This window comes from Pseudarthrobacter sp. NPDC058119 (genome assembly GCF_042884655.1).
Taxonomy (GTDB): domain Bacteria; phylum Actinomycetota; class Actinomycetes; order Actinomycetales; family Micrococcaceae; genus Arthrobacter.
The window spans coordinates 1-45,508 of record NZ_JBHVTN010000014.1 but is presented as its reverse complement, the minus strand read 5'-3'; the positions used below and the strand labels follow the sequence as shown (position 1 = coordinate 45,508).

40 protein-coding genes, 1 tRNA gene, 1 rRNA gene, 1 pseudogene and 1 riboswitch are annotated in these 45,508 nt (G+C 63.9%); of the genes and pseudogenes, 17 read left to right on the top strand and 26 right to left on the bottom strand.

Features of this window, described 5'->3' with window-relative positions; genetic code table 11:
* A pseudogene (locus tag ACFVTD_RS20815) lies at positions 1–401 on the bottom strand (glycine dehydrogenase (aminomethyl-transferring)); the annotation flags it as partial.
* A 191-nt stretch (positions 402–592) separates the two neighbouring features.
* Positions 593–690, bottom strand: a riboswitch (glycine riboswitch).
* Between the two features lie 95 nt (positions 691–785).
* Entirely contained in the window at positions 786–1,322 is a 537-nt protein-coding gene (locus tag ACFVTD_RS20810; protein ID WP_387567014.1) for a TetR/AcrR family transcriptional regulator, read from the bottom strand.
* 82 nt (positions 1,323–1,404) lie between these two features.
* Here ACFVTD_RS20810 and ACFVTD_RS20805 point away from each other — a divergent pair, with 82 nt between their 5' ends.
* A complete protein-coding gene (locus tag ACFVTD_RS20805) occupies positions 1,405–2,961 on the top strand; it encodes an MFS transporter (RefSeq protein ID WP_387567011.1) in 1,557 nt (518 codons plus the stop codon).
* Positions 2,962–3,048: 87 nt separating this feature from the next.
* Here the strand turns inward: ACFVTD_RS20805 and ACFVTD_RS20800 are convergent, their stop codons facing one another.
* Positions 3,049–3,528 carry a Dps family protein gene (locus tag ACFVTD_RS20800; RefSeq protein WP_387567008.1) on the bottom strand — a complete coding sequence of 160 codons (480 nt, stop codon included), beginning with the start codon at positions 3,526–3,528 and terminating at the stop codon, positions 3,049–3,051.
* Positions 3,529–3,749: 221 nt separating this feature from the next.
* On the opposite strand from ACFVTD_RS20800, the gene ACFVTD_RS20795 reads away from it, so the two are divergent.
* The gene (locus ACFVTD_RS20795; RefSeq protein WP_387567005.1) at positions 3,750–5,306 is read left to right on the top strand and encodes an APC family permease; all 1,557 of its coding nucleotides are present in this window, start codon (positions 3,750–3,752) and stop codon (positions 5,304–5,306) included.
* 70 nt (positions 5,307–5,376) lie between these two features.
* Here ACFVTD_RS20795 and ACFVTD_RS20790 read toward each other — a convergent pair whose 3' ends face one another.
* From ACFVTD_RS20790 to araB, 7 genes are all read right to left on the bottom strand, one after another.
* Positions 5,377–5,925 carry a hypothetical protein gene (locus tag ACFVTD_RS20790; RefSeq protein WP_387567001.1) on the bottom strand — a complete coding sequence of 183 codons (549 nt, stop codon included), beginning with the start codon at positions 5,923–5,925 and terminating at the stop codon, positions 5,377–5,379.
* 155 nt (positions 5,926–6,080) lie between these two features.
* On the bottom strand, positions 6,081–6,383 hold the full coding sequence (locus ACFVTD_RS20785) for a DUF4193 domain-containing protein (protein ID WP_387566998.1): 303 nt from the start codon (positions 6,381–6,383) through the stop codon (positions 6,081–6,083).
* A gap of 92 nt (positions 6,384–6,475) precedes the next feature.
* Positions 6,476–6,679 carry a hypothetical protein gene (locus tag ACFVTD_RS20780; protein WP_387566995.1) on the bottom strand — a complete coding sequence of 68 codons (204 nt, stop codon included), beginning with the start codon at positions 6,677–6,679 and terminating at the stop codon, positions 6,476–6,478.
* A 76-nt stretch (positions 6,680–6,755) separates the two neighbouring features.
* Positions 6,756–7,769, bottom strand: coding sequence for a LacI family DNA-binding transcriptional regulator (locus ACFVTD_RS20775; RefSeq protein ID WP_387567020.1), 1,014 nt, complete (start codon positions 7,767–7,769; stop codon positions 6,756–6,758).
* Positions 7,770–7,815: 46 nt separating this feature from the next.
* Positions 7,816–9,336 (bottom strand): L-arabinose isomerase, encoded by a 1,521-nt coding sequence (araA, locus tag ACFVTD_RS20770; protein ID WP_387566992.1) that lies wholly within the window; start codon positions 9,334–9,336, stop codon positions 7,816–7,818.
* Positions 9,337–9,382: 46 nt separating this feature from the next.
* Positions 9,383–10,111: an L-ribulose-5-phosphate 4-epimerase gene (locus tag ACFVTD_RS20765; RefSeq protein ID WP_387566989.1), complete on the bottom strand. Its 729-nt coding sequence runs from the start codon at positions 10,109–10,111 to the stop codon at positions 9,383–9,385.
* Entirely contained in the window at positions 10,108–11,868 is a 1,761-nt protein-coding gene (gene araB / locus ACFVTD_RS20760) for a ribulokinase (protein WP_387566986.1), read from the bottom strand. The genes ACFVTD_RS20765 and araB overlap by 4 nt, the downstream gene beginning before the upstream one ends.
* A gap of 269 nt (positions 11,869–12,137) precedes the next feature.
* On the opposite strand from araB, the gene chvE reads away from it, so the two are divergent.
* The 3 genes from chvE to mmsB all read left to right on the top strand — a co-directional run bounded on the left by chvE (position 12,138) and on the right by mmsB (position 16,190).
* The gene (gene chvE, locus ACFVTD_RS20755; RefSeq protein ID WP_387566983.1) at positions 12,138–13,268 is read left to right on the top strand and encodes a multiple monosaccharide ABC transporter substrate-binding protein; all 1,131 of its coding nucleotides are present in this window, start codon (positions 12,138–12,140) and stop codon (positions 13,266–13,268) included.
* Positions 13,269–13,375: 107 nt separating this feature from the next.
* Positions 13,376–14,905, top strand: coding sequence for a multiple monosaccharide ABC transporter ATP-binding protein (mmsA, locus tag ACFVTD_RS20750; RefSeq protein WP_387566980.1), 1,530 nt, complete (start codon positions 13,376–13,378; stop codon positions 14,903–14,905).
* 4 nt (positions 14,906–14,909) lie between these two features.
* Positions 14,910–16,190 (top strand): multiple monosaccharide ABC transporter permease, encoded by a 1,281-nt coding sequence (gene mmsB / locus ACFVTD_RS20745; protein ID WP_387566977.1) that lies wholly within the window; start codon positions 14,910–14,912, stop codon positions 16,188–16,190.
* Positions 16,191–16,294: 104 nt separating this feature from the next.
* Here mmsB and ACFVTD_RS20740 read toward each other — a convergent pair whose 3' ends face one another.
* From ACFVTD_RS20740 to ACFVTD_RS20725, 4 genes are all read right to left on the bottom strand, one after another.
* Positions 16,295–17,545 (bottom strand): MFS transporter, encoded by a 1,251-nt coding sequence (locus tag ACFVTD_RS20740; protein WP_387566974.1) that lies wholly within the window; start codon positions 17,543–17,545, stop codon positions 16,295–16,297.
* A 33-nt stretch (positions 17,546–17,578) separates the two neighbouring features.
* A complete protein-coding gene (locus ACFVTD_RS20735; RefSeq protein ID WP_387566971.1) occupies positions 17,579–19,750 on the bottom strand; it encodes an elongation factor G-like protein EF-G2 in 2,172 nt (723 codons plus the stop codon).
* 85 nt (positions 19,751–19,835) lie between these two features.
* A complete protein-coding gene (locus ACFVTD_RS20730; protein ID WP_387566968.1) occupies positions 19,836–20,261 on the bottom strand; it encodes a ChaB family protein in 426 nt (141 codons plus the stop codon).
* A 273-nt stretch (positions 20,262–20,534) separates the two neighbouring features.
* Positions 20,535–21,365 carry a hypothetical protein gene (locus ACFVTD_RS20725; RefSeq protein WP_387566965.1) on the bottom strand — a complete coding sequence of 277 codons (831 nt, stop codon included), beginning with the start codon at positions 21,363–21,365 and terminating at the stop codon, positions 20,535–20,537.
* A 325-nt stretch (positions 21,366–21,690) separates the two neighbouring features.
* On the opposite strand from ACFVTD_RS20725, the gene ACFVTD_RS20720 reads away from it, so the two are divergent.
* Positions 21,691–21,903: a helix-turn-helix domain-containing protein gene (locus ACFVTD_RS20720; RefSeq protein ID WP_387566962.1), complete on the top strand. Its 213-nt coding sequence runs from the start codon at positions 21,691–21,693 to the stop codon at positions 21,901–21,903.
* Here the strand turns inward: ACFVTD_RS20720 and ACFVTD_RS20715 are convergent.
* Positions 21,900–22,046 carry a hypothetical protein gene (locus ACFVTD_RS20715; RefSeq protein WP_387566959.1) on the bottom strand — a complete coding sequence of 49 codons (147 nt, stop codon included), beginning with the start codon at positions 22,044–22,046 and terminating at the stop codon, positions 21,900–21,902. The two genes, ACFVTD_RS20720 and ACFVTD_RS20715, sit on opposite strands and share 4 nt — an antisense overlap.
* Positions 22,047–22,558: 512 nt before the next feature.
* Here ACFVTD_RS20715 and ACFVTD_RS20710 point away from each other — a divergent pair.
* The 5 genes from ACFVTD_RS20710 to ACFVTD_RS20690 all read left to right on the top strand — a co-directional run bounded on the left by ACFVTD_RS20710 (position 22,559) and on the right by ACFVTD_RS20690 (position 28,700).
* A complete protein-coding gene (locus tag ACFVTD_RS20710; protein WP_387566957.1) occupies positions 22,559–23,020 on the top strand; it encodes a hypothetical protein in 462 nt (153 codons plus the stop codon).
* A 600-nt stretch (positions 23,021–23,620) separates the two neighbouring features.
* Entirely contained in the window at positions 23,621–25,690 is a 2,070-nt protein-coding gene (locus ACFVTD_RS20705) for an AAA family ATPase (RefSeq protein WP_387566954.1), read from the top strand.
* A gap of 207 nt (positions 25,691–25,897) precedes the next feature.
* Complete coding sequence (locus tag ACFVTD_RS20700; protein ID WP_387566951.1) at positions 25,898–26,341, top strand: hypothetical protein; 444 nt, start codon at positions 25,898–25,900, stop codon at positions 26,339–26,341.
* Between the two features lie 532 nt (positions 26,342–26,873).
* The gene (locus ACFVTD_RS20695) at positions 26,874–27,548 is read left to right on the top strand and encodes a recombinase family protein (protein WP_387566948.1); all 675 of its coding nucleotides are present in this window, start codon (positions 26,874–26,876) and stop codon (positions 27,546–27,548) included.
* Positions 27,549–28,700, top strand: a complete 1,152-nt coding sequence (locus tag ACFVTD_RS20690; protein ID WP_387566945.1) for a tyrosine-type recombinase/integrase — start codon at positions 27,549–27,551, stop codon at positions 28,698–28,700. It abuts the gene before it with no gap.
* Here the strand turns inward: ACFVTD_RS20690 and ACFVTD_RS20685 are convergent.
* The 8 genes from ACFVTD_RS20685 to ACFVTD_RS20650 all read right to left on the bottom strand — a co-directional run bounded on the left by ACFVTD_RS20685 (position 28,656) and on the right by ACFVTD_RS20650 (position 35,042).
* Positions 28,656–29,213 (bottom strand): GIY-YIG nuclease family protein, encoded by a 558-nt coding sequence (locus tag ACFVTD_RS20685; protein WP_387566942.1) that lies wholly within the window; start codon positions 29,211–29,213, stop codon positions 28,656–28,658. The two genes, ACFVTD_RS20690 and ACFVTD_RS20685, sit on opposite strands and share 45 nt — an antisense overlap.
* Before the next feature lie 59 nt (positions 29,214–29,272).
* The gene (locus tag ACFVTD_RS20680; RefSeq protein ID WP_387566940.1) at positions 29,273–30,049 is read right to left on the bottom strand and encodes a hypothetical protein; all 777 of its coding nucleotides are present in this window, start codon (positions 30,047–30,049) and stop codon (positions 29,273–29,275) included.
* Positions 30,050–30,278: 229 nt separating this feature from the next.
* On the bottom strand, positions 30,279–31,115 hold the full coding sequence (locus ACFVTD_RS20675; protein WP_387566937.1) for a hypothetical protein: 837 nt from the start codon (positions 31,113–31,115) through the stop codon (positions 30,279–30,281).
* 118 nt (positions 31,116–31,233) lie between these two features.
* Positions 31,234–32,160 carry a hypothetical protein gene (locus tag ACFVTD_RS20670; RefSeq protein WP_387566934.1) on the bottom strand — a complete coding sequence of 309 codons (927 nt, stop codon included), beginning with the start codon at positions 32,158–32,160 and terminating at the stop codon, positions 31,234–31,236.
* 46 nt (positions 32,161–32,206) lie between these two features.
* Positions 32,207–32,752, bottom strand: a complete 546-nt coding sequence (locus tag ACFVTD_RS20665; protein ID WP_387566931.1) for a DUF6932 family protein — start codon at positions 32,750–32,752, stop codon at positions 32,207–32,209.
* A 179-nt stretch (positions 32,753–32,931) separates the two neighbouring features.
* Positions 32,932–33,816: a hypothetical protein gene (locus tag ACFVTD_RS20660; protein ID WP_387566928.1), complete on the bottom strand. Its 885-nt coding sequence runs from the start codon at positions 33,814–33,816 to the stop codon at positions 32,932–32,934.
* A 114-nt stretch (positions 33,817–33,930) separates the two neighbouring features.
* Positions 33,931–34,007 (bottom strand) — tRNA-Thr (locus ACFVTD_RS20655).
* Positions 34,008–34,154: 147 nt separating this feature from the next.
* Positions 34,155–35,042 carry a DsbA family protein gene (locus ACFVTD_RS20650; RefSeq protein ID WP_387566926.1) on the bottom strand — a complete coding sequence of 296 codons (888 nt, stop codon included), beginning with the start codon at positions 35,040–35,042 and terminating at the stop codon, positions 34,155–34,157.
* A 179-nt stretch (positions 35,043–35,221) separates the two neighbouring features.
* Here ACFVTD_RS20650 and otsA point away from each other — a divergent pair, with 179 nt between their 5' ends.
* From otsA to ACFVTD_RS20630, 4 genes are all read left to right on the top strand, one after another.
* On the top strand, positions 35,222–36,724 hold the full coding sequence (otsA, locus tag ACFVTD_RS20645; protein WP_387566923.1) for an alpha,alpha-trehalose-phosphate synthase (UDP-forming): 1,503 nt from the start codon (positions 35,222–35,224) through the stop codon (positions 36,722–36,724).
* The gene (gene otsB / locus ACFVTD_RS20640; protein ID WP_387566920.1) at positions 36,714–37,547 is read left to right on the top strand and encodes a trehalose-phosphatase; all 834 of its coding nucleotides are present in this window, start codon (positions 36,714–36,716) and stop codon (positions 37,545–37,547) included. Before otsA ends, otsB begins: the two co-directional genes overlap by 11 nt.
* Positions 37,548–37,764: 217 nt before the next feature.
* Positions 37,765–38,847 (top strand): ABC transporter ATP-binding protein, encoded by a 1,083-nt coding sequence (locus ACFVTD_RS20635; RefSeq protein WP_387566917.1) that lies wholly within the window; start codon positions 37,765–37,767, stop codon positions 38,845–38,847.
* Positions 38,848–38,996: 149 nt separating this feature from the next.
* Complete coding sequence (locus ACFVTD_RS20630) at positions 38,997–40,415, top strand: DUF4032 domain-containing protein (RefSeq protein ID WP_141158077.1); 1,419 nt, start codon at positions 38,997–38,999, stop codon at positions 40,413–40,415.
* Positions 40,416–40,418: 3 nt separating this feature from the next.
* Here the strand turns inward: ACFVTD_RS20630 and ACFVTD_RS20625 are convergent, their stop codons facing one another.
* Positions 40,419–41,789 (bottom strand): FAD-binding oxidoreductase, encoded by a 1,371-nt coding sequence (locus ACFVTD_RS20625; protein ID WP_387566913.1) that lies wholly within the window; start codon positions 41,787–41,789, stop codon positions 40,419–40,421.
* A gap of 175 nt (positions 41,790–41,964) precedes the next feature.
* On the opposite strand from ACFVTD_RS20625, the gene ACFVTD_RS20620 reads away from it, so the two are divergent.
* Positions 41,965–43,710, top strand: a complete 1,746-nt coding sequence (locus ACFVTD_RS20620) for a glycoside hydrolase family 13 protein (RefSeq protein ID WP_387567017.1) — start codon at positions 41,965–41,967, stop codon at positions 43,708–43,710.
* A gap of 2 nt (positions 43,711–43,712) precedes the next feature.
* Positions 43,713–44,771 (top strand): LacI family DNA-binding transcriptional regulator, encoded by a 1,059-nt coding sequence (locus ACFVTD_RS20615; protein ID WP_387566910.1) that lies wholly within the window; start codon positions 43,713–43,715, stop codon positions 44,769–44,771.
* An 8-nt stretch (positions 44,772–44,779) separates the two neighbouring features.
* Here the strand turns inward: ACFVTD_RS20615 and ACFVTD_RS20610 are convergent, their stop codons facing one another.
* The gene (locus tag ACFVTD_RS20610) at positions 44,780–45,307 is read right to left on the bottom strand and encodes a hypothetical protein (RefSeq protein WP_387566907.1); all 528 of its coding nucleotides are present in this window, start codon (positions 45,305–45,307) and stop codon (positions 44,780–44,782) included.
* Between the two features lie 105 nt (positions 45,308–45,412).
* Positions 45,413–45,508: ribosomal RNA gene (gene rrf, locus ACFVTD_RS20605) — 5S ribosomal RNA — on the bottom strand; the annotation flags it as partial.

Sequence of the window (45,508 nt, the reverse complement as noted above, 5' to 3'; positions counted from 1 at the left end):
AGGTCCTGGACCATGGTCTGGAAGTTCAGCAACGCCTCGAGCCGGCCCTGGGAAATCTCAGGCTGGTACGGGGTGTAGGCGGTGTACCAGGCCGGGGCCTCAAGGATGTTCCGGCGTATCACGGCAGGGGTGATGGTGTCGTAGTAGCCCTGACCGATCATCTGGACGGCGGTCTTGTTCTTGGCGGCGAGCCGGCGCAGTTCCGCAAGCACCTCAACTTCGCTGAGTGCATCCTGCAGGCGGAGGGCGGTTTCCTGGCGGATGACCTTGGGGACGGCGGTGTCGACCAGGGCGTCAACCGTGCCGTAGCCGACGGCCTTGAGCATGGTGTCGACGTCATCCTGGCGGCGGGCACCAATGTGGCGGTCGACGAAGTTGGTGGGGGCTGGGGTAACCGACACGAAGGAACTCCATTTTGTTCAGGCGGCGCAGGGTACGCCACAGCTATCCGGGTCCCTCCCCGCTCTGTATTGGACCTGAGAGTTTCCGCGTTGCCTGCCTGGGCAGGACCCGCTTGCACCGTCGGTGAGTACACCAGTCCCGCCGCTCCTCCACGGGGGAACGGAAACTGGCTGCTGCTTTCCAGAGGTGCCTCGCCGCGGCGGTACAGGGGCCTGTGAGATTCCCGGGGAGGATTTGCTCCTACGGCGCCTGCCTGTACTTCCGGCAGGACTCTCCCGCCGCAGATCAAAGGCTATTCATTTGTTGCGGTCATGACGGCCGATGACAGCCCTCACAACTCTCCATTGTCCTACGCCCCAACCCCTCCCGGCAAATGGCCGGGGCTACCTGCGGAGCCGCTCCAGGGCGGCCAGGAGCTCCTCCACATCGGCACCTGCGCGCCCCTCCGGGGCTGGCCCCACGGACAGCATGGCATTGAAGTACAGGCCGTCCCCCATGTACAGGACAGCCTTGGCCAGGCCGGGTCCAACATCGGCCGCAATCTCATCCAGCCACCGCTGCTGGATGGCGGCAAACCGGCGCCTCGTCTCTTCATGGGCCACCTCCGCCAGGCGGGTGGCGGCCACGATGGCACGGTCCAGTGGCGTGTCTGCCCACACCGAGGAACGGATGAAGTAGGCTGCAGCCCCTTCATCAGCCGAAGCCATCGCGTCGGCGTCCGCCGTGGCCAGGCCCTCCAACCGGTCCAGCAGCACGGCAATCAATGCTTCCTTGTTGGGAAAGTGATACAGGAGGCCACCTTTGGACACCCCGGCTTTCCGGGCTACGGCGTCGAGGGTCGCCGCGCGCTCCCCCACGTCGATCAGCAGGGACTCGAAGGCGTCAAGGACCGCGTCACGGGCTACAGGCTTTCGGGGCATGCCTCCCATCATGCCTTCCACCGGCAGGGAAGAAGGAATGTCCCGTTTACAAACTATACCGTCCAGACGGTACAGTTATAGCGTGACGACCTCTTTCAGCCCCGCAGCAGTCCACGGCAACGGCACCGCCATACGCCGCCCTTGGCGCGATTGGCTTGCGCTGGGACTGCTGATGTTTCCCGTCCTGCTGGTGGCGGTGGACAACACGGCACTGACCTTCGCGCTCCCCGCCATCGCCAGGGCACTGGAACCGGGCGGCCTGCAACTGCTGTGGATCATTGATGCCTACCCGCTGGTCCTGGCCGGCCTGCTGGTCTCGATGGGCAGCCTCGGCGACCGGATTGGGCGCCGGCGCCTGCTGGTTATCGGCAGCACGGGCTTTGCCGTACTGTCCGCCGCCACGGCCTTTGCGCCGACACCTGAGTGGCTGATCGCCGGACGGGCCGCGCTGGGGTTCTTCGGCGCGATGCTGATGCCGTCCACGTTGTCGCTGATCCGCAACATCTTCCCGGAGCCCAACCGCCGGCGGCTGGCCGTGGCCATCTGGGCCGCCGGCTTTTCCGGCGGGGCCGCCCTGGGCCCGATACTGGGCGGATGGCTGGTGGAGCACTTCTGGTGGGGCGCCGTCTTCCTGGTGGCCGTGCCGCTCATGCTCCCCCTGCTGGCGCTGGGTCCCGCCCTCATCCCCGAGTCCAGGGATCCCGCGCCGGGCAGGGTGGACGTGGCCAGCATCGTGCTCTCCATGCTGGTCATGGTGCCCGTGGTCTACGGCATCAAAGCGGTGGCCACGGAGGGACCGGACATTGCCGGACTGGGCACCATTGCCTTCGGCGTGGCCATGGGCGTTGTGTTCGTGCGGCGCCAGCACCGGCTGCAGCACCCGCTGCTGGACATGTCCCTGTTCCGGAACAAGGTGTTCAGCATGGCCATCAGCGCCAATATCCTGGCCCTGTTCTCCTTCAACGGCTTCATCCTCTTCCTCGCGCAGCATCTGCAGCTCATCGGAGGCATGAGCCCGTCCGCCGCGGGCGTCGCGATGCTCCCTGCACTGGCAGCCACGGTGGTGGCAGGCCTGGTGGTGGTGCCGCTGGTCCGCAAGGTCCGCCCGGGGTTCGTGGTGGCCGCGGGACTGTCCTTCAGCGCCATTGGCTACAGCATGGTGGCCTTCGGAAGCCACGGCGGCGGACCCGCCATGCTGCTGGCCGCATTGCTGGTCCTGGCGCTGGGCGTGGGCACGGCGGAAACCATCTCGAACGACCTCATCCTCGGTTCGGCCCCGCCGGCGAAATCAGGCGCGGCGGCGGCGATTTCCGAGACGGGCTACGAGGTGGGCTCTCTGCTGGGGACTGCGGTGCTGGGCTCCATCCTGACGGCGTCCTACCAGCAACACCTGCGGCTGCCGGTGGGGCTGGAGGGAATGCTGCCCGGCAGTTCCCTGCACAACGCCGGCGAAACACTGGCCGGTGCGGTGGACGCAGCCAACCTGCTGCCGCCACCGCTCGCCGGCGCCCTCAGGGACGCCGCTGCGGCCGCCTTCGATTCCGGCGTGCACGTCACGGCGGCAATCGGGCTGGTCCTCATGGCGACGGCGGCGGTGCTCGCCGCCGTCGTCCTGCGGAAAGTGCCCAAAGCGGCTTAGCGGAACATCCGCAGTACCGCCTGGACAACAAGAAGCGCCCGGCGCCGGGGATCCCCCGCCGCCGGACACCACTCGGTGGACTGTGCGCTACTTGGAATCGGCCGCGGTGACCTTGGCGGTGGGCTTCATGTTTTCCGCCTGCACCATCCAGGCGAACTGCTCCAGCCGGGCGATGAACTCGTGCAGAAGATCCGCCGACGTCGGGTCTTCCTCGTCCACCTCATCATGGACCTTGCGCATGGTGCCCACGGCGGCCTCCATGGCGGCGACGATCCGCTCGATCGCGTCCTTGGTGCTGATCAGGCCGTCCGGGAACTGGGCCAGGCTGGTGGTTTCGGCAACGGTGGCGCTGCGGCCATCGGGAAGCGCGTGCAGGGCGCGCATGCGCTCGGCGGTATCGTCGGCGAACTGGCGGGCAGCGTCCACGATCTCGTCAAGCTGCAGGTGGAGGTCCCGGAAGTTGGTGCCCACGATGTTCCAGTGCGCCTGCTTGCCTTGGATGTGGAGCTCGATCAGGTCCGCCAGGACGGCCTGCAGGTTGTTGGTCAGTGTCGGTGAAGCTTTCATGCATCCTCCTCAATTGGTCCAGTACGGCTGAGGCTACCAGCCGCGATCAGCGCAGCGGCAGGGCAAAAGGCAATTTCTCAGCGAGCTTACTAATTTCGAAAACCGGTCATAAACGAATGTGATTCATATTGCGTCTTGCATCACACGCCCGCCGCCCCCATACTAAATGAACGCCATTCATATAGTGACCTCCGTCTCACAGCCTTCCAGAAAGTGGTGCCATGACAGAGACAATCCGCACCAGTACCGCCAAACCCGGCCCGCACGCGCACGCTCCCGCCGCGGACGGCGTAAGCGCCAAGGGACTCAAGGGCGGTCAGCTCGGGCTCCTGGCCGTCGTCGTTTTGGGTATTTCAACCATTGCCCCCGCCTACACCCTCACCAGCGCACTGGGACCCACCGTCAATGAAGCCGGCCTCCAGCTGCCCGTCATCTTCCTCATCGGGTTCATCCCCATGATCCTGGTCTCCCTTGCCTACCGGGAGCTCAACGCCGACTCTCCGGACAGCGGGACCACCTTCACCTGGGTGACCAAGGCCTTCGGACCCTGGATCGGCTGGATGGGCGGCTGGGGACTGCTGGCCGCCAATATCATTGTGCTGTCCAACCTGGCCGGCGTCGCCGTCGACTTCTTCTACCTCTTCCTCTCCCAGCTCACCGGCTCCCCCGACCTGGCGGACCTCGCGGACAACAAGGCGCTGAACGTCATCACCTGCTTTGTTTTCGTGGCGTTGGCCGTCTGGGTCAGCTACCGCGGGCTGCACACCACCAAGCTGGTGCAGTACAGCCTGGTGGGCTTCCAGCTGCTGGTGCTGGGCCTGTTCGTGGCCATGGCCTTTGCCAACTGGTCCACCTCGGAAACAGCGATTCCGTTCAGCTGGGACTGGTTCGACGTGACCAAGATCGAGACGTTCGGGCAGATCGCCGCCGGCATCTCACTCTCGATCTTCGTGTACTGGGGCTGGGACGTCTGCCTGACGGTCAACGAGGAAACAGCCAACGGCAAGAAGACCGCCGGCGTGGCCGGCACCCTGACCGCCGTCATCGTCCTGGCCATCTACCTGCTGGTCAGCATCGCCACCATGATGTTCGCCGGCGTCGGCGATACCGGGAACGGCCTGAACAACGCCGAGAACCACGAGAACATCTTCACGGCGCTGGCCTCCCCGATCATGGGCCCGTTCGCCATCCTGATGTCCCTCGCCGTGCTTTCCAGCTCCGCCGCATCACTGCAGTCAACCTTCATGTCGCCCTCGCGCAGCCTGCTGGCCATGGCCCACTACGGCGCGCTGCCCGAGCCCTTCAGCCGCATCAGCAGGAAGTTCGCCACCCCGGGCTTTGCCACCATCGCCGCCGGCGTCATGTCCGCGGGGTTCTATGCAGTCATGCATGTGGTCAGCGAGAACGTCCTGAACGACACCATCCTGGCCCTGGGCCTGATGATCTGCTTCTACTACGGCCTCACCGCACTGGCCTGCACGTGGTACTTCCGCCACAGCCTGTTCAACAGCGTGCGGCATTTCGTGTTCCGCCTGGTGTGCCCGGTGGTGGGCGGTGTGGGGCTGTTCGTAGTCTTCGTCCAGACCGCCATCGACAGCCTGGCACCTGAGTTTGGCAGCGGTTCAGAGGTGTTTGGCATCGGCCTGGTATTCATCCTGGGCGTCGGCATCCTGGCCCTGGGCGCCGTCGTCATGCTGGTCATGTCCCGCACCCACCCGGGCTTCTTCCGCGGCAAAACCCTCAAGCAGGACACCCCGGCGCTGGTCGTTCCCGAATAGGCTCCAGCCCAAAGAGGTGCCGTGCCCCACCAGGGGCACGGCACCTTTTGTGTTGACGACGACGGGTGGCTCACCAGTAGTGCGCCACGTCGATGACCAGCCGGGAGCCGGCGCCCGGACCGTCCAGGGCGAAAACCCGGAACGGAAGGCGGGCACGGACGCCCAGGCCGATGGTGCTCTGGCCCTCGAAGCTTCCGGCCCAGACCACTTGGCGGAAGGTCTGGTATCCAGAGACGTTGGAGAGCTCGGCCTTGTCGGCGGGGACGTAGGTTGCCTGGCCGTTGTCGTCGTAGGCGGGTGCCTTGACGACCACCTGCAACCGGGCGCCGCCCCGGGTGGGCACGATTGCGCCTGAACCGTCCTGGATAATTTGCGGGACGTAGCGCACGGTGTAGCCGGGGGCCGGGGCGCCGCCCAGGTCAACCACCAGCCGGTCAAAGCAGTAGTGTTGCCCGGTCCGGACGTTCGTCACGGGAACGCGGCCCATGTCGCCGTCGGATTTCTGCAGCGAACCCCACGTGAGTCCGCAGTATGGCGCCGCGGAGGCGGATCCCCCGGCGACGATTCCCAGTCCCGCAGCCAGCAGGATGGCCGCGAGCCAGATGGAGAATTTTTTCATTGTGGTGCCATCCAAGATGGGGGCTATTGGATGCTTCCAGCGTAGGAGTGTTGGCTGGCTGAAACGAGGTCCATTTTGATAACGACGGCGTCCGGAAACGCAGCGGCGCCGGCCGCCTCAGTGAGGTGGCCGGCGCCGGGAAAAACAGGAAGACTCTAGCCTTCGCACTCGCGGCAGTACTTCAGGCCGTCCTTTTCGCGGGCAACCTGCGACCGGTGGCGGACCAGGAAGCACGACGAGCAGGTGAACTCATCAGACTGCTCGGGAACCACGATGACCGTCAGTTCCTCATTGGACAGGTCGGCGCCGGGCAGGTCGATTCCTTCAGCGGTGTCGTTCTCGTCGACGTCGATAACCGCGGTCTGCGCGTTGCCGCTCCGTGATGCCTGGAGGGCCTCGAGGGAGTCGGCCGGCGACTCTTCTTCCTGCTTGCGTGGAGCATCGTAATCGGTAGCCATAGCATGTTCACTTTCGTTGCTGCGCAGCGCCATTTCAGGCACCTCAGTGAAGCAGTTTAGGGCATGATCCCGCTACCGGCGCAATAGTGTGTTCAACCAGACATTCCACCGGTTTCGGGCACCGTTCCCGCGTGCTCGGACCTGGCGTGGGCCGCCCCGATGGACACCCCGCTCAAGGCAGGCAACCAGCCCCACCTGGTGGCATCGGCCATGGCGCCGGCGGCATCCGCCTCGGAGTCGAACGTGAGGGAGTCCAGCAGCCAGTCGCGGAGCCGGATGAGCAAGGAAGTGGTCATGCCTGAAAAGTACGCAGCCATTGTTGTGGCCACGTTTCGCGCCGGTCTCCCGCCGATTAATTCGGCGGCGGCCACGCTACGGGGCATGCGGTGCCGTACTGCTCCGCACTATGAGTTCGGGCTCCACCACCAGGGTCCGCCGGCCGTCCCCGCCGCGGAACGCCGTGAGCATCATCTCCATGCACCGCCGGCCCAGCTCTTCAAAGTCCTGACGGACCACCGTCAGGGGCGGACTGAAGTAGCCGGCCTCCGGCTGGTCGTCGAAGCCCACCACCGAAAGGTCCTGCGGCACCCTGATGCCTGCCTCGTTCAGGGCACGCAGGACCCCCAGGGCCATCTGGTCGTTGCCGACGAAAAGGGCCGTGGCACGGCGGCCCGCAGCCAGCCGCCGGCCAATTTCGTATCCGCTGCCGGCGCTCCAGTCCCCCTCGGTGATCAGGTCTGCCGCGAGCCCGGCGGAATGGAGGGCTGCCCGCCAGCCCTCGGCGCGGGCTACGGCGTCGATCCAGTCCTGCGGCCCGGCAACGTGTCCAATCCGGACATGCCCCTGGCTGATGAGGTGTTCCACCGCCAGTTCGGCGCCGCGCCGCTGGTCCACCTTGACCCCGCCCACGCTCTCATTCCCGTCCGGTCCCACGGCCACCACCGGCACTCCGATGGGCAGTTCCGCCAAGGCGGCCAGCGTCTCCAGATGCGGAACGATGACCACGATTCCGTCCACCGATTGGTCCAGGAAGTGCCGGACGGCGTCCAGGATCGCGTCCCGGGTGACCTCGCGCAGCGCCGCGACGCTGACGAAGTAGCCCGCGTCCCGCGCAGCCCGTTCCACACCGAGCAAGGTGTTGGCCGGGCCATACTGCGAAAGCTCGCTGCCCAGGACGCCGATGATCTGCGAACGCCGGGTCACCAGGCTCCGGGCGGCAGAGTTGCGGCGGTAGCCGAGTTCGGCAATCGCCGCTTCCACCTTTTCGCGGGTGCCGGGACTCACGTTGGGGTGGTTGTTGACCACCCGTGAGACGGTCTGGTGCGATACCCCGGCACGTTCCGCGACATCCTCGAGCGTGGGCAGCCGCCGCGGGACGCTGTCCATCACGGGGTTCCCGTCCCGTGCCGCCGCCGGGACCCTTGCCACGGGATCAGATCCCGCCGGCCAGTTTGTAGTAGGCGGCGTTCCAGTTCAGGTCCTTCTTGAACTGGCGGATGGTGGTGTCCTGGTCGATGGTGAGCAGTTCCGTTTTGGCGATCTCGGCGAAGTCCTCGAAGACGTCCATGCCCACCTGGGTGGAGAGCACGGTGTGGTGGGCTGCCCCGGCGGTGAGCCAGGCGGCCGCGGAGGTGGCGAAGTCCGGCCGGGGCTCCCAGAGTGCGCGGGCCACGGGGAGGTTGGGCAGCGGCTGGTCGAGCGGGACGACGTCGACGGCGTTGGCCACCAGGCGGAAGCGGTCCCGCATGTCGGAGAGGGCGACGACGACGCCCGGGGACGCGTCGGCGTCGAACACCAGGCGGACCGGGTCTTCCTTGCCGCCGATGCCCAGCGGGTGGATTTCCAGCCGCGGCTTCTGCGCCGTCAGGGAAGGGCAGACCTCCAGCATGTGGGCGCCCAGGATCTTCTCGGAGCCGGGTTCCAGGTGGTAGGTGTAGTCCTCCATGAGGGAGGCACCGCCGGGCAGCCCGGCGCCCATCACCTTGGCGGCCCGGACCAGGATGGCGGTCTTCCAGTCGCCCTCCGCGCCGAACCCGTAACCGGCAGCCATGAGCCGCTGCACCGCCAGACCGGGCAGCTGGCGGAGCGCACCAAGATCCTCAAAGGACGTGGTGAACGCGGCGGAGCCGTTGCCTTCCAGGAAGGACTGCAGGCCCAGTTCGATCCGGGCGCCGTACCGCAGCGATTCGTGCCTGGCCGCGCCTGCGCGGAGCTCCGGCACCACGTCGTAAAGGTCCTCATACTCGGCCACCAGGCCGTCGACGTCGGACTCTGCAGCACCGTGCACGGCGTCGGCGAGTTCGTTGACGGACCAGGTGTTCACCGCGACGCCGAACCGCAGCTCGGCCTCGGTCTTGTCGCCTTCGGTGACGGCCACGTTGCGCATGTTGTCGCCAAAGCGGGTGAGTTTCAGCGTGCGGACGGCTGCCCAGCCCGCGGCGGCGCGCTGCCACGATCCCACCTGGCGTGCCACGTCCGGATTGGAGACATGCCCGACGACGGTCTTCCGGGCAATGCCCAGGCGGGACTGGATGTAGCCGAACTCGCGGTCGCCGTGCGCCGCCTGGTTCAGGTTCATGAAATCGAAGTCGATGTCCGCCCACGGCAGGTCGCGGTTGGCCTGGGTGTGCAGGTGCAGCAGGGGCTTGCGCAGCAGGTCCAGGCCGGAGATCCACATCTTGGCCGGGCTGAAGGTATGCATCCAGGCCGTGACGCCGATGACGGAGTCGTCCGCGTTGGCCTCCAGCGCGGTGCGGCGGATGGCATCGGAGTCGGTCAGGACCGGCTTCCAGACGATGCGCACGGGCACCGCGGAGGAGGCATTGAGCTGGTTGGCGATCTCCTGCGACTGGGCCGCCACCTGCTTGAGGACCTCCTCGCCGTAAAGGTGCTGGCTGCCGGTCAGGAACCAGACTTCGTAGCCGTCGAGGGAAGTGGTTGCAGCGGTGCTCATGGATTCTCCTGGAAAGATTTTCTGGCCGGTTTATGGCCGGTGCTTGTTATTGGCCGTAGACGTTCTGGTAGCGGGCGTAAAGGGAGTCGATGTGGGCCTGCTCGATGGGCAGCGGCTCGCCCAACTGCCGGGAAATGTGCACGGTGCGCGCCACTTCCTCGCACATGACGGCGGCCTTGACGGCGGAGCGGGCATCCTTGCCGATGGTGAACGGGCCGTGGTTCTGCATCAGGACCGCCGGGGACGTGGAATTCTTCAGCGTCTCCACAATTCCGTGGCCTATCGAGTCGTCGCCGATCAGGGCGAACGGGCCCACCGGGATGGAGCCGCCGAACTCGTCCCCCATCATGGTGAGCACGCACGGGATGGCCTCGCCCCGGGCGGCCCAGGCGGTGGCGTAGGTGGAATGCGTATGCACCACCCCGCCCACCTCCGGCATGTGCCGGTACACGTAGGCGTGCGCGGCGGTGTCCGACGACGGCGACAGCGCGGGATTGCCCCAGTCCACCGTGCCGTTGCCGCCAACGTTGGTGCCCCTGACCGGGGTGCCGTACAGGTCGGTCACGATCATTTGCTCCGGGGTCAGCTCCTGGTACGAGACACCGGACGGCTTGATCACCATGAGGTCGGTGCCGGGAACCCTCGCCGAGACGTTGCCCGCCGTCCACACCACCAGGCCATACCGGGTCAGCTCGGCGTGCAGGGCGCACACCTCCGCCCGGATCCTGGCGATGGCTTCCAGGAGGCCGGTTCCGGCGCCTGTCCCGGCGGTCATGCGGACACCCGCACGGTTGATTCGGCGACGGAGCCTGCGCCAGGCCGGGCCGCGTGGGCGGCCCTGCGCTGGATGGCCTTGAGCCGGTGCATGACATCGTTCCCGCCGCGGCCGAAGTAGTCATGCAGGGTCCGGTATTCCTGGAACAGTTCGTCGTAGGCGGCTGCATTTTTCGGAATGGGGGTGTAGACCTCCCCGGGCTCGGCGCCCATGGCCGCGGCGGCTTCGCGGATGTTCGGGTACTCGCCCGCTGCGACGGCGGCGTGGATGGCAGAGCCCAGGGCCGGCCCCTGTTCCGAGCCGATGGTGGACAGCTGGAGGCCGGTGGCATCGGCGTAGATCTGCATCAGGAGCCGGTTCTTCAGCAGGCCGCCGGCAACGATGAATTCCTTGACCGGGACTCCGGCGTCGCGGAAGGCGTCCACGATGGTGCGGGTTCCAAAGGCTGTGGCTTCCAGGAGGGCGCGGTAGGTGTCCTCGGGCCTGGTTGCCAGGGTTTGGCCCACCACCGTGCCGGAAAGTTCGTGGTCCACCAGGACCGAACGGTTTCCTGAATGCCAATCGAGCGCGATCAAGCCGTGCTCCCCAATGGCCTGCCGGGACGCCAGTTCGGTGAGGTACTCGTGGATTCCCAGGCCGGCCTCCTTGGCGGCCTGGTGGTATTCGGGCGGGACGCCGTGCCTGGTGAACCAGCCAAAGATGTCCCCCACCCCTGACTGTCCTGCCTCGTAGCCCCACAGGCCCGGGACAATTCCACCGTCCACGGCGCCACACATGCCCGGAACCTCCCGCAGTTCGGTGCCGTTCATGACGTGGCAGGTGGACGTGCCCATGATCGCCACCAGTTGCCCGGGTTCCACGGCCTTCGCTGCCGGGGCCGTGACGTGCGCGTCAACGTTCCCCACTGCCACCGCGATGCCCTCCGGCAGCCCGGTCCAGGCGGCAGCCTCCGCCGTCAGGGTGCCGGCGGCATCGCCCAGCCGGCCGATGGTGTGCTCCAGCTTGGAGCTGACAAAGTCCTTGAAGTCCGGGTTGAGGGCGGCCAGGAACTCTTCGGACGGATACCGGCCATCCTGGTAGATGCCCTTATAACCGGCAGTGCAGGCGTTGCGGACATACCGGCCGCAGAGCTGCCAGACGATCCAGTCCGCCGCCTCCACCCAATGGTCCATCGCGGCGTACGCCTCCGGGTCCTCTTCCAGCAGCTGCAGCCCTTTCGCGAACTCCCATTCGGAGGAGATCAACCCCCCGTAGCGGGGAAGCCAGTCTTCGCCACGTTCGGCGGCGAGCCGGTTGATCCGGTCGGCCTGGCCCTGCGCCGCGTGGTGGCGCCAGAGCTTGACGTAGGCGTGCGGGCGGTTGGCGAAGGCGGGCAGTTCGTTCAAGGGTGTGCCGTCGGCAATGACCGGCACCATGGTGCAGGCCGTGAAGTCGGTGGCAATCCCGACGACGGCGGCCGGGTCGATCCCCGCGTCCGCCACGGCAGCGGGGACAGCGGTCCGCAGGACCTCGCGGTAGTCGTTGGGCACCTGTAGTGCCCATTCCCCCGGAAGCCGGGCACCGTCGTCGCCCGCTGTATCCCGTGGCAGGGAATCGGTGACCACCGCGTGGGCATACTCATGGACGGCGCTGCCCAGTTCCTTGCCGTCGCGGACGCGCACCACCACGGCGCGGCCTGAAAGGGTCCCGTAATCCACGCCGATGACGCAGTGGTCATGGCGGGAATCGGAGCTGGAAGTGGTCAGCGCATCTGGCATGGGGGTTTGCCTCCGTCCGGGAGGCATGGGCCTCATTACCGGTTTTGTAGGGGTCAGGGTCGAGCTACGTGCTGCAGTTAGTGTGAACGCTAACAAACTGGAAGTCAATGAGGCTGGAAAGTTTTCGAATTTCCAGCTGGACACTCTTGTTAGCGTTCACAAATCAGTCTATATTGAACCGACACATCAACAATGTGGCCAGGACCGGGAAGCACTGGTGCTGCCTGGTCCACCAACACTTCGTGGCAGTGCTGCCGCGGAAGGAGAAAATGGTGAGAATCAAAAAACTCATGGGCGCGGTGGCCCTTGTCCTCGCCCTGACGGTGGGCGCCACCGGCTGCGGCACCCGGGGTGGGGCCGCAACCGAGTCCGGGAGTGCCGCGAAGCCCAGCGATTCGCTGGTTGGGATCTCGATGCCCACGCAGACGTCCGAACGCTGGATCGCCGATGGCGCCAACGTGGAGAAGTCCCTGAAGGACCTCGGCTACAAGACGGACCTCCAGTTCGCCAACGACGACATCCCCACGCAGGTGTCGCAGATCGAGAACATGCTGACCAAGGGCGCCAAGGCCCTGATTATCGCCGCCATTGACGGCACCACCCTGACCGACGTCCTGGCCAAGGCCAAGGAGCAGAACGTCAAGGTCATCGCCTACGACCGCCTGATCAACGGCACGCCCAACGTGGACTACTACACCACGTTCGACAACTACACGGTGGGTGTCCAGCAGGCCACCTCGCTGTTGACCGGCCTGGGCCTCGTCGATGCCAGCGGCAAGAAGGTGGACGGCAAGGGCCCGTTCAACATCGAACTCTTCGCCGGCAGCCCCGACGACAACAACGCCAACTTCTTCTGGACCGGCGCCATGGACACCCTCAAGCCGTACATGGACGCAGGCACCCTGAAGGTCCCCAGCGGCCAGACCAAGTTCGAACAGGCCGCCGTTCTTCGCTGGCAGGCACCCGTGGCCCAGAAGCGCATGGAGGACATCATCACCTCCGCCTACAGCTCCGGCACCAAGCTGAACGGCGTCCTGTCCCCGTATGACGGCCTGTCCATCGGCATCATCTCGGCCCTCACCAGCACCGGTGGCTACGCCAAGGGCAGCCTCCCGGTTGTTACCGGCCAGGACGCCGAAAAGGGCTCCGTCAAGTCCATCATTGCCGGCGAGCAGTACTCCACCATCTTCAAGGACACCCGCCAGCTCGGCGCGCAGGCCGTCAAGATGGTCGATGCCGTCCTCAAGGGACAGGAACCGGAGACCAACGACACCAAGACCTACAACAACAAGGTCAAGGTTGTCCCGGCCTTCCTGCTGAAGTCCGTGATCATCACCAAGGACAACTACCAGAAGGAACTGATCGACTCGGGTTACTACAAGGACTCCGACGTCAAGTAGTCAGCGTCCGGGGGCTGTGACCGGACCTCCATCCGGCCACAGCCCCGCCCGCCGCCTCCTGCAGCAGCAGGACGGCCCAGCTCCGACCAGTCAGTGGGAATTGACCGATGAACACACCCATTCTTCAGATGCGAGGAATCACCAAGACGTTCCCGGGCGTGAAGGCCCTCCAGGACGTCACCCTGGATGTCAACCGTGGCGAAGTCCACGCCATCTGCGGCGAAAACGGAGCCGGCAAATCAACGCTCATGAAAGTGTTGTCCGGCGTCTATGCACACAACTCCTTCGACGGGGAGATCCTCTTCGAGAACGAACCCTGCAACTTCTCCAGCATCTCGGACAGCGAGAAGCGCGGAATTGTCATCATCCACCAGGAACTGGCCCTGAGCCCGTACCTTTCCATTGCCGAGAACATCTACCTCGGCAACGAACAGGCCACCAACGGATGGGTGGACTGGCGCAAGACCAACCTGGAGGCCGCCAAGCTGCTGGCCCGCGTGGGCCTCGACGAAAACCCGGTCACACCGGTGCAGCACATCAGCGTGGGCAAGCAGCAGCTGGTGGAAATCGCCAAGGCCCTGTCCAAGGAAGTGAAGCTGCTGATCCTGGACGAACCCACGGCCGCCCTCAATGACGAGGACTCGGGCCACCTGCTGGACCTGATCCTCCACCTGAAGGGACAGGGCGTCACCAGCATCATCATCAGCCACAAACTCAATGAGATCCGAAGGGTGGCGGACGCCGTCACCATCATCCGGGACGGCAAGACCATCGAGACCCTGCGGCTCGACGAAGGCCAGATCACCCAGGAACGGATCATCCGCGGCATGGTGGGCCGCGACCTGGAAAGCCTGTATCCGGACCGCGAACCGAACATCGGCGAAGAAGTCCTGCGGATCGAGGACTGGTCCGTGCGCCACCCCCAGGACCACAGCCGCATGGTGGTCAACAACGCCAACCTGCACGTCAGGAAAGGTGAGGTGGTAGGGCTGGCCGGCCTCATGGGCGCCGGGCGCACCGAGCTCGCCATGAGCGTCTTCGGCCGGACCTACGGCACCGCCACCTCCGGCAAGGTCTACAAATACGGCGAAGAAATCAACACCGCCACCGTGTCCGACGCCATCAGGCACGGCATCGCCTACGCCACGGAAGACCGCAAGCACTACGGCCTGAACCTCATCGAGGACATCAAGCGGAACATCTCCCTGGCGGCACTGCGCAAGCTCGCAAAACGCGGCTTCGTGGACAAGAACCAGGAGACGGTGGTGGCCAACGGCTACCGCAGGAGCATGAACATCAAGGCCCCGTCCGTGGCCGCCGTTACCGGGAAGCTGTCCGGTGGCAACCAGCAGAAGGTGGTGCTCAGCAAATGGATGTTCTCCGACCCCGACGTACTCATCCTCGATGAACCCACCCGCGGCATCGACGTCGGCGCCAAGTATGAGATCTACACGATCATCGCCAAACTCGCGGCCGAAGGAAAAGCCGTCATTGTCATTTCCTCGGAACTCCCGGAACTCCTGGGAATCTGCGACCGCATCTACACCCTCGCCGCCGGCCACATCACCGGAGAAGTGCCCATCGCCGACGCCACCCAGGAAACCCTGATGCACTACATGACCAAAGAGAAGGAATAGCGACATGTCCGCCCTACGAGAATCGCTTGGATTCCTCACCAGCCGCCTCCGCCAGGTTGGCATCTTCGTTGCCCTGATCCTGATCGTCCTGCTGTTCCAGGGCCTGACCGGCGGAATCCTGCTGGAACCGCAAAACGTCACCAACCTGGTGGTCCAGAACAGCTACATCCTCATCCTGGCCATCGGCATGGTGATGGTGATCATCGCCGGGCACATCGACCTTTCCGTCGGCTCGGTGGCCGGGTTCATCGGTGCGGTCGCCGGCGTCATGATCGTGCATTGGGGCTGGCCGTGGTGGGCGGCCATCCCCGCCTGCCTGCTGGTCGGCGCCCTGGTGGGTGCCTGGCAGGGCTACTGGATCGCCTACGTCGGGATTCCCGCCTTCATCGTCACGCTGGCGGGCATGCTGATCTTCCGCGGGCTGACGCTCATCACCCTCAAGAACCAGCAGATCACCCCGTTCCCCGCCGAACTGCGGGCCCTGGGCGGCGGCTTCCTTCCGGACATTTCCGGCGGCACCTCCGTGCTGGAATGGCTCACCGTGATCCTGGGCGTCGGCGCCACGGCGGCCCTGCTGATCCAGGCCTTCAAGGAGCGCAGGATCCGCCGGAAGTTCGATCTCGAAAGCGAACCCCTGGTCTGGTTTGTCATCAAGACCGCCTTCACCGCGCTGCTGATGCTCATCATCACGTTCCTGCTGGCCTCCTACCGGGGCACCCCGATCGTCCTGGTGGTCCTGGCCGCACTGGTGATCGCGTACACCGCCCTCATGAACAACAGCGTCTTCGGCCGCCACACGTACGCCATCGGCGGCAACCTCCACGCCGCTGAACTGTCAGGCATCAAAACCAAGGCCGTCACGTTCCGGCTCTTCGTGAACATGGGCGTCCTTGCTGCCCTGGCCGGCCTGGTGTTCACCGCCCGGCTCAACTCCGCCCAGCCCGCCGGCGGAACCGGCTTCGAGCTCGATTCCATCGCCGCTGCATTCATTGGCGGCGCCGCCGTCACCGGCGGCATCGGAACAGTGGCCGGAGCCATGATCGGTGGCCTCATCATGGGCGTACTGAACAACGGCATGTCCATCCTGGGCCTGGGCACCGACTACCAGCAGCTCATCAAGGGCCTGGTGCTCCTGGTCGCCGTCGGCTTCGACATCTTCAACAAGAACCGCAGCGGCGGCGGAGGCGAGATCGGCAAGCGCTTCAAGCTCAAGACGAGCCCTCCGCCGGCCCAGGAGAAGCCGGCGCCGGCCGCCAGCGAAACGGTGGAGGCAGGCGTCAAATAGATCGGGTCCCGCGTACCCGCCGGCCCCCGTTGCCCCGGACAAAGTCCCGGGCCAACGGGGGCCTTCCCGCATCCGGCGCCGGGAGCAAACGTTCAGTTAGCTCCTTAGGGGGCAGCCAGGCCGGTGGCAACGTCCGCCGGCGAGCGCCGGCGCCGGCTCAGCACAATGAAGGGTGCCGCCAGCAGCTGCACCGCGCCGCCCAGGGCCAGTGAGGCCGGGTAGCCGTAAAGGTCCGCGGTCCTGCCCAGTACCGGCTGCACCACCACTCCCCCGCTGGAACCCATGAGCGAGGCGAAGCTCAGGACCGTGGCCCGCTGCTTCGAGGCAATCATGTCGTTCAGGTACGCCTGCCGGACAGGGGTGCCGGCTGAGGCAACCACGGCCCACAGCGACAACAGGACCAGGGCCAGCCAGAAGGAGTGGGTGGCCAGGAGCACCACCAGGACCACTGAGCTGGCAATCGTGGAGCCGATCAAAACCGTGGTGCGGCGGCCGACCAGCTTTCGGACCAGCGGCGCCAGCCACCCGCCAACGATGTCCGCACCGGCAACGATCGCAGCTGCCAGTCCCGCGATGGCATAGGCCTTGGGGTCGCCGAAGAGCTGCAACAGGTACGGCTGGAGGGCGTAGAAGACGTAGAACCCCACGCCCTCGGTAAACGGGGCCGCCAGCATCATGAACCGCACCGGAGGATTCTTCAGTCCGCCCTCCAACGAGGCGCGCAGGACTGCCCGTGTGGCCTGCACCGGGTGGGCCGACCGCTCAGGGGTGAAGCCGACGTCGTGCATGAGGAGGAACGCAACCGCGAACATCGCCACCAGCACTGCCACCCGCAGCAGGAACGGCACCCCAAGGTTCGTGGCCTGGGCAATGACACCGCCTGCCACCGATCCGGCCAGCATGGCGATGCCGGACACCATCTGGCCCCGCCCCAGGACGGCTTCAAGGCCGCCCTCGTAGCCGGAGAAGTGGAGAGCATCCACCAGCCAGGCTTCCACGGCTCCGGAGAAGAAGGTGAAGCCAAGGCCAAGCAGCGCTGATACGGCCGCCCACCACCAGAACGGGGCATGCAGCTGCCACAGCAGGTAGTACAGGTAGGTGGAAGCGGCCAGGGTCACAGTGCCCAGCAGGAAGGATGCGCGGCGTCCCCAGCTGTCCGCCACCACCCCGGTGGGCACCTCGAAGAGGACCATCCCTGCGGTGAAGAAGGCATTCGCGGCGAAGGCTTCGAGGTTGGTGAGCCCGGCGTCGAGCAGGAAGAGGGTGTTGATTCCCCAGATGAAGGACGCCGCAAGGGTGTTTCCCAACGTCAGCGTCAGGTAGACGTTCTGGATCTTTCGTGCTGCGGCGTTCACCGGCTGCCGTCCTTCCGGCTGTTCCCGGCCGGATCAGGACGGGCTGAAATTTGGCGGGACGGGGTCGTGGCGCAGGTACTGCCGCCGGAACCGGCCGGTGCCTGCCGTCAGGGCGCGCAGTTCCACTGCGTAGCGCAGGAGTTCCTGGTCGGGGACCTCCGCGCCGATCTCCGTCAGTCCTTCGCCTGATGAGGTGGTGCCCGTGAGACGCCCCCGCCGCCCGGATAAATCGCTCATCACCGTGCCCACGTGTTCGTCGGCGACGGTGATGGCCACGGAGGACACCGGTTCCAGCAGCTGGATCTTCCCGGCGGCCGCGGCTTCGCGCAGCGCCAGGGCCCCTGCGGCCTGGAACGCCGCATCGGAGGAATCCACGCTGTGGGCCTTGCCGCCGGTCAGGGTCACGCGCAGGTCCACGACGGGAAACCCTGCAGACACCCCCCGCTCCATCTGCGTCCGGACACCCTTTTCGATGGACGGAATGAACGTGCCCGGGATGACGCCGCCCACCGTCTTGTCCACGAACTCGAACCCGCCTCCGCGCTCCAGCGGTTCCACCTCGATATCGCACACGGCGTACTGGCCGTGGCCGCCGGACTGCTTGACGTGGCGTCCGTGGCCGGAGGCGGGGGCTGCGAAGGTTTCCCGCAGCGGTGTCACCACATCGACAGTGTGCAGTTTCACGCCCTGCTCGCGCAGCCGGTCCAGGACCACCTCGGCGTGCGCTTCCCCCATGCACCACAGCACCAGCTGGTGGGTCTCCGCGTTCCGGTCCACCCGCAGGGTGGGATCACCGGCGGCGATCCGGCCCAGGCTGCGGGCCAGCGCGTCCTCGTCGCTGCGGGAATCCGCTTCCACGGCGACCGGCAGCAGCGGCTCGGGCATCTCCCAGGTGGCCAGCAGCAGCGGGCTTTCCCGGGCGGAAATGGTGTCCCCGGTTTCAGCGCTGCCCAGCTTCGCCAGGGCGCACATGTCCCCTGCCACGGAGAAGGGAACAGGCCGCAGGCTGGCACCCAGAGGGGAGTAGATGTGGGTGACCCGTTCATCGGTGTCGTGGTCCTGGTGCCCGCGGTCGGCCAGGCCGTGTCCGCCCACGTGGACAGGAGTGTCTTCCCGCAGCGTCCCGGAGAAGACCCGCACCAGGCAGATGCGGCCGAGGAAAGGATCGTTGGAGGTGCGCACCACTTCGGCGGCGAGCGGGCCGTCGGGATCGCAGGACAGCCTGCCGCCCGGTTCCCCCGCGAGGTCGGTCGTGTCCGGCAGGTTGCCTTCCAATGGTGCCGGGAAGGCGCGCACCAGGACGTCCAGCAGCTCCGCGGTTCCGAGTCCGGTGACGGCGGACGTTGGCAGGACGGGAAAGAACGAGCCCCGGGCGACGGCGGTTTCCAGGTCGTCCGCCAGCACCGCGGTATCGATGTCCTCCCCTTCCAGGTAGCGGTCCATCAGTGTTTCGTCTTCGCTCTCGGCGATGATGCCCTCGATCAGGGCGCCCCTGGCGGTCCCGGCGGCGGCGAGTTCCTCCGGCGCGGCCGGACGGACATCCGGTGAGGGTTCGCCGGAGGAGTAGTCGGTCACCTCCTGGGACAGCAGGCCCAGCAGGCCGGCGGCCCCGCCTTCGGCGGCCACCGGGACGTACAGCGGGAGGACGCCGTCGCCGAACGCTTTCTGGCAGGCGGCCAGGGCGCCGTCGTAATCCGCCCGCGGATGGTCCACCCGGGTGATGACGACGGCGCGTGGCAGCCCCATGTGCGCGCACTCGCCCCACAGCGCGGTGGTGGTGGCATCGATGCCGTCCACGGCGGAGACCACGAACAGGGCGGCGTCCGAGGCCCTCAGTCCGGCCCGGAGTTCGCCGATGAAATCGGGATAGCCGGGGGTGTCCAGGAGGTTCACTTTGACGTCGCCAACAAGCAACGGGACCAGGGACAACGTGACCGAGCGCTGCTGGTGCACCGCGGCCGGATCCGAGTCGCTGACCGTGGAGCCGTCAGCGATGGACCCCTTGCGGGTAATCACCCCGTTGGCTGCGAGCAGGGCCTCGATCAGCAAGGTCTTCCCGGCGCCGGAGTGCCCCACCAAGGCCACGTTCCGGAGCCGGGCCGGGTCCTCCGCCGCGATCCCGGCTGCCTGGTCTGCCCGCTTCGCGTCAGGCCCGTTCCTGCCGCCTGCACCCCGCGCCGACTCCTTGGTGCTCTTCACCGACATTGGAACCTCCTGGCATCGTTGCCGGCCGGACCGGACGTGTCCTCTGATTCGACACCTTGGGACGGCGGGACGGCAAGAGCCCAGGCTATTTGCTGCGGGCTTTGCGGGTGGCGGCGTCGTTGGCTTTCTGGAGGGCGTGGACCAGTTGGTCCTTGTCCATCTTCGACCGGCCCTTGACGTCCATTTCCCTGGCCAGCTTGTAGAGGTGCTCCTTGGACGCATTGGCGTCGACGCCGCCGGCAGTGGGCTCCGACGACCGGACGCCCTGCTCCGCGCGCTTGTCGGACGGGCCGCGCTTTTCCTTGGGCTCCCAATGGTCGCCCACCTTCTCATAGCTGTGCTTCAGTGAGGCGTAGGCTGCCCGGGCAGCACGCTCTTCGTCGTTGTCATAGGACTCAAGTGCAGAGTCATAGGTCTTCGCGAACGTGTCCTGGGCTTTTTGCCCGGAACGCTGCAATGTGGACGGCAGTTCGTCCTTGCGGGCATGGTCATTCTTGCCGGTCTTGGGCATGGCACCCATCCTCCTTTAGTCAGCAGGCTGATTATTCGGATGGATCCAGCTTAGACCCTGAGGTGGTGTGGAGCCCCCTGTCGGATTCGAACCGACGACCCCCGCTTTACAAGCCCTAGGCGGAGGGGTTACCTAACCGTACGCACCTCTACCCGCTAGGACGCATTCACCCGAATTTGGTGGGCATGTGACCGCTCAGGAAGTACCAGTTCGTACCCCTTCGTAGTCCTTCGAACCCCTCCGCGTGGCAGCGTCGGAGGGGATTCGGAGGGCTTACGAGCGAGGAGTGCCCGCTAGCCGCACGATCAACGCACCGACTACATGCACGATCAGCCACGCGTCATCCAAGGTAGCGTCAGTAACGTTGTGTCCGTCGCCATTTTGGTTCCGCTCGGACGCTACCCATTCCAGAGCTTTGACCACGGACTCAAGCATCGGAGCATCTCGTCCAGCCAATAGTCCGCTCGCCCGGACTGCTTTGATCTGATCGCCTAGTACCTTTCCTGGGACGCCCAGCGCCTTGAACGTCTCCTGCAGGGCAGTTCCGGCGTCGGTGATCGCGTTAGCGGCCTCATGGTGCGAAATCTGCTTCAACGCCGCCATGTAAGCCGCCTGAGCTCGATCAAGTTTCGGCTCCCCATACAAAAGCTTTATGACCGGATCAACCACGGCGTTGTGGAGTTCCAGCGAATCCAGCTCGATGATCTGTGACCCCTCCGGTATCAGCTTGTACGCCACCCGATGGGAGTTGAAGATCCTATTGACCGCCTCCGCGAACTGTGGGGCTAAATCAGACCGCCTAGAGTCTTCGAGAGTCAGGTGAGCAGCTTCCACAAAGGTAAGAAAAAGATCTACCTCCTCCGTCTGAGAAAGAGAGTTGAAGTCGAGCGTCCTCAAATTGATCCCGAGGTCCACGGAGACCCGCCTCGTGACTATGTGATGCAGGTCGAAATTGTAATCATCAGCCAGCCCACTGCATGCGCTGAAGAGGTGGGCAATCTTCGTCCTTGCTTCAACGGCAATGTCCTCGGTCCAAAAAGACTGTCCGGAAGCCTCCGCTACCGCTAGTGCTTTGAGCCGTTTGCGTTCCGAGAAGAGTGCCATAGCCCCACCGTAACCTCGGCCTCCGACTTTCCCGAACCAGAGGGGTCTCCTGCGAGTAGCGCAAGCGGACCCTGGCAGGGTAGCCTTCAACTCGTCCGATATCAACGGATGACAACACTAGAGATGGGCCCAGCAGGGCGAAGGGATCGATTAGGGCGCAGTGCCCTAACGTTGGATGCCGTGAGCAACATGGACTGACCGTTTATCAGCCAGACGACTCGGATTACGAAGACTGCTTTTCCCGTGTAGCACCGACATTTCCGTCGGGAGCCGCACGGGATTTTTTATGCCCGGATGCAGCTCCCCATGATTCCTGGAGCTACCGATGGCACAACTACCCCGCAACGCGAATCCCCCTATATACACCCCGGCAACAGCTGCGGAATATCTCGGCATGACCGAGCGCCAGGTCCGCGACGCAGTGCGCAAGAACCAGATCACGTACCTACGGTTGGGGCAGTACGTGAGATTCCGACTAACCGATTTGAACGATTACATCGACGCCAACACTGTTCGGGCGGTGCGCTCGGATGGCTAGTCCCGCAGCTTCTCCCCGGTGTACTCGGACGACGCGTCCCGGTCTTCCTGGCGACGCGGCGGGGTCCACGGTGCGTCCTTCGTCGCGTACCTCGGTGCCGGGTGGTTCTTGTCTGTTTCCCAGTTCGGTGTGTGAGCAGTCATGAGTTCAAGCCTCCCTCGAAGCCGCACCAACCGCTACTCTCCGAGGCCACTCAATCCTCCCGGGACTGTCGTTACTGCCGGTTGGAAATGGACCAAAGCGCAGCTTCCGCCCGAAGTTTCCAAGGCCCTCCAACACCTCGCTGACACTACCGGCGAATCACAACGATCCATCGTTCGGCGAGCCGTAATCGGCTACTTGCAGAAGACAGGCTTCCCCCACCTCACCGACGTACAAACTACGCACACATCCAGAAAAGGCGTGAACAAATGAGCCACGAACCGAAGGTTTACAACATCGGCAACGCAACTCTGTCCCCTTCGTCTAGCGCGCGACAGGCAGCTAATCGATTGTCCTCCCTTGATCCATTGGGTGCAGTCTCGCGGGCCATGGAGAGCCTAAACCGCACCGAGTCCGTTATGGCAGAGAAAGCGCTAGAACGCCAGACAACAACCAACGTTGTCGACGAGCTCCGGACTCAGCACCGCGAGCGCGGTTCGAAGGGAGGAAAGTGATGCAAGCCAGTAACTACACCGTCGCAGAAGCGATAGAGGCGCTTACCGAGGACCAAGCTATCAGCGTCGCCAGCCTTACGGTGGACGGCAAGAAGGCTGTTCGGGAAACTGTCGCGGAGCTGACCCAGATGGTGGAGGCCCACTCGGTACGGCAGGCTGACACGGTCAATCTATTCTTAGCGCAATTGCAACCGGAGATGAACCAGCTAAGCGAGCAGGTCAGCGAGTTCGAGCGGCTGGCCAGAGCTATGGGCAAGACCCCGGGTTCCCAGCACCAACTACAAGCGGAGTTCTTCGCGTTGGAAGCGGAATGCCAGCGTTTGGCGCGTCGGGTGCTCGAGAAGCACGACCGGATTGAACACATGCTCACGGACCTGTTGGACCCAGTGGCCGCGCTCAGTCGGCTCCAGTCCGACTTCCCGACCCTTCGGCGTCCGTTCCTGGCGCGATTCGGTCGATAGCCCAATGAGGAAGCCCCGCCGTGCCTTTTCGGAACGACGGGGCTTCGACGACTAACCAAGGAAGGTCCTGGAAACCATGGTCAATGAAATGCTAACTCCGCATACCCAGTATGCGCTACTCCCCGCCGACTACGTCAGGTGGACCGAAGCTGACGGCACCGGGGACCCTCTCGCTCGTAAATGGCCCGTACGCCGCCTTTCGCGGACAGAGCTGGCTACCGTCGCCGTTCGGGTAGATCTCTCGGTAGAACCCCCAAAGAATGTCGGGGGCACGGTCGCCGGTTGGGTGGCTATGCGCCTACGAGCACATGAAATCCGGGGCGAGTTATGCGGGCGGTCTGGCCGGCATATAGCAGCGGAGCTCTGGCCCATGTTCTTCGCCGGACCGATGCCACGCTACCCCTATAGAGGTTTTGACCTTCTATGTCTGGCGGATCGTGTCGGAGAAACGACAGGTGTCACCGTTTGGATCGACGCGGAACCAACTAAGGCTGCCCCCTACAGCTTTCGCTCCATGCGGTTCTCGGATCGACTGGCAGAACTGGAATCCCAATGAGTCTCGCATTGACCGAGTGCTCTGACCCGTCAGACGCAATGTGCATGGTTCTTGAGAAGCTCGACCGCGTAACTCGTACGGGCGAGAACCAGTGGGAGGCGCGCTGCCCGGCTCATGCTGACAACGCGCCCAGCCTGTCCCTCACCACCGGGCACAAGCGAACAGTCGTAATGGATTGCCATGCTGGCTGTGAATACGCCTCCGTCGTCGCTGCCTTGGTGGACCTGGGCGTTGATGAATCAATTGCGAGAGGAGAGTCCTCCGGCCTTCGCGTCCGGTTGCGGGCGGTGCCGGGTGAGCGGTCAAAGCCGCTCCTTCCACCTCGCATGGAGGAACAGGAAGACCACTACTTACAGTGGCATGACCGCTTCTTCGCTAGAGCAACCGTCTCAGGGTCTCCGGAAGAGGCAGCGTGGGACTTTCTAACCGGTGAGCGCGGCCTGACGTTAGAGACCATCGAACGGTACAAGCTCGGGTTCATGACAGGGCCAGCAACCGGACGTATTACTTTCCCTGTCCGAGTTCGGGGCAAGCTCTACAACGTCCGTCGCTACAAGCCTCATGCGCCCGAGAGCAAGATGATCTCTTGGAAAGGACAAGGCTCCCCTGCCCTGCTTTACCCACTGCAAGTACTGCAGGAGCGGCCAGCCACCGTCCCCGTCCTGTTCTGCGAAGGTGAGATCGACGCGCTCCTGGCCAATCAGGAGGCCAAGGGTCTCTTCGTAGCCATTACTGGAACAGGCGGGGCGAAGACTCCACCCCCGGATTTGTCGTCCCTGAAGAATCGGCGAGTGTTCATCGCTTACGATTGCGACTCGGCCGGGGCGGCTGGTGCAGAAAAGCTGCGTGAACGTCTACTAGCCTCGGGAGCTGTCCCCTTTGTCCTGGACCTGACTCGGCTCGGCCTCCAACCGGACAGCCGCGAAGACATCTCTGACTACTTCATGCGGTATGGCGGGACGGCAGAAAAGCTTCTGCAGGAAATGGAACGGACTGCTGAAGCCGCAGACGAGTGCCCCGAAGACCTCCGGGTGGCTCGGGTGGAGACCGCCGCCGAAACTCTGCGCATCCAACAGGAAGCGCGGCTGCTGGTGGCAGCGGAGGGCTGGCGTCCTCCGGTTACCGCTGGCACCCTTGCGGAGCAGTTAGCCCGTGAACCCGAACCGCCCCAGTGGCACTGGCCGGGCCTTGTCCAGGTTGCGTGGAACGTTCTCGTCATCGCCCAGGCCAAAGCCGGGAAGACGACCCTCGCGCTGAACTTTCTGCGTTCGCTGGCCGACGGCGTCCCGCTGTTCGACAGGTACCAGCCCCACCCGTTGACCGATGGACGCAGGATCGCCTGGTGGAACGCGGAGCTGTCGGAGTCCCAGGCGATGAACTGGGTACGGGACCTGGGCATAAACAATCCCGCGTCGGTGGTCCCGTTGCACATGCGCGGCCAACGCATGCCCTTCACTTCTCCCGCAGTAAGGGATTGGACCGTTGGCTGGCTCAAGGAAAACAACGTGGCCTTTTGGATCATCGACCCGATGAGCGCCCTGTACACCGGCGACGAAAACTCCAACGCGGAGGTGGGTGCCTGGCTAAACGCCATAGACGAAATCAAGGTTGCTGCCGGGGTGGACTCTGTCATGCTGGTGCACCACACAGGCCGCACCGACGACGACGAGAACCTTCATGCGCGGGGCGCTTCCCGGCTAGAAGGCTGGGCGGACCTGCCTCTTATCTACGTTGGGCAGAAGCAGGAACGGCGCTACCTGCGGACGCCGTCGGTGGGGCGGGATGTGGAGGTAAACGTCGGCCTGGATTACGTGCCTGCGAGCCGTTCGCTGGTTGCCGTCGATGGCGCGTCGCGCTCAGGGGACAAGAAGCGGGCAATGGGGCTGGCGGCGGCGGATGCCATATGGGCACTGGACGAAAACAAGGCGCTGTCCGCGACCGCGCTCCAAGCTGAACTCCCAGGCGCCAAGGCTGACCTCAAGCGCGCGGCTATCCGGTTGGCTGTCAGCGAGGGGTGGCTGTCTGAGCAGCCCGGCCCGCGCAATTCAACGCTCTATAGCCGGGGTCCGGTGGCCCCGCGCACCTTGAACTTGAACGGCTCGAAACATGAGTGAGAACCAGTGCGTACCCAGTGCGTACCCAGCCCCCGGTTCAAATTGGGGAGTGAGTGCGAACCGACCTTTAGGGAGGTTCGCTACTCTCCTCAGAACCCAGCGGAGGTTTTCCATGTGTGAGTACGAACCCTTCGGAAAAGGTACGCACTCACAGCTCCCGCATCGAGGCATTGAAGTTGATGGACTCCAACACGAGGAAGGAAGAGCATGACTTCGCACGATCCCTTACAACTACAGACCCGATGCACTGCCCGTCGTAAGTCCGGCGCAGAATGCAAGAACTGGGCGATCCGAGGCGGCTTCGTCTGCCGGATGCACGGCGGGGGCGCTCCCCAGGTCAAGAAGAAGGCAGCCCAGCGCATCGCCGAAGCCGCCGACGACGCCGCAGCGTTGCTTGTTCAGTTCATGGAAGACCCTAAGAACGACATCAAGGTTAGGACGCAGATTGCCCAGGACCTTTTGAACCGTGCCGGGTTCGCCGGCAAACAGTCCGTGGACCTGACCGTGAGCCGATTCGACGAGCTGGTAGAGACGGGCGCGTTCCTCATGGATTTGGGTGAGATACCCGCTCACGAAGCGCGCGCCCTAGACGAGCTCGCCAGGCCTGAGCCAAAACTTGAGGTGTGCAAACGCAGAAGAGCCGCACCGTGAATCGGTTCACCCGGTTAACCGAAACGGAGCGGCAGGCAGCGGAAGCGGCTATCGCGGCGGTGTTTGTCCTCGCTGACAGCACCAAGGCTTGGGGGCTCCTTGTGGACGCGCTGGATGCCACTGAGACCCCCGCGCCCGACGCTGCCAGCCGTGAGGAAGTTGTGCGAGGAGTCCGCTGGGCTGCTGTGTCGCAGAAACACGACTTTGCCAGCAAGTTTGTGCATGCCGTTGTGCGTGGCACCAGCGACGCCGCGTGTGAGCTGCTCCTAACCGCGAGCGCTCTAGCCCTAAGCGAAGCGGCCTCACGCACCCACCCAATATGGGATCAGCTCACGGGAATCATGCCCGCTGGCCCGCTATCAAGCCCTAGGCCGGAGAAACCGCCGGAGAGCTAGGAACGGTTGCCCTGGGAGAAATTCTCTCGTTAGAACCAAATTTCGCGGTCCTGTAGCGATTTGCCTCCGACTGGCGTTCGATTCCCCTTCAAGGCGGAAAGCGTAAACGGACGGTTCCGCCCCGGAAAGGAAAGCTAATGGGAGCAGCAACTATCCGCCCTCGCGCGCTGGGCTATGTGCGCGTAAGCACAGAGGAGCAAGAAGAGTCGGGGTTGGGCGTCGCCGCCCAAATTAGCGATATCACCAACGAATGCGCTCGTCGCGGCTGGGACTTAGAAATCCTCATGGACCTCGGCAAGTCCGGAAAGCACATCAACCCGGAGTTGCGGCGAGCGCTCGACCTCCTGCGTGCTGGCCGGGCGGACGCGCTAGTGGTGACGAAGATGGACCGGCTGGCCCGCTCAACCAAGAACGCTGCGGACATCATAGAGACGGCCCAGGCCCAAGGGTGGAATCTCGTGATGCTGGACGTGGCGATTGACCTAGCCACCCCCGCCGGAGAAGCAATGGCCAACATGCTGGCTACCTTCGCCCAGTTCGAACGCCGGATGATCTCGCAACGGACCAAGGAAGCGTTGGCGGCCCGGAAGCGGGACGGGAAGCACAACGGTAGGCGCACCGCGATCCCGGCCGAGCTCTTGAATCGCATATGCGAGCGCCGGGAAGCCGGGGAGTCATTCGCTGCCGTGGCCAGAGGGCTATCGGAGGACGGTTACGTCTCCCCTACCGGCCTCACAACGTGGCAGGAAAGCACCGTGCGCCGGGCCTATCTCGCCTGTAAGGAAAAGCAGACCACCGAAGGAAGCAAGTAAATGGCACACATCAAGACTCTTAGCCGCGCCAACGGCGGTAGCGCGTACGAGGTGCGCTGGCGGGAAGGGGGAAAGCACAGGCAGCGTACCTTCCGCTCCAAGCGGGAAGCCGAACGGTTCGCCCTGAAGGTGGAAAACGAACTGCACGAGGGGAATAGCACTGCCCCGCTGGTGAAGAATTCCAAGACCTTTCGTGAAGTAGCTGAGCAGTGCCTCGCAGCCGACAGGCCGCGCCTGAAGCAGAAGACGCTAGAGGGCTATGAGATGACTTATCGAGTCCACGCATACCCCGCCTTCGGGTCTCGCCGCATCTCTACGATCACTAGCCAGGACATAGAAAAGTGGGTTGCCGACCTCCGCGCCACGCCTACGCCGGGCGGCAAGAAGCGCTCGGAAGGCAGCGTTCGAGGGTCGTTCCTCCGTGTCCAGAAGATCTTTACCTATGCCGTGCAGCATCGGCTCATCTCGTTTAGCCCGATGACCGCCCTAAAGAAGCCGCGCCTCCCCCAGAACAACCCCAACTTCCTCACCCTCGGACAAGTCACCGCCCTCGCGGAGCAACTGGACTCCTTCGAACCCTATGGGCTGATCGTCCGGTTCGCCGTGTGGACTGGCCTGCGGTCGGGCGAACTGGGCGCGCTGCGCATCCGCGATATCGATCTGCTCCACAAGGAGGTTAGGGTCGAGCGGACCATGAGCTGGGTCCAGGAGGGCTGGATATACACGACGCCAAAATCTGCCAGGTCCCGGCGTACCGTTCCGCTGCTAAGCGATTCGCTCATTGACGAACTGACCGCCTACCTGGCGCAGCACCGGAAGCGGACTGACCCGGACGCCGGGCTGTGGCCCGGGAAGATCAAAGGCCATCCCGTTGCCACCTACGACCGTGCCTACGACCCGAAAGGGTTCTACCGATACTCCTTCAAGCCGGCAGCAAGGGCTCTGGGGATGCCCACGCTGAAGTTCCACGAGCTACGGCACACATTCGCGTCGCTAATGGCTGGCTACGGCGTATCCATGTTCGAGCTGTCCCGGCTGATGGGGCATGGCTCGATCACGGTTACGGACGGCGTCTACGCCCATCTGTACAAGAAGGACTACTCCGAACTACGGCAAAGGATCGCTCGGGCCACGGGCAGCGGCGCGGCATAGCTCTGCGCGGGCTGCCTTCATGGCCTTTCGGTACCTGCTGTTTGTCGCATGTTTGTAGTTCAGCGGCGGGCACTGGTCGGCAATTATTAGCTTTTCAAGAGCGGTTGAATCGGTCGTCACTACCCATGTGAGTCGAAGGTTTTGGACCATCCAATCAGTAAGTCGCTGTTCGCGAGCCTCCTCGATGATCACCTTGCCCTTTCCCACGCTGGTGATTCCGGGTAGTAAATCCAGCTCGTGCAGCAGTAGGGCCGCGAGCGAACGGCGAAGACCTGAATATCTCGTTGTTTTGAGATGCATCTCTAGAATCCGGGTAGCAATCCCGGACGGCGCATCTCCGACGTAGAGAGGTTCTTTGAAGTCCACGATGGGAAGATTCACCGGCCAGAACCTGGACAGGCATCCCGCAGGGTCCCACCAGGCGTAGAGCCCTGTAGAGCAGATCTCGGCAGCTTCCCGAGCATCGACCGGAGTGGCTGTACGGAGGGCTTCCCACGCAGTTTTCTGGTCCATTAGCTAAGCGTAGAAGGACTTGATCCCAAATTCAGTGGTCGCCGGCAGAGTAGTCCGCACTACGAAGAACCGGTCATGGCACCGTAAACAAAGCTTGCTACAACAGATAGAGCCACTGCTCCAACGGCTGCGAACGCCCATTGCGACCTTGACTTTTTACCCGGTGGAATTAACTCAAAAGCTGGCACCAGCCACCGCATTCCTTCCCAAAGACCCCAGAAGAAAAGAGGAGCAGCTATTGGAGTCCACCAAGATGCGCTGGATGAGTTTCCCGGATGAATCAGCTGAACAAGGATGGACGTTAGCCCTATTGACGCCACAATTCCGAAAGGAACGAGGAACCAGGGACTCCGCATCCACCTTGCCCTTGGACGCTGCTGACGAAAGAGCTCGGTGAGCTGGCTTACGGCTCCATTCACGAACATTTCTTCCCCTGCCAACGTTGCCTTGGCGCCTGAGCCGTCAAGAGCGACATGAACACCGACACCGCGTTCGTCGTGCCAGCGACCAAATTCGATGTTGACTTGCTGGACCTGTTTGGGGTGCAACCTCGACATGACGTCGCCAGGGGCTCCTGCATCCTTGGTGTTGAGCTCTTTATACAGAACTTCCATTTTGGGTTCCATGGCTTCGAGCGCCATCTGGTCTGAAATCTTCGAGAAGTCCCTGCCAGATTTGTCCTTTAGCAAGGTTGTCAGGTATTCCTTCCCATGGGGAGAAAGCTCAGCCTCGAAGTATGACACGGCGCGATCCATGCGCTCTTCAAACTCTTGGACTTTAGCCGCGTTACTAAGCGTTTGCTCGCCAACTAGCTTTTCCTGAGCTTCAATTTGCATTGTTGCAAGGCGCTCGAGCAGCCGCTTGAGGTCCTCAACTCCCCCATGCCAAATGATGGGTCCGACCGAGCTCTTGGATCGTCGCGCTACTACTGTCAACTTCACCCTTCCGGTCTGGAGACCAGTCCAACAACTGCTGTATTAGTCTCTCAAGATATCGGAGTTTCGCCGCATTCTACGGAAGACAAGCTGCTCTCATAGGATTGCCGCCCAAGAGTGGCGGACATATTCATGCATGTGACGTCCTGTGCCAGGCAAAATACTTCTCATTCTGTGGCCCAAAAATCATGACGTCCTTGCCCGCCAACTTTTCGATCTGCTCAAGTAGCGCCGGCGCCGTGGCACCCTTCGGGCCACCAACGAGCCTGCCTTCAGCATTGACGCTGATGAAACCCTTCTCGTAGAGAGCGTCACAGCCGAGGGCGCACGCAGCCATAACCACATGTTGATCGACGCGCTCTGATTTAGAGCATTTCGATCGCTTCTTGATATGCGCGGTGACCAAAAGGCTCAGCGGAAACGTTCGTCCGCATAAGGCACATTCAGATTGCATCTTGCCCTTGAACAACAGTTTCTTCAGCTGGTGGTGCTCTGCGCGCGTTTTGACAGTGATTTCGCCATCAGGACCAACCACAATGACGGTTTCGTAGTGCTGCTCTTCACCGCTCGGCGGCACGTCGACGAGGGCATCATTTGGGCCCGCCACGAGCCCAACTTCGTCCATGATCCAGATACCGACCTCGTCCGGGAGATCGAAAAAGTACCCTAGATTGACCGAGCCGTACTTATCGAAGGGCGAACCGTATCCCGAATGGTTTTGCCGAAGCTCCTTGGGCAGGCTATCGAGCGTGAGCGCAACGTCGAGCACCTCGTATGCGAGCTTGAGTTCTCTGCCCGACTGTCCCCAATCGCCTCCGGCATGTGGATTAGACGCATTGTGGGAGCCGACCAAGACCCGGCTTATTGCCCGAATTTGGCCTTCAGCATAATGCACGACTATGTCGCCTGGCTGGGCGAGGTCCATTCGCTCCCAATGGTGCTGCTTACGGCCCTTGTCGGTAAGCATCGGAGCCCATGCTATGCCTAGGTCTAGTTCACGGGCGTAGCTTCTTCCCTGATTTACCCACCAAAACTTCGACATATAGATCCCTTATCTGGCTCATGAACGGCAACTACAGCAATAGCTAAGAAGTGATTTCCGGCTGATCATCATCCAGGATCACCAGATTTGATAAGACGCGTTTTACCGAGGTCTCTTCGAAACCCTCGCGGGCAGTTTCCTTCACGGTGATTTCTACGAATTTCTGAAGAGCTTCCTTCGATATCGCTGCCATCTCTCGCGGGACTGAGCCAAAAATTGAATCTCCCGAGGTGGTGACGAGATCAAATACATGACGCTTGAAGCTAGCGGTCAGCCAGGTTCCCCGGTAGACAACTTCCTCAGTGTCGAGCTCGAGGGAACGAACAGTTCGCCGCAGCAACTTGGAGTCCTCCGTCGTCAACACCGCTCTTCTGTCCCCGCCGAGGCGGTCGTCCAACTGAACGGAAGATCCCATCTCTACGCATCTGGCAGCGAACTTGTCCAACTGCCGAGTTGCCTGCACGCCTACACGCCTAAGTTCCCCTTCGAGCTGTTGAGTATTTCCCCACTCCGCGCGAACGAGTGCATGCAATACATCGAAGACCTCGTCAATCGCTCGTGGCCCCAGCAAACCAGCGTCCGCCAGTTCCACGAACGACGTCTGCCCTGGTCGGCCATCAATAGCTTCGTCCTCTTCTTGGGAAAGCGCGGGAGGGCACACTAGATCCAGGACGATCGAACCCGGAGCCAAAGGGACCAGCCACATACCCAACCTGTCCCTGACGGAATCATCAATACGGCGGAACGGTATCTCGAGCATGCGATTGGAAACGCTTATGACTGCCTCGTTGAGCGCCATGCCCGCCCGAAGTATCGCGTAAGCGGGCCCCGCGTGACCGACCACGTCGCCAGCAAAAAACTTCGCCCGGATTCCCTTCCGCGATCCCATCCAGGCGTTCCGGACTTCACCACGCAATGCTTGGAAGCTCGCCGCATTTGCAGAAGTCATCCAGTCGGTCGGTTTTGGCATAACGGATATGTCATCCTCTATGGCCCGAAGTAAAGCAGCTAGTTCCTTAGGCCGTTCCATCAAGAAGCACCTCCAGATAGCCTTTCGCTGTCATCGGACCCGATCCTCGGCACCGTTGCCAGAATTCGTCGTAATGCCCCCGCATCGCTTTACTTGATGGAGCTGCCGGATGACTGTCGGGGAGCATGACGAAACCATATACGTCAAGTCTGACACTGCGTCCTAAGCCGGGAACTGCCTCGTACTTCCATCTGTCCTTGGGCACTATCCACTTTGTATCCAGGTGGGGCAATTCCTCGGGAAGAGGATTCGATGCTGCTCCCAAAACCACCGGGGAACAATCAATATCTCCTGGGTTGAACTTCGTGGACACGAAGCTCCCATCCACCCACACCGAATCAACTGCGAGACCGATGGAACTAAGAGTCGAAAGATAGTCACCTAGATCGGCGATATGGCTGAGTCTTACTGCTTCATCCGGACGACCGATGGCAAAGTGTTCTCGAAGGTCTTGCATGGAGCACGAGTATCGTCCCCTCGGCAGAACCTCGTACCCATCGGCGCCTGCGACAAAGTTAGGAAAAGGATTCATCGCGTCCGTGCTACAAACATTCAGGCCCCCGGTTACTCACATTGATGCTAATTGCTGCTTGGATCCTATATGCATCGTGCCAGTAGGGGTTAAGCCGCTTCCGTGGGACCGAAGCTGCCGATAATCCAAGGGCGTATACCGGGAAACTCCAAGCACCAGCTCCGAGGCTTCAAAACACCTTATGCATCGGCCTCCCCACGTTTGACCGCTCCTGACGAAAACCATCCAACAAGGAGGGCAGCCAGCTGAACATGTGCCTGTGCTTGTCCTAAAGTGGGTGGAACCGCGTTTTGATCCACGTGCCGGTAGTGTTGCCCAGCCCAGAGCGTTTGCAGCAAGTGATGGATTGTTGTGTTTGGCGGAGCCTTATCGCCGTCCACACGAAGGTTATGCGCCCAGTTGCCTTGATCGCGGATATAGGCGACCGCGTTCCCCAGTGATGGACTCGGGTGGTTGGGACAAACAATGGGTGTTACGACGAGCTCAACGGCCTTAACCGCGAAGTCCATAGCCTCTGCCGGTTGTGGTGTAAGCCCGAAGGCATATTGCCAGGCCTTGAACAGCAGGGGCCCGGCTTCTTGCGAACTACCAATGGCCGTCTGTGCCACCTCTTCTATGCCCTCCGGCAGTCGGGCCGCCAACCTTGCCGTCGGGCCTGACATGTCAACTTTGTACTTGCAATGGGACCAGTCCAGTAGTCGTGTAAGAGAGGCAATTGTCTCTGGCTCCTGGCTGGGATCGATACGGCTCAGCAGGAAGTCTGTTACGCGCATGATGACCTGGACGCCTTTTGCGTAAATGGCGCCGACGGCGCGGTCGAGCTGCAGGTATCCATCTGCGGGGGCGCCCAAATTGATTCGTAGGGCAGCTTGCACTTCGTGAACCAGCCGAAGATCTGCAACATCGTAAGCGAGCACGACCATTGATTGGCTGCGAAGGCGGTCCATTATCCAGCGTCTCAGCGACGCCTCCATTTCTGGAGGTATGGCTTCTCTAACAACAGTGAGGGCAGATATCTCGTCATCTGTGGCATCGAAGGGAACAAAGACCATGAATTCATTCAACCAGCACGGGCCGACATTCCAGCTACAGGAGGGGTTTTGGAGGGGATGCCGAGCTCTCGGGAAAGCAAAACCACGTCGCTACGGGGCTAGGAACCAGTAGCGGCGCGGATTTCTTGGAGCCCCCTGTCGGATTCGAACCGACGACCCCCGCTTTACAAGAGCGGTGCTCTGGCCAACTGAGCTAAGGAGGCGTACCCCGGAAGGGCGTGCACCCGCAGGCGCTAGATAAGGTTAGCCCAACTCCCGCCGGGCGTAAAAACGCGCGGAACGCCGCCGGATGCGGCAGGGGCCCGCCCCGGAGACGATCCGGAGCGGGCCCTTGCCCAATCTGTTTCCCGTTAGCCCTTGGCCGCGATGGCTGCCTGCAGGAAGTCCGGGAACGGCGTCTGGGCGCTGTCCCCCTTGCCCCACTGCTTTCCGTCCACGAACACGGTGGGCGTACCGGTCACGCCGATGGCCGCCGCTTCCTTGGTAGTGAACTTCACGAACGGGCGGTACGTCTTGTCATCCACGCAGGAGTCGATGTTCACGCCCATGTCGGAAGCCATCTTCTTCAGGTCGTTGTCCGACAGGCCTGCGCTGCCCTCCGCGGGCTGCTTGGCAAACAGTGCGTTGAAGAAGTCGGAGTACTTCTCCGGGGACTCGTTGGCCACGCAGGCGGCAGCGTTGGCGGCCCGGGACGAGTAGTTGGTGGTGGACCGGCTGTCCAGGAACCCAAGTGCGCGGTATTCCACGGTGATCTTGCCGTCATTGCGCAGCGAGGTGAGCTGATCGTTGTACTGGGCCTCGAAGTTCTTGCAGACCGGGCAGATGAAGTCGATGTAAAGGACAACCTTCACCGGCTTGCCGGCCTCGGCTTCGGCGCCCGGCGCCACTACCTCCGCCGGCGGGGTCTTGGGCGCATCCCCCACGGATGCCGCGTCGACGGTGGCCGGTTCAGTCTTGGCCAGGTCCGAGTTGGCCAGCAGGGTCACGCCACCGTGGGCGTTGGCGTTGGCGGGGACCGGGCCCTGGTCGGCTACGGGCGCGTTTTGCTTGAGGCTGTTGGTGACCACCAGGGCCACCACCACCAGGATGGCCACGACCGCCGCCACGATGCCCCAGCCAATGAGGAGCTTGTTGCGCTTGTCCTTCTTTACCTGCGCTTCGCGGATCAGGCGCGCCTTTTCCCGCGCCTCCGCGGTTCGCTCAGCCTTGGACTTACGTACTTCGTTTGCGGGGCTCATGAGTTCCTTGGGTCGGTCGACGTAGGGGGACCACTTGGTGGCACCCCAAACATTTTAGGGGAGAAAGCTGAGAGCTTGCGGTTTCAACCATTCTTCCGGGTTGACCAACGGACGAATAGCCCCGATGATTCCGTCCGGCTAGGGTGGCTTAGAGGCACAAGCAACCCCAGGGGGCCGCAATGCAAACACCCGTCCAGGAAAAACCAGCCGGAACAGCTACGGCCGGCAGTTCCGGTTCCGGCCACGCCGGCCACACCAAATACGACTTCATGGTGGTCTCCAACAGGCTGCCGGTTGACCGGGTGGCACAAGGCGATGACAGCGAGGACGGCTCCGGCTGGCGCCGGTCGCCCGGCGGCCTGGTGACGGCACTGGCGCCGATGATGACCAAGACGGACGGCGCCTGGGTCGGCTGGCACGGCGCCCCTGACGAGACCGTCAAGCCTTTCAGCCACGGCGGCATGGACCTTGTCCCGGTCCAGCTCAGCACAGATGACGTTGAGCTTTACTACGAAGGCTTCTCCAACGCCACCCTGTGGCCGCTGTACCACGACGTCATTGCCCCGCCGGAATTCCACCGGACGTGGTGGGACGCCTACCGCAGGGTCAACCGCAGGTTCGCCGACGCCGTGGTGCGCCACGCGGACCAGGGTGCCACCGTGTGGGTGCAGGACTACCAGCTGCAGCTGGTGCCCCGGATGCTCCGGGAAGCACGGCCGGACCTTCGGATCGGCTTCTTCAACCACATCCCGTTCCCGCCACCAGAGATCTTCGCCCAGCTTCCGTGGCGCCAGGCCATCATCGACGGGCTGCTGGGCGCGGACCTGGTGGGCTTCCAGCGGCCCAGCGACGCCGGAAACTTCATGCGCTCCGCGCGCCGCTTCCTCGGCGCCAGCGTCAAGCAGCAGCAGGTGCATGTCAAGGACCACAACGGCGACCTGACCCACATTGCCCGGGCCCAGGCCTTTCCCATCTCCATCGACGTCAAGCAGATCACCGAGCTCGCTGCCCGGCCGGACATCATCGAACGCGCCCGGCAGATCCGGCAGGACCTTGGCAACCCTAAGACCATCCTGCTCGGCGTGGACCGGCTGGACTACACCAAGGGCATCCGGCACCGGCTGAAGGCCTTCGAGGAGCTCCTGGCGGACGGCCGGCTCACGGTGGGCGATGCAACCCTCATCCAGGTTGCCTCCCCCAGCCGGGAGCGCGTGGAGCAGTACCGGCTCCTGCGCGAGGAGGTGGAAGGCACCGTCGGCCACATCAACGGCACCTACGACACCCTGGAGCACACCGCCGTCCGCTACCTGCACCACAGCTACCCCGTGGAGGAGATGGTGGCGCTGTACCTGGCCGCGGACGTCATGCTGGTCACCGCGCTGCGCGACGGCATGAACCTTGTGGCAAAGGAATATGTCACCGCCCGCAACAACAACGACGGCGCACTGGTCCTGAGCGAGTTCGCCGGGGCAGCCGACCAGTTGAAGCAGGCGCTGCTGATCAATCCGCACGATATCGCCGGCCTCAAGAACACCATCATGACGGCCGTGGAGCTCACCCCGAGGGAAGCCTCGCGGCGCATGCGGGCCATGCGCAAGCAGATCCTGGACCACGACGTGGACCACTGGTCCGCGGACTTCCTGCGGGCCCTGAACGAGAAAGTGGTCCGCGATGACTCCTGAGCGCCTTGGCAAGGCGCCATTGGCGCTCACCCCCGAACTCCGGGAAGCCCTGCGCCGGATTGCCGGCACGGAGCACCTGCTCGTGGCCATGGACTTCGATGGCACCATGGCACCCATCGTTGGCCGGGCGCAGGACGCACGGCCGCTTCCCCGGGCGGCCGCCGCGTTTGCGGGACTCGCCGCCCTTCCACGGACGACGACGGCCCTCATCTCCGGGCGCGCCCTCGCCAGCCTGCGGGAGGTTGCCTCACCGCCGGTCGACACCCTGTTGATCGGCAGCCACGGCGCTGAAGCATGGCTGGGACCGGGCTCCACGGAGCTGGCCCTGGAAGAGGACCAGAAGGCACTCCTGGAGGAGATCCGGGCCGAAGTGGCCAGCATCGTCGCCGAGGCGCCGGGCACCTCCCTGGAGGACAAACCGGCCGGCGTCGTCCTGCATACCCGGCAGGCTTCGGACGACGTCGCCGAGGACGCCGTAGCGGCGGCCCGGTCGGTGCTCCAGGACCGCAAGGGGGTCTTCCTGAAGGAAGGCAAGCGTGTCCTGGAGACCTCGGTGGTCAATGCCTCCAAAGGCGAAGGGGTCAGCTTCCTGCGGCAGGCCACGGGCGCCACCGCAGTGCTGTTCGCCGGTGACGACGTCACGGACGAGGACGCCTTCGGCCGGCTTGAACCGGGAGACGTGGGGGTCAAGGTAGGCCTTGATTTCACCCAGGCCCAATACCGGGTGGAGGCTCCCGTCCACATAGCGGAGCTGCTGGAGGCCCTGCTCCAGGAGCGGAGCAGGGCCGTTGCCGAGGAGGATCCCCGGGCCGCGTCCGGCTAGGAGACGGCCCACGGCAGGTGTGACGTTTGTAACATTTTCGCCAGGAAGCGCAACCTCTGGCATACTTTGTGTGTGATGTGGCGCACAACCAGCGTGCGGCGTCATTCTGTGCTCCGGGCTTAGGCTCGGAGCACTTTGCAGGAACAAAACTGAATAAACATGAACCATTCACAACGGATCGTCCGGCACGTACCTGCCGGTGAAGGGACTGATAACTGTGGCTACAGTTACTTTTGACAACGCTACGCGCCTGTACCCGGGCACAGATAAGCCCGCCGTCGATAAGCTCAACATCGACATCGCCGATGGCGAATTCCTGGTCCTCGTGGGACCCTCCGGTTGCGGTAAGTCCACCTCCCTGCGCATGTTGGCGGGCCTCGAGGACGTCAACGCCGGCCGGATCCTGATTGGTGACCGTGATGTCACCGACGTTCCGCCGAAGGACCGCGACATTGCGATGGTTTTCCAGAACTACGCGCTGTACCCGCACATGACTGTGGCCGACAACATGGGCTTTGCCCTGAAGATCGCCGGCGTTTCCAAGGAAGAGCGCGCCGAGCGCGTCCGCGAAGCCGCCAAACTGCTTGACCTTGAGCAGTACCTGGACCGCAAGCCGAAGGCGCTCTCCGGCGGCCAGCGCCAGCGTGTTGCGATGGGCCGCGCAATCGTCCGTAACCCGCAGGTCTTCCTCATGGACGAGCCGCTTTCCAACCTGGACGCCAAGCTCCGCGTGCAGACCCGTACGCAAATCGCCTCCCTGACCCGCCGCCTGGGCGTCACCACGGTTTACGTGACGCACGACCAGGTTGAGGCCATGACCATGGGCGACCGCGTTGCGGTGCTGAAGGACGGCCTGCTGCAGCAGGTGGACACCCCGCGCAACCTCTACGACCGCCCGAAGAACGTCTTCGTTGCCGGCTTCATCGGCTCCCCCGCCATGAACCTGCTCGAGCTTCCCGTGGTCGACGGCGGTGTCCAGTTCGGTGGCACCGTCTACCCCGTGCCGCGCGACGTCCTCGAAGAGGCACACGGCTCCACGGTCACCCTGGGCACCCGTCCCGAAGACCTGGAAACCGCTCCGCAGGGTGAAGGCCTGAAGGTGGAGGTGGACGTGGTCGAGGAACTCGGCGCCGACGCCTACGTCTACGGCCACACCAACCTCGACGGCAAGGACCACGACATCGTGGCCCGCGTCGACGGCCGCCGTCCTCCGATGAAGGGCGAGGTCATCTACGTCCGTCCGCAGTCGGGCCACGTGCACCTGTTCGACACCAAGACCGGCCTGCGCCTCGGCGACTAACGCCATTGCTGGTAGGGACCGGCCGAAACGCCGGACCCAACCACCCGCATTACCGACGGCGGCCCTCCTTCCAGGCGGGCCGCCGTCGGCCTTTAACGACGCCTGCGGGAAATTTAGCCGCCCTGCCCCAAGTACGGAAGAATTGAGCCATGACCGAGGAATACAGCGCCCAGTGGCACGACGAACCCACCGACTACGCGCAGATCGGGAAACTGCCGCGGTTCGTGGCGGCCAGCGCCGATGACAACAAGGCGGCCTCGGTAGCCTCGTCGCTCAACATCACCGCCGCGGCAGCCGACCCGGAACTGCTGGACCTGCCCTGGCACATCGCCCTGGAGGAGTGGCCGGCGCAATACCTGGCGGCCCTCCCCCGCGGCATCTCGCGGCACATCGTGCGCTTTGCCCACCTGGGCGGCTCTGTCATCGCCATCAAGGAAACCTCCGAGCACGTGGCCCGCCACGAGTACCACATGCTCCGCAAGCTGGCCCGCTTCGATGTGCCCTGCGTGGAACCGGTTGCGGTGATCACCGGGCGGACCACCCCCGATGGGCGTCCGCTCAACCCGGTGCTGGTGACGCGGCACCTGAAGTTCTCCATGCCGTACCGCGCACTGTTCTCCCAGATGCTGCGGAAGGACACCCTGACGCGCCTCATCGACGCGCAGGCCCTCCTGCTGGTGAGGCTGCACCTGATCGGTTTCTACTGGGGTGACGTGTCGCTGTCCAATACCCTCTTCCGCCGCGACGCCGGGGCCTTTGCCGCCTACCTGGTGGACGCCGAAACGGGCGAACTGTACCCGGACCTGTCCACGGGCCAGCGCGAATACGACCTCGAAATCGCCCGGGTCAACATCGCCGGCGAACTGATGGACCTGTTGGACGGCGGCCTCATCGAGGAGAAGGTGGACCCCGTGGCCACCAGCGAGCTGATCATGGACAGCTACCGGCGGCTGTGGGCTGAACTGACCGAGAAGGAATCCTTTGAGCTCGGTGAGCGCTGGCGGGTGGGCGCCCGCATCCGGCGCCTCAACGAACTCGGCTTCGACGTCGAGGAATATGCCATCAAGACCACCCAGAACGGCTCCACCATCCAGCTGCAGCCCAAGGTGGTGGACGCGGGGCACCACCAGCGGCGGCTGCTCCGGTTGACCGGCCTGGATGCGCAGGAAAACCAGGCCCGGCGCCTCCTCAACGACATGGACTCGTTCCGGGCGGACAACAACCCGGAGATGGACGAGGAATACAGTGCGCACCTTTGGGTCAGCCAGATCTTCGAGCCGATCGTGCGCTCCATCCCGCGGGACCTGTCCGGCAAGCTCGAGCACGCCGAGGTGGTCCATGAGGTTTTGGAGCACCGGTGGTACATGTCCGAGAAGCAGGAACGCCACATCCCGCTGGCAGAAGCCGTGCAGTCCTACATCGACTCGATCCTGCGGCACCGGCGCGACGAGGCAGCGATCATGCTCAACCCGGACACCGAATTGCTGAAGATCCTTGAGGTGGAAAACGAGGAGTCGCGCTACGGAGCCGATGAATCCGATGACGAATACCCGGATTCGGACGACTGACTCCTAGATGGCCTTTCCGGGGTTGAGGACTCCGGCAGGATCGAACAGGTCCTTGATCCTGCGCTGCAGTTCCCGGACGGGCTCCGGTTGCTCCTGTCCCAGCCAGCGCAGCTTGTACTGGCCTACGCCGTGCTCCCCCGTGATGGTCCCGCCCATGGCCAGGGCCGCCGTGATGGACTCGTCCAGGGCTACCTGGAGCCGCTCCATGGCGCCGGATTCCACGTCCGGGCCCTGCCGGTCGATCCAGAATGTGGGGTGCAGGTTGCCATCCCCGGCGTGTGCCACCACCTTGAGGTGCACCTGCTGGGCGGCGGCCATGGCCTCAAGGGCTGCAACGTAGTCCACCAGGCGGGAGCGGGGAACAGCGACGTCCTCGCCCACGCGGTACTCGTCGTCCACCTCGGTACCGCGGCTGTGCCGCCGCAGCTCCACCAGCCGCTCGGCTTCGGCGCTGGCCTCGGTGGTGACCGTGGCCCCGCCGTCGCGCAGGACCTGCCGCACCACTTCCGCTTCGGCCGCGGCCCCAAACCCGTCGGTCTGGACCAGCAGGAGCGATTTGCCGCGCGCGCTGAGGTCGGACCCGTGGATGTCGTCGAGCTGGGCCAGCGTACCGCCGTCGAGCAGTTCCATGATGGCGGGCTGGACGCGGGCCCGTCCCACAGCCAGGACGCCGGCGGCGGCAAGCCTGAAGTCGGGGTAGAACGCGGCGACGGTGTGCACTTCCCGCGGCAGGTACTTCAGCCGCACCGTGATTCCGACGACGATGCCCAGTGTGCCTTCGGACCCCACGAAGAGGCCCGTGAGGTCGTAGCCGGCCACGCCCTTGAAGGTCTGGTGGCCGGTATGGATGAGGGAGCCGTCCGCCAGGACGACGTCCAGCGCCAGCACTGAGTCCCTGGTGACGCCGTACTTGGCGCACCGCAGGCCGCCGGCGTTAGTGGCCACGTTGCCGCCGATTGTAGAGCTCCGGAAACTGGCAGGGTCCGGCGCGTACATGAGGCCATGCTCCGCGGCGGCTTCGTTGAGCACGGCGTTCACGACGCCGGGCTCCACCACAGCTGTTTCGTCATCCGGGCTCAGGGCGAGGATCCGGTCCATCCGCTCCAGGGAGAGGATGATGCAGTTGGGGGTGGCATGGGCTCCGCCTGATACGCCCGTACCGGCTCCCCGGGGCACGATCGCCACGCCGTTGTCCGCGCAGGCTTTCACCACCGCCTGCACGTCGGCCACCGATTCGGGGAACACCACGGCCAGGGGAAGCTGGAAATCGATCACGGGCGCCTGGTCCACGGCGTACCGGCGGAGCGGGACCTCGCCTGTGTCCACCTGGCCAGGTGCCAGGATGGCTTCCAGCTCGTCAACGATGCTTCCCACAAAGCCTCCATCCGTCGTCGGACATACCTACACAGTCTAGGTGCCCGGCCGGCGGACCCGGGATCTTTCCCGCTGTAATCGCTTCCAGTTCTACCTGCCCCTGCGCCGGTCTCCTGACACCGAGGCCTCGGAAACATTAATGGAAGCGTTTTCATTAAATCGCCGCACCGCCGTTATGCTGGCATGCATGTCTGTCGAAACTGTGACCCAGGACACTTCCGCCGCTGCCGGTCCCCTGACGCTCATCCATACTGCTGACGCCATTCCGGGCTGGTGGCGCTCCGCAGTGATCTACCAGGTGTATCCACGGTCTTTCCGGGACCTCAACGGCGACGGCATTGGCGATCTCGCGGGGATCACCGAGGAACTGCCGCATCTGGCGGACCTGGGCGTCGATGCCGTATGGCTCTCCCCCTTCTTCAAGTCCCCGCAGCGGGATGCCGGCTACGACGTCAGCGACTACTGCGACGTGGATCCCATCTTCGGCACGCTTGGCGACTTCGACGTCATGATGGCCGAATCCCACCGCCTGGGCCTGCGGGTGATCGTGGACCTGGTCCCCAACCACTGCTCGGCCCAGCATCCTGCGTTCCTGGCGGCCCTTGCCGCGCCGGCCGGAAGCCCCGAGCGGGACATGTTCATCTTCCGTGACGGGACCGGCTCCGAGGGGCAGGAACCGCCTAACAACTGGCAGTCCCACTTCGGCGGACCTGCCTGGACCCAAGTGGAAGGGCAGGAAGGTCGGCCCGGCCAGTGGTACCTGCATCTCTTCGACTCTTCGCAGCCGGATTTCAACTGGGACAACCCGGCCGTCCACGCAGAATTCGAGCGGGTGCTCCGGTTCTGGCTGGACCGCGGTGTTTCCGGCTTCCGGGTGGACGTAGCCCACGCGCTGGTCAAGGCTCCGGGGCTGCCGGCCTGGGGCGGACGCGCGGATGGCGGCAGCAGCGACGGCTATCCAGGCCACGAGGCGCCCATGTTCGGACAACCCGGCGTCCATGACATCTACCGGAAGTGGCGGTTGCTCCTGGACGAATACGGACCCGACCGCATTCTCTGTGCCGAGGCCAGCGTGGACCTCCACCGGCTTGCCCACTGGGTCCGGCCGGATGAAATGCACCAGGCCTTCAATTTCCCTTATCTCCACGCAGGCCTGGACGTTTACCGGCTCCGCTCGGTCATCACTGACTCGTTGACCGTCCTTGACGGCGTCGGCGCCCCCAGCACCTGGGTACTTTCCAACCATGACGTGGTCCGCCACGCCAGCCGGTTTGGCTACAACGGGCTGGGTCCGCGGGACGGGGATGGCATCGGTTTGGCAGACCCCCAGCCGGACCATGACCTCGGCCGCCGCCGCGCGGCCGCTGCTTCGATGTTCATGCTGGGGCTGCCCGGGGCCGCCTACCTTTACCAGGGCGAGGAACTGGGGCTGCCTGACGGAATCGAGATTCCGGACCACCTCCGCCAGGACCCCACGTTCGCCCGAACCGGCGGGCAGCGGCTTGGCCGCGACGGCTGCCGGGTCCCCCTGCCGTGGCGCGGTGAGGACCCGCACCTGGGATTTGGCTCGGGAAGCGATCCCTGGCTGCCCATCCCCGCCTCCTTCAAAGCACTGGCAAGGGACCTGCAGGCAGGATCACCGGCGTCGCACCTCTCCCTGTACCGCGACGCCCTGGCCTGCCGCCGTGAACTGGACCTGGGCCGGGGGTCCCTGTCATGGGCCGAGGACTGGTGCACCGGTTCCTCCTTGGGCTACGTGAACGGCACTACGCTGGTGCTTATGAACCTGAACCACGAGCCGCTGGAAATGCCCGAAGGCAACGTCCTGATCCGCAGCCTGCCCGCCGGCGCGGGCCACGCCCTTGCCTCCGGCGAGACCGCGTGGATACAGCTTGGACCGGACGCCGCAACAGCGTTCTGACCATGGCAGGCATCAAAGAAGTCGCCAGCCGTGCGGGTCTGTCCGTTGCCACGGTCTCAAGGGCGTTGAGCGGCAAGTCCAATGTTTCCTCCAGGAGCCGCCGGCTGGCCCAGGAAGCTGCCCGGGAGCTCGGATTCGTTCCCTCCTACCATGCGTCGAGCCTCGCGTCCGGGCGGAACCACAACATCGGCCTGGTGGTGCCCAACGTACAGCGCTGGTACTTCTCGTCCGTGCTGGAAGGCGTCTCCGAAACCCTGCTCGATGCCGGCTACGACCTGACGCTTTACAACGTGGGCGAGCAGCCGGAGCGGCGAAACAGCATCCTGACCGACTTCCTGCTCCGGAAGCGCCTGGACGCAGTGATCGCCGTGGCACTGGTGCTCAGCGAGGAGGAGATCGGTCAGCTGCTGGCCGTGCACCGACCCATTGTGGGCATCGGAGGTGCCCTGCGCGGCGCATCAACCATCCGGATCGATGACGAAGGCCTGGCCATGATGGCCACACGCCACCTGATTGGCCTGGGACATACCCGGATTGCGCATATCACCGGCGACGCGGGGCTGAACCGGGACTTCAGGTTGCCGCAGCTTCGACAGAAGGGCTTCACCGCGGCCCTGGCGGGAGCAGGACTGGAATTTCGGCAGGATTGGCATGCCACTGCCGACTTCACCATCCAGGGCGCCTACGCAGCAGGCCGCCGGTTGCTGGGGGCGTCCGCCGAGCGTCCTACGGCCGTTTTTGCCGCGTCCGACGAAATGGCGGTGGGCATCATGCTCGCTGCGCGCGACTTTGGGCTTCGGGTTCCGGAGGATCTTTCCGTGGTGGGGATTGACGGGCACGAGCTGGCGGCAACCTTTGGCCTGACCACCGTCAGCCAGGATCCCCGGGGCCAGGGAAGGCTTGCGGCAGCAACGGCCCTGGCGCTGCTGGAAGGCGCCGGCAGGGATTCCGACGGCGGGGCGTCCGACGGCGGCCCGGCAGCTACGGCAGCCCAGGACCAGGAATACCCCACGGAATTCGTGATCCGGCACAGCACCGCGGTACCGCCGGACGTGACCTGACGGTCAGCCTAGGACGGGCTTCCGGGCGCTACGCCGTCTCCCGATTCGCCGGCACCCATGAACCGTGCAAACCTATCCAGGATCAGCGGCCAGGCGTCCACGTATTCCTCACGGACGGCAGCAGGGTCCTCGGCGCCTTCCCATCCTTCATGGAAGACACGGACCTCCGTTCCCGCATCGACGGCCCGGAACACCACCAGTAGTTCCGTGGACCACAGCGCCGTGGTCCCGGGGTGCCAGGTGGCGTGGAACGACAGCGGCGGCTGCCAGTCGTCCAGGGTCCCCCAGATGCTGGTCCGGCCATCGTCAGCCGTTTCCAGGATGAGGTTCTCCTCGAACTCAACATAGGAAGCAGCCCCGTACACGCCGTGCTTCTCCAAGGGCCACCACAGGTGCGTGTGGTCGGTGAAGCCAGCGAATGCACGGGCCACGGGTCCCGGCACCAGGACGGTGTTCACCACTGGCTCCAAGGGATCCGAAGCCTGGCGGCCGGCGTCTTGGGCGGGGTCCGGGGCGTGGCTGAAGATGCTGCTCATGAGGGTCAATCCTACCCGCGGGCGTTTGGCCCTCGCGGCGGCATCGGTCTTGAGGTTAAAGTCGAAGGGCCCTGACATTCCTTGTCAGGGCCCTTCGTAATGTATGTCCGGCGGTGACCTACTCTCCCACACCCTCCCGGGTGCAGTACCATCGGCGCTGTGGGTCTTAGCTTCCGGGTTCGGAATGGGACCGGGCGTTTC

Coding starts and splice junctions, on each gene's coding strand:
- ACFVTD_RS20810 (WP_387567014.1), bottom strand. CDS start 1,322: ATGCCCCGAAAGCCTGTAGCCCGTGACGCGGTCCTTGACGCCTTCGAG.
- ACFVTD_RS20800 (WP_387567008.1), bottom strand. CDS start 3,528: ATGAAAGCTTCACCGACACTGACCAACAACCTGCAGGCCGTCCTGGCG.
- ACFVTD_RS20795 (WP_387567005.1), top strand. CDS start 3,750: ATGACAGAGACAATCCGCACCAGTACCGCCAAACCCGGCCCGCACGCG.
- ACFVTD_RS20790 (WP_387567001.1), bottom strand. CDS start 5,925: ATGAAAAAATTCTCCATCTGGCTCGCGGCCATCCTGCTGGCTGCGGGA.
- ACFVTD_RS20785 (WP_387566998.1), bottom strand. CDS start 6,383: ATGGCTACCGATTACGATGCTCCACGCAAGCAGGAAGAAGAGTCGCCG.
- ACFVTD_RS20780 (WP_387566995.1), bottom strand. CDS start 6,679: ATGACCACTTCCTTGCTCATCCGGCTCCGCGACTGGCTGCTGGACTCC.
- ACFVTD_RS20775 (WP_387567020.1), bottom strand. CDS start 7,769: ATGGACAGCGTCCCGCGGCGGCTGCCCACGCTCGAGGATGTCGCGGAA.
- araA (WP_387566992.1), bottom strand. CDS start 9,336: ATGAGCACCGCTGCAACCACTTCCCTCGACGGCTACGAAGTCTGGTTC.
- ACFVTD_RS20765 (WP_387566989.1), bottom strand. CDS start 10,111: ATGACCGCCGGGACAGGCGCCGGAACCGGCCTCCTGGAAGCCATCGCC.
- araB (WP_387566986.1), bottom strand. CDS start 11,868: ATGCCAGATGCGCTGACCACTTCCAGCTCCGATTCCCGCCATGACCAC.
- chvE (WP_387566983.1), top strand. CDS start 12,138: ATGGTGAGAATCAAAAAACTCATGGGCGCGGTGGCCCTTGTCCTCGCC.
- mmsA (WP_387566980.1), top strand. CDS start 13,376: ATGAACACACCCATTCTTCAGATGCGAGGAATCACCAAGACGTTCCCG.
- mmsB (WP_387566977.1), top strand. CDS start 14,910: ATGTCCGCCCTACGAGAATCGCTTGGATTCCTCACCAGCCGCCTCCGC.
- ACFVTD_RS20735 (WP_387566971.1), bottom strand. CDS start 19,750: ATGTCGGTGAAGAGCACCAAGGAGTCGGCGCGGGGTGCAGGCGGCAGG.
- ACFVTD_RS20730 (WP_387566968.1), bottom strand. CDS start 20,261: ATGCCCAAGACCGGCAAGAATGACCATGCCCGCAAGGACGAACTGCCG.
- ACFVTD_RS20725 (WP_387566965.1), bottom strand. CDS start 21,365: ATGGCACTCTTCTCGGAACGCAAACGGCTCAAAGCACTAGCGGTAGCG.
- ACFVTD_RS20720 (WP_387566962.1), top strand. CDS start 21,691: ATGGCACAACTACCCCGCAACGCGAATCCCCCTATATACACCCCGGCA.
- ACFVTD_RS20715 (WP_387566959.1), bottom strand. CDS start 22,046: ATGACTGCTCACACACCGAACTGGGAAACAGACAAGAACCACCCGGCA.
- ACFVTD_RS20710 (WP_387566957.1), top strand. CDS start 22,559: ATGCAAGCCAGTAACTACACCGTCGCAGAAGCGATAGAGGCGCTTACC.
- ACFVTD_RS20705 (WP_387566954.1), top strand. CDS start 23,621: ATGGTTCTTGAGAAGCTCGACCGCGTAACTCGTACGGGCGAGAACCAG.
- ACFVTD_RS20700 (WP_387566951.1), top strand. CDS start 25,898: ATGACTTCGCACGATCCCTTACAACTACAGACCCGATGCACTGCCCGT.
- ACFVTD_RS20695 (WP_387566948.1), top strand. CDS start 26,874: ATGGGAGCAGCAACTATCCGCCCTCGCGCGCTGGGCTATGTGCGCGTA.
- ACFVTD_RS20690 (WP_387566945.1), top strand. CDS start 27,549: ATGGCACACATCAAGACTCTTAGCCGCGCCAACGGCGGTAGCGCGTAC.
- ACFVTD_RS20685 (WP_387566942.1), bottom strand. CDS start 29,213: ATGGACCAGAAAACTGCGTGGGAAGCCCTCCGTACAGCCACTCCGGTC.
- ACFVTD_RS20680 (WP_387566940.1), bottom strand. CDS start 30,049: ATGCAAATTGAAGCTCAGGAAAAGCTAGTTGGCGAGCAAACGCTTAGT.
- ACFVTD_RS20675 (WP_387566937.1), bottom strand. CDS start 31,115: ATGCTTACCGACAAGGGCCGTAAGCAGCACCATTGGGAGCGAATGGAC.
- ACFVTD_RS20670 (WP_387566934.1), bottom strand. CDS start 32,160: ATGCCAAAACCGACCGACTGGATGACTTCTGCAAATGCGGCGAGCTTC.
- ACFVTD_RS20665 (WP_387566931.1), bottom strand. CDS start 32,752: ATGAATCCTTTTCCTAACTTTGTCGCAGGCGCCGATGGGTACGAGGTT.
- ACFVTD_RS20650 (WP_387566926.1), bottom strand. CDS start 35,042: ATGAGCCCCGCAAACGAAGTACGTAAGTCCAAGGCTGAGCGAACCGCG.
- otsA (WP_387566923.1), top strand. CDS start 35,222: ATGCAAACACCCGTCCAGGAAAAACCAGCCGGAACAGCTACGGCCGGC.
- otsB (WP_387566920.1), top strand. CDS start 36,714: ATGACTCCTGAGCGCCTTGGCAAGGCGCCATTGGCGCTCACCCCCGAA.
- ACFVTD_RS20630 (WP_141158077.1), top strand. CDS start 38,997: ATGACCGAGGAATACAGCGCCCAGTGGCACGACGAACCCACCGACTAC.
- ACFVTD_RS20620 (WP_387567017.1), top strand. CDS start 41,965: ATGCTGGCATGCATGTCTGTCGAAACTGTGACCCAGGACACTTCCGCC.
- ACFVTD_RS20615 (WP_387566910.1), top strand. CDS start 43,713: ATGGCAGGCATCAAAGAAGTCGCCAGCCGTGCGGGTCTGTCCGTTGCC.
- ACFVTD_RS20610 (WP_387566907.1), bottom strand. CDS start 45,307: ATGAGCAGCATCTTCAGCCACGCCCCGGACCCCGCCCAAGACGCCGGC.